Source organism: Pseudomonas sp. GYB4201 (assembly GCF_056312595.1).
This window is the reverse complement of sequence record NZ_JBWGIG010000037.1, coordinates 1-56,557: the sequence shown is the minus strand read 5'-3', so window position 1 is coordinate 56,557 and position 56,557 is coordinate 1. Positions and strand designations below refer to the sequence as shown.

Annotated in this window: 50 protein-coding genes and 1 tRNA gene (1 of these 51 cut by a window edge); 16 read left to right on the top strand and 35 right to left on the bottom strand. The window is 65.2% G+C overall.

The genetic code is table 11. From position 1 onward, the window contains the following. The 9 genes from bioB to AC0Z2B_RS26200 form a co-directional block, all read left to right on the top strand. On the top strand, positions 1–50 hold the end of the coding sequence (bioB, locus tag AC0Z2B_RS26240) for a biotin synthase BioB (RefSeq protein WP_416427218.1). 1,009 nt of this gene lie to the left of the window's left edge; 50 of the gene's 1,059 nt are visible here — the last part of the coding sequence; its start codon lies off the left edge, out of view; it ends in the stop codon at positions 48–50. 6 nt (positions 51–56) lie between these two features. Beyond that, positions 57–1,229: an 8-amino-7-oxononanoate synthase gene (gene bioF, locus AC0Z2B_RS26235; protein WP_476300576.1), complete on the top strand. Its 1,173-nt coding sequence runs from the start codon at positions 57–59 to the stop codon at positions 1,227–1,229. After that, positions 1,222–1,956 (top strand): alpha/beta fold hydrolase, encoded by a 735-nt coding sequence (locus tag AC0Z2B_RS26230; RefSeq protein ID WP_476300574.1) that lies wholly within the window; start codon positions 1,222–1,224, stop codon positions 1,954–1,956. Before bioF ends, AC0Z2B_RS26230 begins: the two co-directional genes overlap by 8 nt. Further along, positions 1,949–2,773, top strand: a complete 825-nt coding sequence (gene bioC / locus AC0Z2B_RS26225) for a malonyl-ACP O-methyltransferase BioC (protein WP_476300572.1) — start codon at positions 1,949–1,951, stop codon at positions 2,771–2,773. The genes AC0Z2B_RS26230 and bioC overlap by 8 nt, the downstream gene beginning before the upstream one ends. Before the next feature lies 1 nt (position 2,774). Beyond that, complete coding sequence (gene bioD, locus AC0Z2B_RS26220; protein WP_416427214.1) at positions 2,775–3,455, top strand: dethiobiotin synthase; 681 nt, start codon at positions 2,775–2,777, stop codon at positions 3,453–3,455. Between the two features lie 106 nt (positions 3,456–3,561). Next, a complete protein-coding gene (locus AC0Z2B_RS26215; protein ID WP_476300570.1) occupies positions 3,562–3,858 on the top strand; it encodes a pyrroloquinoline quinone biosynthesis protein PqqE in 297 nt (98 codons plus the stop codon). Between the two features lie 331 nt (positions 3,859–4,189). Further along, positions 4,190–5,995, top strand: a complete 1,806-nt coding sequence (locus AC0Z2B_RS26210) for a phenylacyl-CoA dehydrogenase (protein ID WP_416427212.1) — start codon at positions 4,190–4,192, stop codon at positions 5,993–5,995. 173 nt (positions 5,996–6,168) lie between these two features. Next, positions 6,169–7,440 (top strand): GGDEF domain-containing protein, encoded by a 1,272-nt coding sequence (locus tag AC0Z2B_RS26205; RefSeq protein WP_416427211.1) that lies wholly within the window; start codon positions 6,169–6,171, stop codon positions 7,438–7,440. 149 nt (positions 7,441–7,589) lie between these two features. Continuing rightward, positions 7,590–9,368, top strand: coding sequence for an acyl-CoA dehydrogenase C-terminal domain-containing protein (locus AC0Z2B_RS26200; RefSeq protein WP_476300567.1), 1,779 nt, complete (start codon positions 7,590–7,592; stop codon positions 9,366–9,368). 226 nt (positions 9,369–9,594) lie between these two features. On the opposite strand, the gene AC0Z2B_RS26195 is transcribed toward AC0Z2B_RS26200, so the two are convergent. Then, positions 9,595–10,488 (bottom strand): LysR family transcriptional regulator, encoded by an 894-nt coding sequence (locus AC0Z2B_RS26195; protein ID WP_416427209.1) that lies wholly within the window; start codon positions 10,486–10,488, stop codon positions 9,595–9,597. A 102-nt stretch (positions 10,489–10,590) separates the two neighbouring features. Between AC0Z2B_RS26195 and AC0Z2B_RS26190 the strand changes: the two genes are divergently transcribed. After that, positions 10,591–11,088: a hypothetical protein gene (locus AC0Z2B_RS26190; protein ID WP_476300565.1), complete on the top strand. Its 498-nt coding sequence runs from the start codon at positions 10,591–10,593 to the stop codon at positions 11,086–11,088. A gap of 114 nt (positions 11,089–11,202) precedes the next feature. Here the strand turns inward: AC0Z2B_RS26190 and AC0Z2B_RS26185 are convergent, their stop codons facing one another. Beyond that, a complete protein-coding gene (locus tag AC0Z2B_RS26185; RefSeq protein WP_476300563.1) occupies positions 11,203–11,394 on the bottom strand; it encodes a hypothetical protein in 192 nt (63 codons plus the stop codon). A gap of 140 nt (positions 11,395–11,534) precedes the next feature. Between AC0Z2B_RS26185 and AC0Z2B_RS26180 the strand changes: the two genes are divergently transcribed. Further along, positions 11,535–11,693: a YqaE/Pmp3 family membrane protein gene (locus tag AC0Z2B_RS26180; protein WP_008365129.1), complete on the top strand. Its 159-nt coding sequence runs from the start codon at positions 11,535–11,537 to the stop codon at positions 11,691–11,693. A gap of 297 nt (positions 11,694–11,990) precedes the next feature. Here the strand turns inward: AC0Z2B_RS26180 and AC0Z2B_RS26175 are convergent, their stop codons facing one another. The 27 genes from AC0Z2B_RS26175 to AC0Z2B_RS26045 all read right to left on the bottom strand — a co-directional run bounded on the left by AC0Z2B_RS26175 (position 11,991) and on the right by AC0Z2B_RS26045 (position 42,935). After that, positions 11,991–13,826 (bottom strand): S9 family peptidase, encoded by a 1,836-nt coding sequence (locus AC0Z2B_RS26175; RefSeq protein WP_476300561.1) that lies wholly within the window; start codon positions 13,824–13,826, stop codon positions 11,991–11,993. Continuing rightward, the gene (gene pqqE / locus AC0Z2B_RS26170; protein WP_416427204.1) at positions 13,792–14,952 is read right to left on the bottom strand and encodes a pyrroloquinoline quinone biosynthesis protein PqqE; all 1,161 of its coding nucleotides are present in this window, start codon (positions 14,950–14,952) and stop codon (positions 13,792–13,794) included. The genes AC0Z2B_RS26175 and pqqE overlap by 35 nt, the downstream gene beginning before the upstream one ends. Then, on the bottom strand, positions 14,924–15,199 hold the full coding sequence (pqqD, locus tag AC0Z2B_RS26165; protein ID WP_476300559.1) for a pyrroloquinoline quinone biosynthesis peptide chaperone PqqD: 276 nt from the start codon (positions 15,197–15,199) through the stop codon (positions 14,924–14,926). The genes pqqE and pqqD overlap by 29 nt, the downstream gene beginning before the upstream one ends. Next, positions 15,196–15,951, bottom strand: a complete 756-nt coding sequence (gene pqqC, locus AC0Z2B_RS26160; protein WP_476300557.1) for a pyrroloquinoline-quinone synthase PqqC — start codon at positions 15,949–15,951, stop codon at positions 15,196–15,198. The genes pqqD and pqqC overlap by 4 nt, the downstream gene beginning before the upstream one ends. Before the next feature lie 10 nt (positions 15,952–15,961). Then, positions 15,962–16,873 (bottom strand): pyrroloquinoline quinone biosynthesis protein PqqB, encoded by a 912-nt coding sequence (pqqB, locus tag AC0Z2B_RS26155; protein WP_416427201.1) that lies wholly within the window; start codon positions 16,871–16,873, stop codon positions 15,962–15,964. A gap of 84 nt (positions 16,874–16,957) precedes the next feature. Continuing rightward, positions 16,958–17,029: a pyrroloquinoline quinone precursor peptide PqqA gene (gene pqqA, locus AC0Z2B_RS26150; protein ID WP_010209364.1), complete on the bottom strand. Its 72-nt coding sequence runs from the start codon at positions 17,027–17,029 to the stop codon at positions 16,958–16,960. Between the two features lie 172 nt (positions 17,030–17,201). Continuing rightward, positions 17,202–19,655, bottom strand: a complete 2,454-nt coding sequence (gene pqqF, locus AC0Z2B_RS26145) for a pyrroloquinoline quinone biosynthesis protein PqqF (RefSeq protein ID WP_476300555.1) — start codon at positions 19,653–19,655, stop codon at positions 17,202–17,204. Positions 19,656–20,479: 824 nt separating this feature from the next. Then, on the bottom strand, positions 20,480–21,556 hold the full coding sequence (locus AC0Z2B_RS26140; RefSeq protein WP_476300553.1) for a polysaccharide biosynthesis/export family protein: 1,077 nt from the start codon (positions 21,554–21,556) through the stop codon (positions 20,480–20,482). Positions 21,557–21,608: 52 nt separating this feature from the next. Then, a complete protein-coding gene (locus AC0Z2B_RS26135; RefSeq protein ID WP_476300551.1) occupies positions 21,609–23,021 on the bottom strand; it encodes an undecaprenyl-phosphate glucose phosphotransferase in 1,413 nt (470 codons plus the stop codon). A 15-nt stretch (positions 23,022–23,036) separates the two neighbouring features. Further along, on the bottom strand, positions 23,037–24,239 hold the full coding sequence (locus AC0Z2B_RS26130; protein WP_476300549.1) for a glycosyltransferase family 4 protein: 1,203 nt from the start codon (positions 24,237–24,239) through the stop codon (positions 23,037–23,039). Between the two features lie 42 nt (positions 24,240–24,281). Next, complete coding sequence (locus AC0Z2B_RS26125) at positions 24,282–25,388, bottom strand: glycosyltransferase (protein ID WP_473004688.1); 1,107 nt, start codon at positions 25,386–25,388, stop codon at positions 24,282–24,284. 31 nt (positions 25,389–25,419) lie between these two features. Further along, positions 25,420–26,730, bottom strand: coding sequence for a glycoside hydrolase 5 family protein (locus tag AC0Z2B_RS26120; RefSeq protein ID WP_476300547.1), 1,311 nt, complete (start codon positions 26,728–26,730; stop codon positions 25,420–25,422). 6 nt (positions 26,731–26,736) lie between these two features. Beyond that, positions 26,737–28,059, bottom strand: a complete 1,323-nt coding sequence (locus AC0Z2B_RS26115) for a hypothetical protein (protein ID WP_476300545.1) — start codon at positions 28,057–28,059, stop codon at positions 26,737–26,739. After that, a complete protein-coding gene (locus AC0Z2B_RS26110; protein ID WP_416427193.1) occupies positions 28,028–29,275 on the bottom strand; it encodes a glycosyltransferase family 4 protein in 1,248 nt (415 codons plus the stop codon). Before AC0Z2B_RS26110 ends, AC0Z2B_RS26115 begins: the two co-directional genes overlap by 32 nt. Then, positions 29,272–30,273: a glycosyltransferase gene (locus AC0Z2B_RS26105; RefSeq protein WP_473004685.1), complete on the bottom strand. Its 1,002-nt coding sequence runs from the start codon at positions 30,271–30,273 to the stop codon at positions 29,272–29,274. The genes AC0Z2B_RS26110 and AC0Z2B_RS26105 overlap by 4 nt, the downstream gene beginning before the upstream one ends. Before the next feature lie 36 nt (positions 30,274–30,309). Continuing rightward, positions 30,310–30,822 carry a transcription/translation regulatory transformer protein RfaH gene (rfaH, locus tag AC0Z2B_RS26100; RefSeq protein WP_476300542.1) on the bottom strand — a complete coding sequence of 171 codons (513 nt, stop codon included), beginning with the start codon at positions 30,820–30,822 and terminating at the stop codon, positions 30,310–30,312. A gap of 70 nt (positions 30,823–30,892) precedes the next feature. Beyond that, a complete protein-coding gene (locus tag AC0Z2B_RS26095) occupies positions 30,893–33,103 on the bottom strand; it encodes a polysaccharide biosynthesis tyrosine autokinase (RefSeq protein ID WP_476300540.1) in 2,211 nt (736 codons plus the stop codon). 2 nt (positions 33,104–33,105) lie between these two features. Further along, entirely contained in the window at positions 33,106–33,552 is a 447-nt protein-coding gene (locus tag AC0Z2B_RS26090; protein ID WP_416427189.1) for a low molecular weight protein-tyrosine-phosphatase, read from the bottom strand. Positions 33,553–33,559: 7 nt separating this feature from the next. Next, on the bottom strand, positions 33,560–34,489 hold the full coding sequence (locus AC0Z2B_RS26085) for a glycosyltransferase family 2 protein (RefSeq protein WP_476300538.1): 930 nt from the start codon (positions 34,487–34,489) through the stop codon (positions 33,560–33,562). Beyond that, complete coding sequence (locus AC0Z2B_RS26080; RefSeq protein WP_476300536.1) at positions 34,486–36,003, bottom strand: oligosaccharide flippase family protein; 1,518 nt, start codon at positions 36,001–36,003, stop codon at positions 34,486–34,488. Before AC0Z2B_RS26080 ends, AC0Z2B_RS26085 begins: the two co-directional genes overlap by 4 nt. A gap of 5 nt (positions 36,004–36,008) precedes the next feature. Then, positions 36,009–37,124, bottom strand: coding sequence for a DegT/DnrJ/EryC1/StrS family aminotransferase (locus AC0Z2B_RS26075; RefSeq protein ID WP_476300534.1), 1,116 nt, complete (start codon positions 37,122–37,124; stop codon positions 36,009–36,011). Between the two features lie 48 nt (positions 37,125–37,172). Continuing rightward, the gene (locus AC0Z2B_RS26070) at positions 37,173–37,943 is read right to left on the bottom strand and encodes a hypothetical protein (RefSeq protein ID WP_476300533.1); all 771 of its coding nucleotides are present in this window, start codon (positions 37,941–37,943) and stop codon (positions 37,173–37,175) included. Positions 37,944–38,602: 659 nt separating this feature from the next. Next, on the bottom strand, positions 38,603–39,403 hold the full coding sequence (locus AC0Z2B_RS26065) for a carbon-nitrogen hydrolase family protein (protein ID WP_476300532.1): 801 nt from the start codon (positions 39,401–39,403) through the stop codon (positions 38,603–38,605). A gap of 10 nt (positions 39,404–39,413) precedes the next feature. Continuing rightward, a complete protein-coding gene (locus tag AC0Z2B_RS26060; RefSeq protein WP_476300531.1) occupies positions 39,414–41,096 on the bottom strand; it encodes a flavin monoamine oxidase family protein in 1,683 nt (560 codons plus the stop codon). Between the two features lie 143 nt (positions 41,097–41,239). Further along, entirely contained in the window at positions 41,240–41,701 is a 462-nt protein-coding gene (locus AC0Z2B_RS26055) for an Lrp/AsnC family transcriptional regulator (protein WP_416427480.1), read from the bottom strand. A 273-nt stretch (positions 41,702–41,974) separates the two neighbouring features. After that, positions 41,975–42,703: a CbtA family protein gene (locus tag AC0Z2B_RS26050; protein WP_476300529.1), complete on the bottom strand. Its 729-nt coding sequence runs from the start codon at positions 42,701–42,703 to the stop codon at positions 41,975–41,977. Positions 42,704–42,722: 19 nt separating this feature from the next. Continuing rightward, entirely contained in the window at positions 42,723–42,935 is a 213-nt protein-coding gene (locus tag AC0Z2B_RS26045) for a CbtB domain-containing protein (RefSeq protein ID WP_268147755.1), read from the bottom strand. A gap of 242 nt (positions 42,936–43,177) precedes the next feature. On the opposite strand from AC0Z2B_RS26045, the gene AC0Z2B_RS26040 reads away from it, so the two are divergent. Both AC0Z2B_RS26040 and AC0Z2B_RS26035 read left to right on the top strand, forming a co-directional pair. Then, positions 43,178–44,332, top strand: coding sequence for an acyltransferase family protein (locus AC0Z2B_RS26040; RefSeq protein WP_476300526.1), 1,155 nt, complete (start codon positions 43,178–43,180; stop codon positions 44,330–44,332). A 28-nt stretch (positions 44,333–44,360) separates the two neighbouring features. Beyond that, complete coding sequence (locus tag AC0Z2B_RS26035) at positions 44,361–45,305, top strand: NAD-dependent epimerase/dehydratase family protein (protein ID WP_476300524.1); 945 nt, start codon at positions 44,361–44,363, stop codon at positions 45,303–45,305. A gap of 54 nt (positions 45,306–45,359) precedes the next feature. Here AC0Z2B_RS26035 and AC0Z2B_RS26030 read toward each other — a convergent pair. The 5 genes from AC0Z2B_RS26030 to rpsU all read right to left on the bottom strand — a co-directional run bounded on the left by AC0Z2B_RS26030 (position 45,360) and on the right by rpsU (position 53,786). Further along, positions 45,360–45,436: transfer RNA gene (locus AC0Z2B_RS26030), tRNA-Ile, on the bottom strand. 15 nt (positions 45,437–45,451) lie between these two features. Next, on the bottom strand, positions 45,452–49,186 hold the full coding sequence (locus tag AC0Z2B_RS26025; protein WP_476300522.1) for a bifunctional diguanylate cyclase/phosphodiesterase: 3,735 nt from the start codon (positions 49,184–49,186) through the stop codon (positions 45,452–45,454). 102 nt (positions 49,187–49,288) lie between these two features. Then, complete coding sequence (rpoD, locus tag AC0Z2B_RS26020; protein ID WP_416427177.1) at positions 49,289–51,136, bottom strand: RNA polymerase sigma factor RpoD; 1,848 nt, start codon at positions 51,134–51,136, stop codon at positions 49,289–49,291. 67 nt (positions 51,137–51,203) lie between these two features. Next, the gene (gene dnaG / locus AC0Z2B_RS26015) at positions 51,204–53,186 is read right to left on the bottom strand and encodes a DNA primase (protein WP_476300520.1); all 1,983 of its coding nucleotides are present in this window, start codon (positions 53,184–53,186) and stop codon (positions 51,204–51,206) included. Between the two features lie 384 nt (positions 53,187–53,570). After that, positions 53,571–53,786 (bottom strand): 30S ribosomal protein S21, encoded by a 216-nt coding sequence (gene rpsU / locus AC0Z2B_RS26010; protein WP_002551877.1) that lies wholly within the window; start codon positions 53,784–53,786, stop codon positions 53,571–53,573. 201 nt (positions 53,787–53,987) lie between these two features. Between rpsU and tsaD the strand changes: the two genes are divergently transcribed. Beyond that, positions 53,988–55,013, top strand: coding sequence for a tRNA (adenosine(37)-N6)-threonylcarbamoyltransferase complex transferase subunit TsaD (tsaD, locus tag AC0Z2B_RS26005; RefSeq protein ID WP_416427175.1), 1,026 nt, complete (start codon positions 53,988–53,990; stop codon positions 55,011–55,013). Between the two features lie 12 nt (positions 55,014–55,025). On the opposite strand, the gene plsY is transcribed toward tsaD, so the two are convergent. Further along, a complete protein-coding gene (gene plsY / locus AC0Z2B_RS26000; RefSeq protein ID WP_476300518.1) occupies positions 55,026–55,595 on the bottom strand; it encodes a glycerol-3-phosphate 1-O-acyltransferase PlsY in 570 nt (189 codons plus the stop codon). Between the two features lie 75 nt (positions 55,596–55,670). On the opposite strand from plsY, the gene folB reads away from it, so the two are divergent. Together folB and folK are read left to right on the top strand one after the other, a co-directional pair. Continuing rightward, positions 55,671–56,024: a dihydroneopterin aldolase gene (gene folB / locus AC0Z2B_RS25995; RefSeq protein WP_416427173.1), complete on the top strand. Its 354-nt coding sequence runs from the start codon at positions 55,671–55,673 to the stop codon at positions 56,022–56,024. Next, positions 56,015–56,524: a 2-amino-4-hydroxy-6-hydroxymethyldihydropteridine diphosphokinase gene (folK, locus tag AC0Z2B_RS25990; RefSeq protein ID WP_476300516.1), complete on the top strand. Its 510-nt coding sequence runs from the start codon at positions 56,015–56,017 to the stop codon at positions 56,522–56,524. The genes folB and folK overlap by 10 nt, the downstream gene beginning before the upstream one ends. The last annotated feature ends 33 nt before the right edge of the window (positions 56,525–56,557 follow it).

The window sequence follows — 56,557 nt, the reverse complement described above, 5'->3', positions numbered from 1 at the left end:
TGGTAGAGCAGAAGAGCGGTGAGCTGTTCTACGACGCCGCGTCGGCGTAAGCGCCGGTGGCCTTCGACCTCAGCGCGCGGCTGGCCGAGCGCCGCGCCGCCGACCTGTACCGCCAGCGGCCACTGCTTGAGAGCCCCCAGGGCCCGCAAGTGGTGGTGGACGGCCAGCCGCTGCTGGCCTTCTGCAACAACGACTACCTGGGCCTGGCCAATCACCCCGAGGTGATTGCCGCCTGGCGCGCTGGCGCCGAGCGCTGGGGCGTGGGCGGCGGCGCCTCGCACCTGGTGATTGGCCACAGCGGCCCGCACCACGAACTGGAGCTGGCCCTGGCCGAACTGACCGGGCGCCCGCGGGCGCTGCTGTTCTCCACCGGCTACATGGCCAACCTGGGCGCGGTGACCGCGCTGGTGGGGCAGGGCGACACGGTGCTGCAGGACCGCCTCAACCATGCCTCGCTGCTGGACGCCGGCCTGCTCAGCGGCGCGCGCTTCAACCGTTACCTGCACAACGACCCCGCCAGCCTGGCCAACCGCCTGGAAAAAGCCACCGGCAATACCCTGGTGGTCACCGATGGCGTGTTCAGCATGGACGGCGACATCGCCGACCTGCCGGCCCTGGCCAAGGCTGCCCGGGCCAAGGGTGCCTGGCTGATGGTGGACGACGCCCACGGCTTCGGCCCGCTGGGTGCCCACGGCGCCGGTATCGTCGAGCACTTCGGCCTGGGCCTGGAGGACGTGCCCGTGCTGGTCGGCACCCTCGGCAAGGCCTTCGGCACCGCCGGCGCTTTCGTGGCCGGCAGCGATGACCTGATCGAGGCGCTGGTGCAGTTCGCCCGGCCCTACATCTACACCACCAGCCAGCCACCGGCGCTGGCCTGCGCCACGCTCAAGAGCCTGGAGCTGCTGCGCACCGAGCACTGGCGCCGCGAGCACCTGGCCAGCCTGATTCGCCAGTTCCGCCAGGGCGCCGAGCAGATCGGCCTGCAACTGATGGACAGCTTCACGCCCATCCAGCCGATCCTGATCGGCGACGCCGGCCGGGCCGTGCGCCTGTCGCAGCTGCTGCGCGAGCGCGGCATCATGGTCAGTGCCATCCGCCCCCCCACCGTGCCGGCGGGCAGCGCGCGCCTGCGCGTGACCCTGTCGGCGGCCCACAGCGAAGCCCAGGTGCAGCTATTGTTGAATGCACTGGCTGATTGTTATCCGTTGCTGGAGCTGTGCGATGCGTGATCGCCTGATTCTGTTGCCGGGCTGGGGCATGGGCCCGGCGCCCTTGCAACCGTTAGTGGCTGCGTTGCAGGGGTTGGATGAGCACTTGCACGTGCACATCGAACCTTTGCCGGAACCGGGCAGCAGTGACCTGGCGGCCTGGCTCGAGGCCCTGGATGCCAGCGTGCCGCAGGACTGCTGGCTGGGTGGCTGGTCGCTGGGGGGCATGCTCGCCGCTGAACTGGCCGCCCGCCGTGGCGACCGTTGCTGCGGCCTGGTGACCCTGGCCAGCAACCCCTGCTTCGTGGCCCGCGCCGAGTGGCCCAACGCCATGCCGGCGCAGACCTTCGACGCCTTCCTGGCCGGTTGCAGTGGCAACCCACAAAGCACCTTGAAGCGCTTCAGCCTGCTGTGCGCCCAGGGCGCGGCGGACGACCCGCGCAGCCTGTCGAAACTGCTGGCCGCTGGCGCGCCCGCGACCTTGCCCGCGCACCTGTTGCACGGCCTGGAGCTGCTGGCCCAGCTGGACATTCGCGCCGCCCTGCAAGCCTATGCCGGGCCGCAGCTGCACCTGTACGGCGGCCACGACGCGCTGGTGCCGGCCGAAGTGGCCGGCGACGTGCTGGCGCTGCTGCCGGATATTGAAGTTGGCCTCATTGAAGCGGCCAGCCACGCTTTCCCCCTGGAAGACCCCCACGAATTGGCGGCTGCCATCCAGGCCTTTCTGCACGAGTCCCCCGATGACTGATCTCTCCACGCCACCGTTGCCCGGCGCCTTGCCGGACAAGCGTCAGGTGGCGGCGTCCTTTTCCCGCGCCGCAGCCAGCTACGACAGCGTTGCCGAGCTGCAGCGCAACGTCGGCAACGCGCTGCTCGAACGGCTGCCCGAAGGCCTGCAACCGCGGCGCTGGGTGGACCTGGGCAGCGGCACCGGCTATTTCAGCCGCGCCCTGGCCGGCACCTATGCCGACGCCTATGGCGTGGCGGTGGACATTGCCGAGGGCATGCTGCAACACGCCCGCCCCTTGGGCGGTGCCCAGGCCCATGTAGTCGGCGACGCCGAGCGCCTGCCCCTGGCGAGCGCCAGCGTCGACCTGCTGTTCTCCAGCCTGGCCGTGCAGTGGTGCAGCGATTTCGCCGCCGTGCTGGGCGAAGCCCGGCGCAGCCTGCAGCCTGGCGGGGTGATGGCGTTCGCCAGCCTGTGCGTGGGCACCCTGGGCGAGCTGCGCGACAGCTGGCAGGCCGTGGACGGTATGGTCCACGTCAACCGCTTCCGCAGGTTCGAGGATTACCAGCAATTGTGCGGCGCCAGCGGCCTGCAGGTTATAAGTCTGGAACAGGTTCCCCATGTCTTGTACTACCCTGATGTGCGTGGGCTGACCCATGAGCTCAAGGCCCTGGGCGCCCACAACCTCAACCCGGGCCGCCCCGGCGGCCTTACCGGCCGTGCGCGCATGACCGGGTTGTTGCAGGCATACGAGCAATTCCGCCAGCCACAAGGCTTGCCGGCTACTTACCAGGTGGTCTACGCGGTGTTGCGCAAGCCGCTGGACGGGGGAAACTGAAATGGGCCCAGCCTACTTTATCGCCGGCACTGACACTGACGTCGGCAAGACCACCATCGCCGCCGGCCTGCTGCACGCCGCGCGGCTCAATGGCCTGAGCACCCTGGGGGCAAAGCCGGTAGCCTCGGGCTGCGACGTGACGCCCAAGGGCCTGCGCAACGCCGACGCCCTGGCGCTGATCGCCGAAAGCTCGATCCAGCTGCCCTACGAACAGGTCAACCCGATCGCCTTCGAGCCGGCCATCGCCCCGCACCTGGCTGCCCGGGAAGCCGGCGTCAGCCTGAGCGTGCAGGGCCTGCTGGAGCCCATGCGCGAGATTCTCGCCCAGCAGGCCGACTTCACCCTGATCGAGGGGGCAGGGGGTTGGCGAGTGCCGTTGTCCGGGCAGGCCAACCTGTCCGACCTGGCCATTGCCCTGAAGCTGCCGGTGATCCTGGTGGTGGGCGTGCGCCTGGGCTGCATCAACCATGCCCTGCTGACCGCCGAGGCCATCGCCCGCGACGGCTTGCAGCTGGCCGGTTGGGTGGCCAATGTCATCGATGGGCGCACCTCGCGCCTTGAGGAAAACCTCGCCACCCTGGCCGAATGCCTGCCAGCGCCGTGCCTGGGGCGGGTGCCGCGGCTGAAGATCAATTCGGCGGCCATGGTTGCCGAGCACCTGCAGCTGGACCTGCTGGATTAGGCTGTGGCTATGACAGGGCAATAGGCCATTAGGGTTTTTGACGTGAGTTTATTGGCGCCTTCTGCTTCAATGGCGCCCATATACATTTTTCTACCGGAGCCTGCCGATGCAAATCTCGGGAAGCAGCGCCTACTACGCCGGCCTGAGCACCATCCAGAATGGCCAGAACCGCGTCGACCAGGCGGCCGCGCAGATCGCCAGCAACTCGGCCGACCGCCCGTCTGTCGGCAACCAGTCCACCAACCTGCAGGCGCAGCAACTGCTGAGCGTCGACCGCAGCCAGCAAGACCTGGCCGGCAGTGCCGTGCAACTGACCCAGGGCAAGCTTGAAGTGGAAGCCGGCCTGAAGGTCGAGAAAGCCGCCAACGAAACCCTCGGCACCCTGATCGACACCTACGCCTGACCCCCTTCCCGTAGCCGCTGCCGCCAGGCTGCGCGGGCCCCGAGCCTCACTGTAGATCCCCAGTGAACTCAGGGGCCAGCGCAGCCTGCGGCAGAGGCTACGCTGTTTCTCCCTCGCTGATCCTCCATCATTCACCGCACCATTCATGGCCTGCGGCGTACCCCCCTGCGCGCGCAATTCCTGGCCACCGGGTGTAGTCTGGTCGAAGGATGCTTGACAACTTTTCGGCGTAAACGTATGTTTCAAACAACTGTTTGACAGAGAGCCATCCACCGCTGGTTGGTCTGTTGCGGTCACCACATTCCAGTTTCATCAGCAGAGGTTTATCGCTATGCCTGACTACAAGGCCCCCTTGCGTGATATTCGCTTCGTACGTGACGAACTGCTTGGCTATGAAGCGCACTATCAAAGCCTGCCGGCTTGCCAGGACGCTACCCCGGACATGGTCGACGCTATCCTTGAGGAAGGCGCCAAGTTTTGCGAGCAGGTACTGGCTCCGCTGAACCGGGTGGGTGACACCGAAGGCTGTACCTGGAGCGAGTCGGGCGTGAAGACGCCGACCGGCTTCAAGGAAGCCTACAAGCAGTTCGTCGAAGGCGGCTGGCCAAGCCTGGCCCACGACGTGGCGCACGGCGGCCAAGGCCTGCCCGAGTCCCTGGGCCTGGCGGTCAGCGAGATGGTGGGTGAGTCGAACTGGTCGTGGGGCATGTACCCAGGCCTGTCCCACGGTGCCATGAACACCATTTCCGAGCACGGCACCGCCGAGCAGCAGGACGCCTACCTGACCAAACTGGTGTCGGGCGAGTGGACCGGCACCATGTGCCTGACCGAACCGCATTGCGGCACCGACCTGGGCATGCTGCGCACCAAGGCCGAGCCACAGGCCGACGGCACCTACAAGGTCACCGGCACCAAGATCTTCATCTCGGCCGGTGAACACGACATGGCCGACAACATCGTCCACATCGTGCTGGCTCGCCTGCCCGATGCACCGGCCGGCACCAAGGGCATCTCGCTGTTCATCGTGCCCAAGTTCCTGCCCAACGCCGATGGCAGCCTGGGCGCGCGCAACGCCGTGACCTGCGGCTCCATCGAACACAAGATGGGCATCCACGGCAACGCCACCTGCGTGATGAACTTCGACGCGGCCACCGGTTTCCTGATCGGCCCGGCGAACAAAGGCCTGAACTGCATGTTCACCTTCATGAACACCGCTCGCCTGGGTACCGCGCTGCAAGGCCTGGCCCACGCCGAAGTGGCGTTCCAGGGTGGCCTGAAATATGCCCGTGACCGCCTGCAGATGCGCTCGCTCACCGGCCCGAAAGCCCCGGACAAGGCTGCCGACCCGATCATCGTGCACCCTGACGTGCGCCGCATGCTGCTGACCATGAAGGCCTTCGCCGAAGGCAACCGTGCCATGGTGTACTTCACCGCCAAGCAGGTGGACATCGTCAAATACGGCACCGACGAGGAAGAGAAGAAGAAGGCCGACGCGCTGCTGGCCTTCATGACCCCGATCGCCAAGGCGTTCATGACCGAGGTGGGCTTCGAGTCGGCCAACCACGGCGTGCAGATCTACGGTGGCCACGGCTTCATCGCCGAGTGGGGCATGGAGCAGAACGTCCGTGACAGCCGTATCTCCATGCTGTACGAGGGCACCACCGGCATCCAGGCCCTCGACCTGCTGGGCCGCAAGGTGCTGATGACCCAAGGCGAGGCGCTGAAGGGCTTCACCAAGATCGTCCACAAGTTCTGCCAGAACAACGAAGGCAACGAAGCCGTCACCGAGTTCGTCACCCCGTTGGCGCAGCTGAACAAGGAGTGGGGCGAGCTGACCATGAAGATCGGCATGGCCGCCATGAAGGACCGCGAGGAAGTGGGCGCGGCTTCGGTGGACTACCTGATGTACTCCGGTTACGCCTGCCTGGCCTACTTCTGGGCCGACATGGCGCGCCTGGCCGCCGAGAAACTGGCTGCCGGCACCACCGAGGAAGCGTTCTACACCGCCAAGCTGCAGACCGCGCGCTTCTACTTCCAGCGCATCCTGCCGCGTACCCGTACCCACGTGGCGGCGATCCTGTCGGGCGCCAACAACCTGATGGAAATGAACGAAGAGCACTTCGGCCTCAGCTACTAAGCGGCCACGCGCTTGGATGAAAACCGCTGCCTTCGGGCAGCGGTTTTTTTTTGGCGCCAATCTTCAAAATATTGTTTTGGACATTAAACAATCCGCATCACGGCCGATACAGGTGAAGGCACAATGCCACAACCTTGTCCTGGTATCGGATTTCCCTTTTGTCACGTTCACCCATGTTCCATTTCAGCCATTTCCTACCGTCGCTGCTGCTGTTGCTGGCAGGGCTCGCGGCTGCCTATGTAAGGGACCTCAACGTATTCTTCACCTCGCTGTTCAACGTGCTGCCCACCCTGGTGTTGCTGTTGGGCGGCGCGTACTGCGCGGTGTATCGCCGCCAGCGCGAGCTGTTCCTGATGGTCACGGTGTACATCGCCTACTTTTTGCTCGACACCCAGACCGACTACTACCGTGACCACGGCCGGGTGCGCGACGACGCCGCCGTGACCTTCCACCTGTGCTGCCTGCTGTTGCCGGCGCTGTTCGGCCTGTTCGGCGGCTGGCAGGAACGCACCCATCTGTTCCAGGACATGGTGGCGCGCTTCGCCGTGCTGCTGGCCGTGGGCAGCACTGCCCTGGGGCTTGAACAGAGCTTCCCGGTGCCCCTGCTCAACTGGCTGGCGGAAATTCGCTGGCCGTCGTGGCACTGGCAATGGATGAGCCTGATCCAGATGGCCTACCCGGTGTTCTTCCTGGCGGCGGTGCTGCTGCTGGTGCAGTACCTGCGCGAGCCGCGGCCGCTGCATGCGGCGCAGCTGGTGGGGCTGCTGGGGCTGTTCTGGATGTTGCCCAAGACCTTCATCCTGCCGTTCACGCTGAACATCATGTGCAGCCAGGTGATGCTGATGATTGCTTCGGCCGTGGCCCACGAGGCCTACCAGATGGCGTTCCGCGACGAGCTCACCGGCTTGCCCGGGCGGCGCGCGCTCAACGAACGCATGCAGCGCCTGGGCCGCAACTACGTGCTGGCCATGACCGACGTCGACCATTTCAAGAAATTCAACGACACCCACGGCCACGACGTCGGTGACCAGGTGCTGCGCCTGGTGGCCAGCAAGCTGTCCAAGGTGACAGGCGGCGGCCGCGCCTACCGCTACGGTGGCGAGGAATTCGCCCTGGTGTTCGCCGCCAAGACCATGGAAGAGTGCATGCCGCACCTGGAGGCCATCCGCGAGGCGATTGCCAGCTATAACATCCAGCTGCGCAACCCCGACCGCCCCCAGGACGACAAGCAGGGCCGCCAGCGCCGCCATGGCGCCGGTGCGTCCAGCGTGTCGGTGACCATCAGCATTGGCGTGGCTGAGCGGCTGATCGACCACCGTACACCGGAGGAAGTACTCAAGTCTGCCGACGAAGCGCTGTACAGCGCGAAGGGCGCGGGGCGTAACTGTGTGGTCGGCTTTGGCCAGAGCCGCCGTGGTGCGGTGCGTACCCAGGCTTCGGCTTAGGTTGTGGACGCGGCCTTTGGCCGCTGCTACGGGGGTAAAAGCCATGACCGATAGTGACTGTTTGGTCACATGACGACCCTATGTGTCGCAAAAGTTGTTGGGGTACACTGGATTTATCCACTGTCCCAGTCCCCCTTTGCGAGGTTGCCATGGCTGACTACAAAGCGCCCCTGCGCGATATGCGCTTCGTCCTCAATGAAGTTTTCGATGTGGCCAGCCTCTGGGCCCAGCTACCGGCCCTGGCGGAAGTGGTGGACGCGGACACGGTGGAAGCCATCCTCGAAGAGGCCGGCAAGGTCTCCAGCCGCAGCATCGCGCCACTGAACCGCAACAGCGACGAGCAGGGCTGCCGCTGGAAAGACACCGTGGTCAGCACCCCCGATGGCTTCCCCCAGGCTTACCAGACCTACGCCGAAGGCGGCTGGGTAGGCGTGGGCGGCGACCCGGCCTACGGCGGTATGGGCATGCCCAAGGCCGTGTCGGCCCAGGTCGAGGAGATGATCAACTCATCAAGCCTAGCCTTCGGCCTGTACCCGATGCTCACCTCCGGCGCCTGCCTGTCGCTGCACGCCCACGCCAGCGAGGAACTGAAGCAGACCTACCTGCCGAACATGTACGCCGGCACCTGGGCCGGCTCCATGTGCCTGACCGAAGCCCACGCCGGTACCGACCTGGGCATCATCCGCACCAAGGCCGAGCCCCAGGCGGACGGCAGCTACAAGGTCAGCGGCACCAAGATCTTCATTACTGGCGGCGAGCACGACCTCACCGAGAACATCATTCACCTGGTGCTGGCCAAGCTGCCGGACGCGCCGGCGGGGCCCAAGGGCATCTCGCTGTTCCTGGTGCCCAAGTTCATGGTCAACGCCGACGGCAGCCTGGGTGCGCGCAACGCCGTGAGCTGTGGCTCCATCGAGCACAAGATGGGCCTGCAGGGCTCGGCCACCTGCGTGATGAACTTCGACGAGGCGGTGGGCTATATCGTCGGCGAGCCGAACAAGGGCCTGGCGGCCATGTTCACCATGATGAACTACGAACGCCTGGGCGTGGGTATCCAGGGCCTGGCATCGGCCGAGCGTTCCTACCAGAGCGCCGTGGAATACGCCCGCGACCGCCTGCAAAGCCGTTCGCCCACCGGCCCCAAGGCCAAGGACAAGGTTGCCGACCCGATCATCGTGCACCCGGACGTGCGCCGCATGCTGCTGACCATGAAGGCCAGCAACGAGGGCGGCCGCGCCTTCTCCACCTACGTGGCCATGCAACTGGACACCGCCAAGTTCAGCGAAGACCCGGCCGTGCGCAAGCGCGCCGAGGACCTGGTGGCGCTGCTGACCCCGGTGGCCAAGGCGTTCCTTTCCGACCTGGGCCTGGAAACCACCGTGCTGGGCCAGCAGGTGTTCGGCGGCCACGGCTATATCCGCGAGTGGGGCCAGGAGCAGCTGGTGCGTGACGTGCGCATCACCCAGATCTACGAAGGCACCAACGGCATCCAGGCCCTGGACCTGGTGGGCCGCAAGGTGATCGGCAGCGGTGGTGCGTACTACCAGCTGTTCGCCGACGAGATCCGCCACTTCATCGACACCGCCGCGCCGGCCCTGGCCGAGTTCACCAAGCCGCTGGCCGCGGCCCTGGCCAACCTCGATGACCTCACCGCCTGGCTGCTGGACCGCGTCAAGAACGACCCGAACGAAATCGGCGCGGCGTCGGTGGAGTACCTGCACGTGTTCGGTTACACCGCCTACGCCTACATGTGGGCACTGATGGCCAAGGCCGCGCTGGGCAAGGAAGCGCAGGAAGACTTCTACGCCAGCAAGCTGGGCACCGCGCGCTTCTACTTCGCCCGCCTGTTGCCGCGCATCCACTCGCTGACCGCGTCGGTCAAGGGTGGCAGCGAGTCGTTGTTCCTGCTGGATGCAGAGCAGTTCTAAAAGTCCGACAGGCATGTAGGCTTTCTCCTACATGCCTTGGCGGCTTTAGGCGCTTTCGATGCCATGGATCCAGAGGGTAATCTTTGCTCATGGACGTCGCGCAGGAAGCGCCCAACAGAACACGGACACGCAAGGAACCCACCACTGGACGGCGGGCTGAAAAGGACCTCAGGGATACAGTCTGTGAAACCCCGCCCCGGCGGGGTTTTTTATTGCCTGCGGCGGGTCAGCCCAGGGCTGGCGCGATGACGTCTTCCAGCAGTTGCCGCAGCAGCGTCACCGAGGCCTGCTGGCGCTGGGCGTCGCGGTACACCAGGCCCACCTGCAACGGCACCCGCGGTTCGCTGAGGGGTTTCCACAACAGCTCCGGGTCTTCGCCGATCTGCTGGGCGCGGCCGGGCAGCACCGTGGCCAGGCGCATGTAGGGCAGGCTGTCGAGGATGCCGGCCATGTTGTTCAGTTCCGCCTGCACCTGCGCGCGCCGGCCCAGGGCGGCCAGCTGCGCCTGCCAGATCTGCCGCACCTGGAACTCCTCGCCCAGCAACAGCATGGGCAGCTCGGCGGCCTGGCGCACCGAGACCTTCTTGAACTCGCGCAACGGGTGGTCCGCCGGTATCACCAGTTGCAGCTCGTCCTCGTACAGCAGCACGCCGTGCATGCCCGGCTGGCGCGGTGGCAGGTAGCTGATGCCGATGTCCAGGGTGCCGTTGAGCAGGCGTTTCTCGATCTCCAGCCCCGACAGCTCGTAGATCTGGATCACCAAGTGTGGCTGGGCCTTGCGCACCCGTTCCAGCAACTGCGGCACCAGCGCCGGGTGCACGGTCTGCAGCACGCCGATGGCTAAGGTGCGCAGGGCCTGCCCACGAAAACCCAGCAACGCCTCGCGGGCTTTCTGCATGCCGTCGAGCAACGGCAGTGCATGGTTGTAGAGGGTGTGGGCCGCCAGGGTCGGCAGCAGGCGTTTGTTGCCACGCTCGAACAGGCTGACGTCGAGGCTGTGTTCCAGCTGGCGAATCTGCTGCGACAGGGCCGGTTGTGACAGGGACAGGCGCTCGGCGGCGCGGCCTACGTGGCCTTCTTCATAGACCGCGACGAAATAGCGCAGTTGGCGGAAATCCATAAGTTCTACTTATCGAAAAAGCTCGAAAATCGAAATGGCCGAGTGGCCGGTAAAGGCCTAGTCTACGCGCCATTGACAGGGGTTGCAGGTAGGTTGATGGCAATGGGTAGTCACAGACAACTGGGCGTTTACATAGGAAAGACCACGCAGCCGGCCGACGTGCTCAACCTGGCGCCGAGCCTCGCCCAGCTGTGCGACGCCACCGCCTGCGACCAGGCCCTGTTGCTGGGCACCGATGCCAGCGCCCGTGAAGCCGCCATGGCCCTGGCCCTCGACTGGGGCGCGCTGCGCCGCCGCGCCGGCCAGATCATCCGCGTAAGCGGCGACGCGCCGGGCGATGCGTTGGCCTTCGGCGACCTGCCGGCCCTGCACGCCGCGGTTGATTCACAGACCGTCGCCATCATGCTCCAGCCCACCACCGGCCCTGACGCCGATGCCTACCTCAAGGGCGTGGAACAGCTGTGCCGCGCGCTGGACATCCTCTTGATCATCGACGACTTGAGCGCGCCTGTTGCGCCGCCCGACGAGGTGGCCGCGCCGCCGCTGTTCCAGCGCCTGGGCCTGGCATTCGCCCGAGCGCGCAGCCACCGCCTGCACTGATTTCCCTGTACCGTCTGCGTGTTTACGCAACGCCCCGGCCTGGATTCCCCCTTGGGTCGGGGCGTTTTTTTTTGTTAACAAAAGCGAGCAAGCATGACTGTCGGCGCCTGTCCATCAGGCGATGGCGCGTTGCAGCAAACGGTAGGAGCCGACCTTGGTCGCGATGCGCCGCGTGGGCGGCACTCGATCTTCGACGAGAACCCCGATGAGCCTGCCGTGAAATCGTATGAGGGCATAAAAGCGCATGCCTTGGTTTTTCTGTTGGTCTTGAAATCGAGCGCCGCCCGCGCGGCGCATCGCGACCAAGGTCGGCTCCTACAGTCTGTTGCAACGTGCCGTAGCCTGTGAGATTGGAGCTGTGAGCCTTGTGTGCTCGACACGCCCTGTTGTAGGAACCCCACGCCCACGGTGATGTCAGTTGGTTATCAACCTCCAGGAGCCGTACCATGGACTTTATCCGCATTATCGTCGCCATCCTGCTGCCGCCGCTGGGTGTCTTCCTGCAAGTGGGTTTCGGCGGTGCCTTCTGGCTGAATATCCTGCTGACGCTGTGCGGCTACATCCCCGGGATCGTGCATGCGGTGTATATCATCGCGAAACGTTGAAATCGTTGATTTGAGAAATGCCTGACGATTTAACTCGAATCGGCTGACATTCATTTTCGATTGCCGCGATTAGGCTCCACCTCTCCGATAAGACAGAGGTGAAGCCTTTTGAGGCGGGCAAGAAGTGAAAATAGATAATGTAATCAGTCATGTCACGGAAGCCGACGGCAATGTCTTCGTCGATCTTGGGTTTCCCCATGATGAGGCGGTCCGGCTGAAGGCCCTTTCGGAAAAAGCGAGATGCTCAGCCGAATTGGCAAGCCTGTCACCCTTACGGTTGGCTGACACAACCCTGCGTTACCCCTCCATCACCCGCCGATAAAACCCCCACTCCTGCTCCAGCGCATGCGCCAGGTTCGCCGCCTTGCGGAAGCCGTGGCGTTCGTCCGGGTAGAAGTGCGCCTCGGCGGGAAGGCCGTTGTCCTGCAGGGCCTTGAGCATGTCGCGGGTCTGCTGGGGCACTACCACGGCGTCCAGCTCGCCCTGGAAGAAGATCACCGGCGCCTTGATGCTGCCGGCGTGCAGCAGCGGGGTGCGCTCGCGGTAGCGGGCGGCGTCGCGCTGCGGGTCGCCGATCAGCCAGTCCAGGTAGTCGCCCTCGAACTTGTGCGTGGCCTTGCCCAGGGCAACCGGGTCGCTGACGCCGTACAGGCTGGCACCGGCGCGGAAGACGTCGTGAAACGCCAGGGCGCACAGGGTGGTATAGCCCCCGGCGCTGCCGCCGCGGATGAACGCCTGGCGGGGGTTGATCAGGCCGCGGTCGGCCAGGTGGCCGACCACCGCGCAGGCGTCCTGCACGTCGATTTCACCCCAGCGCAGGTGCAGGGCCTGGCGGTAGGCGCGGCCGTAGCTGCTGCTGCCGCGGTAGTTGAGGTCGGCAACGGCGAAGCCGCGCTGGGTCCAGTACTGGATGCGCGGGTCGAACACCGGGAAGCAGGCCGAGGTAGGGCCGCCGTGGATGAACACCACCAGCGGCGGCTGGCTGTCGCCGTTCATGGCCGGGTAGAAGAAGCCGTGGGCCTGGCCGTCGCCACTGGTATAGCGCAGCGGTTGCGGGCGGCTGACTTGGTCGGCGGGCAGCGGTAGCACGCCGCCGGCCAGTACCCGCGCCTGACGGCTGGCGCGGTCGATGGCGATGACCGCTGGCGGGCAGGTGGCAGAAGCGGCGATGGCGTAGATGAACTGCGCGTCGATGGCCAGGCAACGGAAGCGGCTGAAGTCGCCGCTGTAGTCGTGGATCACGCCGTCGTGCTGGCAGATGCCCAGGCGGGCGAAGCCGTCCTCGAACCAGGTGGCGAGGAAACGCTCACCCGCCAGTGGCAGCCAGGTGCTGGCGCCCAACTGCCAAGGGGCGCCGGCATGGTCCGCCCGGCGGGAGGGCAGCAAGGCCCAGCCGTTTGCCGTCTCGCCCCAGGGCTGCCAGAAGCCGTCGACGTCGGACAGGCAGCACAGGCGGCCGTCGGCATCGAAGCGCGGCTGCTGCAGCGATTGTTCGTGATCGCCACCCACTTGCTCAGGCTGCCCCCAGGCGCCCGAAGGCAGCCGTCGGCAGGTCATCAGGCGGGTAATGGTCCAGGGCTGGTGGGGGCGGCTCCACTCCACCCACGCCAGGCGCTGGCCGTCGTCGCTGACGCTGGGCGTGGCGTAGAAATCAGCGCCTGCGGCCAGCACCTGGCGCGTGCCGTCGGCCAGGGCAAGGCTCACCAGGCGGTGTTCGACCTGCGCGCCGTGGTGGCTTTCCTCCACGGCGAACACCCACTCGGCGTTGGCCTGCAGGCCACCGTAGCGGCAGTCGTTGTGGCTGAGGCGGCGGGGCGCGGTGCCCGCCAGGTCCTGGAAGTAGAGCTGCTGGTCGGCTTCGTTGACGAACACCAGGCCGTCGCCGGCCAGGCAGAACGAGCCACCGCCGTATTCGTAGACACGGCTGCGCACGCTGAAGCCATCAGGGGTCAGGCAGCGCGCCTGTTCGCCCTGCCACTGCCAGACCCGGCAGGCGGCATCCTGGGGGCGGAATTCGTTCCAGAACAGCCCCGCCGGGCCGACCGCCAGTTCGGCAAAGTCGGTGCCGGCGGCAACGGCCTGGGCGGCGCTGAACAGGTCAGGCCTTGGCGATGATTCTCGAGTTTCGTTCATTACGGAAGGCCAGTTGTTCGATCGTCTGCGTGGCAGTCTCGGACTCTTCACGGGCCTTGAGGATGATCCCGTGGTCCGCCGATTTACTGCACACGGGGTCGGCATTGCTGGCATCGCCGGTCAGCATGAAAGCCTGGCAACGACAGCCACCGAAGTCCTTTTCTTTCTCGTCGCAGGAGCGGCACGGCTCCGGCATCCAATCATAACCACGGAAGCGGTTGAAGCCGAAAGACTCGTACCAGATGTGCTGCATGCTGTGCTCGCGCACATTGGGGAACTGGATCGGCATCTGCCGCGCGCCGTGGCAGGGCAGGGCGGTGCCATCCGGGGTCACGGTGAGGAAGATGCTGCCCCAGCCGTTCATGCACGCCTTGGGGCGTTCCTCGTAGTAATCCGGGGTGACGAAGATCAGCTTGCAGGGGTTGCCCTCGGCTGCCAGCTTTTCCCGGTACTCGTTGGTGATGCGCTCGGCGCGCACCAGCTGCTCCTTGGTGGGCAGCAGGCCCAGGCGGTTGAGCTCGGCCCAGCCGTAGAACTGGCAGGTGGCAAGCTCGACGAAGTCGGCTTCCAGGGCAATGCACAGCTCGATGATGCGGTCGATCTTGTCGATGTTGTGCCGGTGGGTGACGAAGTTCAGCACCATGGGGTAGCCATGGGCTTTCACCGCGCGGGCCATTTCCAGCTTCTGCTTGAACGCCTTCTTCGAGCCGGCGAGCAGGTTGTTGACCTGCTCGTCGCTGGCCTGGAAGCTGATCTGGATATGGTCCAGGCCGGCGGTCTTGAAGTCGGCGATCTTCTGTTCGGTGAGGCCGATGCCGGAGGTGATCAGGTTGGTGTAGAACCCCAGCTGCCGCGCCTCGCGGATCAGCTCGGCGAGGTCCTGGCGCACCAGCGGCTCGCCACCGGAGAAACCGATTTGTGCAGCGCCCATTTCCCGGGCTTCACGAAATACCTTGAACCATTGCTCGGTCGTCAGCTCCTTGCCCTGGGCGGCGAAGTCCAGGGGGTTGGAGCAGTACGGACACTGCAACGGGCAGCGGTAGGTCAGCTCGGCCAGCAGCCACAGGGGCAGGCCGACCGCAGGCTTGGCCGGCAGCTCAGGCAAGTTCGATCCAGTGCTCTGCACGAGCGACCTCCATGAATTGCTCGATGTCGTCACCGAGCTCAGGTACGCCGGGGAACTGCTTGTCCAGCTCGGCGATGATGGCGGCGACGTTGCGCTGGCCATCGATCAGGCCGCCGATGGCGCTGGCGCTGTCGTTGAGCTTGATCATCCCTTCAGGATAGAGCAGCACGTGGCCTTGCTGCGCCGGCTCGTACTGGAAGCGATAGCCGGGGCGCCATTTGGGTGTCAGGTTGCGATCGAAACTCATAAGGCTATCCCCTTGTGCCAGACGCGCTGGTCGGTGACGCTGTGGTAGGGCGGACGGTTCAGCTCGTAGGCCATGGTCATGGCGTCGAGCATGGTCCACAGGATGTCGAGCTTGAACTGCAGGATCTCCAGCATGCGCTGCTGGCCCTCGGCAGTGGTGTAGTGCTGCAGGGTGATGGCCAGGCCATGCTCCACGTCACGCCGGGCCTGGCCCAGGCGGGTGCGGAAGTATTCGTAGCCGGCCGGGTCGATCCACGGGTAATGCTGTGGCCAGCTGTCCAGGCGCGACTGGTGGATCTGCGGCGCGAACAGTTCGGTCAGCGAGCTGCTGGCCGCTTCCTGCCAGCTGGCGCGGCGGGCAAAGTTGACGTAGGCGTCCACGGCAAAGCGCACGCCGGGCAGCACCAGTTCCTGGGAGCGCAGCTGGTCGGGGTCCAGGCCCACCGATTGGCCCAGGCGCAGCCAGGCCTCGATGCCGCCGTCCTCGCCCGGGGCGCCGTCGTGGTCCAGCAGGCGCTGAATCCACTCGCGGCGCACCTCGCGGTCCGGGCAGTTGGCCAGGATCGCGGCATCCTTCATGGGGATGTTGACCTGGTAATAGAACCGGTTGGCCACCCAGCCCTGGATCTGCTCGCGGGTGGCGCGGCCTTCGTACATCGCCACGTGGTACGGGTGGTAGATGTGGTAGTACGCACCCTTGGCGCGCAGGGCCTGCTCGAATTCGGCCGGGGACATTGCCTTGGCGTCGGTCATGCTCACACTCCTACAGTTCGATGCTCATGCCATCGAAGGCGACTTCCACGCCGCGGCGGGTCACTTCGGCGCGCTCGGGCGAGTCTTCATCGAGGATCGGGTTGGTGTTGTTGATGTGGATCAGCACCTTGCGCGGCTTGCTCAGGCCGTCCAGCACTTCCAGCATGCCGCCGGGGCCGTTCTGGCACAGGTGGCCCATCTCGCGGCCGGTGCGGGTACCCACGCCACGGCGCTGCATCTCATCATCCTCCCACAGCGTGCCGTCCACCAGCAGGCAGTCGGCATCGGCCATGTGGCCCAGCAGGGTGTCGTCCACCTGGCCCAGGCCCGGGGCGTAGAACAGCTTGCCGCCGGTGCGCAGGTCTTCCACGCGCAGGCCCAGGTTGTCACCCGGGTGCGGATCGAAGCGGTGCGGCGAATAGGGCGGTGCAGCGCTGCGCAGCGGGAACGGGGTGAAGCGCAGGTTCGGGCAGGCGGGGATGGTGAAGCTGCCTTCCAGCTCGATGCGGTTCCACTGCAGGCCACCGTTCCAGTGGCTGAGCATGTTGAACAGCGGGAAGCCGGTGGTCAGGTCCTGGTGGACCATGTCGGTGCACCACACCTGGTGCGGGCAGCCTTCGCGCAGGCTCAGCAGGCCGGTGGTGTGGTCGATCTGGCTGTCCAGCAGGATGATGGCGTTGATGCCGGTGTCGCGCAGGGCGCGGGCCGGTTGCATGGGCGCAAAGCCCTGCAGCTGGGCGCGGATGTCTGGCGAGGCGTTGCACAGGACCCAGTGCACGCCGTCATCGGACAGGGCGATCGAGGATTGGGTACGCGCCTTGGCATTCAGGGTACCGTCGCGGTAGCCCTTGCAGTTCACGCAGTTGCAGTTCCACTGGGGGAAACCGCCACCGGCGGCAGAACCTAGAATCTGGATGTACATGGGAGGCCTGTGACGTCTGACTTCAGGATGGACAGCAAAAATAAAAACGCCCCGGCTGACCGAGGCGCTGTACTGCGATAAAAATCAACGGCTGGCGAAGTACATGGTGACTTCAAAGCCGATGCGCAGGTCGGTGAAAGCTGGTTTGGTCCACATAGGGTGACTCCTTCTGGGTGATGGATGAAAGTGGTACGGGTGCAACACATCAGAGCCATCTCCGCTGGGAGATGTTCATCTGCTTAGGCCCCTATCTTACTAAATTCCGGTGTACTGAAACGTTAAATTGCATTAACACGGCTGAGAAAGCTCATTACAGCCTGCGTAATGATCACTCCGCCACTTGCCACTGCGCGCCCACCGCCGGGCCGTTGGCCAGGCACAACCAGCCAGCTTGAGCCTCCAGCAATTGCCCGGCGGCCTGCAGCAGTGAATCGCTGCGCAGCCGGCCGAAGGCCTTGCGCAGTTGATCGATGAAATCGGACGAATGGCCGCCCAAGCGTGCTTGCCAAAGGCTTTCGGCGGCCTGGCCCAGTTCCATGTCGGCCAGGCTGGTGCGCGCGGCCAGGTCGCGGCACTGGTTGCTCAACGAGGTGCCGGACTGGCCGCGGATCAGCGCCGGCAGCGCGGCCAGGAACGTCTCGATATGCCCCAGGATCTCGGCCATCGGCGTGCTGGGCGACTGCACGCCGAACAGCAGGCCCGGGCGCCCGGCTATCTGCCGGAAGCCGCTGAACACCGCGTAGCCCAGCTGCAGTTCGACGCGCATACGCTGGTAGAACGGCGCCTGGCACAGTTGCCCAAGCATCTGCCACGCGGCCTGGTCGATGATGTCTTCGCCGGCCGCCGGGCAGAACAGCAGCAGTGCCTGCTCATTGGACTCGGTGGCCACCTGGCTCCAGGTGCGGCCGTGCAGCGGCAGCGGGGGCTGGCACAAATGGCCGTCGGCGCGGCCGGGCATGCGCAGCAACGCCACGTTGATGGCCTGGCTGACACCCATGCCCAGGCCCACGGCCAGCCCGTCCCAGCGGGCTTCGTGCCACAGGCGCTGCAGCAGCGGCGGTTGCAGTTGCTCGTCGCGGCCGCGCGAAGGCGCCTGGAAATAACCCAGGCTGTGTTCCGGCAAGCGCTTGAGCAGCTCGCGGATGGGAATCAGGGGCGCAGGCGCGCTCAACTGGCTGGCCTGGCGCCACACCTCGGGGGCCGGCTGCGTGAGGTTTTCCAGCGCCTGCTCGACCAGCGCCGGCATGGGTTCCTGCACCCCGCACAGGCGCAGCTGCCAGTCGTCGCCCAGGCTGGTGAAGGTCATCTGCACACCGGCCTGGCTGGCCTCGGCGCGCAGCTTGGCCAGGTTGTGGTCCAGCAGCCGCCAGAGGCTGGCGCGCTGGGCCGACTTGACCCGCCAGCGCAGGTACAGGCAGCCCTCGGCGCTGGCCGACTGCGGCGTGTTGACCACGTCCAGGCAGGCGGGTGGCGGCACCATCTGGTCCGGGCGGCGGCTGGGGCGCAGGAAGCGGTTGCGCTGGGGCAGGCGCCATTTGACCTCGGTATCGGTGGCCAGGCGCGCCAGCGGGCCATGCAGGATGGTGTCGCCGCGCAACTGGCCGAGCAGGGCGCGCAGGGCGTTGATGGCGGGCTGGCCGATGCCCAGGTCATGGCCCTGGCCGAAGTGCTCGCTGTCGTGGCGCGCCAGTTCCAGGGCGGTGCTCACCAGCTGCCGGCGCTGGCGCAGCAGGCGGTATTCCTCGCGCAGGCTCTGCCAGTCGTCGTGGGACTGGAAAAACTCCAGCCAGGCCAGGCATAGCTCACTGATCAACGGGCGCATGGGTTCGCCGGCGGCGGTCAGCTTGCATTCGATGTTCAGCACCGCCTGGTCCTCGAAACAGTACAGCGGCGTCAGGCTCAGGCCTTCCGCCAGGCCGCGGCGCTGCAGCTCGGCCAGCAGGCCGCCGGGTTGCTGCGACGTCAGCCAGGTGGCCAGGAAGTCGATGGCGGTAGCGCTGTCGCCCGGCACTTCATGGCAGGCGAACACCAGGTTCAGCCGGCTGGGGTCCAAGACGTCGATGGCCGTAGGCGCGGTGTCCAGCAGGGCCGGGCTGGCCTTGCGCGGGCTGAGGCTGCCGGCACGCAGCTGCGCGCCGGCCTTGTGCGCCAGTTGCCGTAGCTCGTCCAGCGGCTGCGGCCCGGCCAGGCACAGGGTCATCTGCCCGGCCTGGTAGAAGCGCTGGTAGAACGCCAGCAGGCTGTACTGGAACGCCTCGCGCGGCACCGGCAGGCTGTAGCGGTTGCCCGCGTGGAAGGCCCGCAGCGGGTGGCTGGCGGCAAGCGGCGCGGTCAGCCACTGCAGGTGACGGGCCTGGGGGTCGCGGCTCCAGGCGATGAACTCGGCATGCAGCACTTCGCGTTCGCGCAGCTGGTATTCGCGCTCCAGGCGTGGCTGGGCGAGCATTTCGCACAGGCGCTCGAGGGCGCCGGGGAAGGACTCGGTGGGCAGCTCGAAGAAGAAGTCGGTGGTGCGCTCGCGGGTGCTGGCGTTCAGTTGCCCGCCGTGGCGCTGGACGAACGGCATCAGCGCGTTGTCGTCGTGGTAGCGCGCGGTGCCCAGGAAGAACAGGTGTTCGAGGAAGTGCGCCAGGCCGGGGAAGGCCGGGTCGGTGTCATGGCTGCCGGCCGCCACGCGCAGGGCGGCGGCGCCGCGTTTCAGGCGCGGGTCGTGGCGCAGCTGCACGCGCAGGCCGTTGTCCAGCACCAGGGAGGCGAATTCAGGGGGGGCGGCATCGGGCATGACGGTTCCGTTGGCATTGCGGTATGTGGCTAATGCTAGCGGAAGTTTGCCAAGGCATATAACGCAAAAAGCCCGCCGGGTTGCCGGCGGGCTTTTGGGAATGAACTGATAACACCGCGTACTGCTTTTGATCTTGATCCCGTGCGGCCTTTGATCTTGATTGTGTGCCCCGTAAAGCGCCAGGGCCGACTGGAGGCGTTGGCCAAGCGGTCCCTGGGGTAGCCGGGGAAGACGGAACCGGAGGCGCTTCTATTCCGGGCCGTCGGCCGCTTGGGCGACGCCGGAAGGAGGGGACCCGTAGCGAAGCGTAGGGACCAAGCAGGGGCAAGCCTTTTTTGCTTACTTTTTGTGGCGTTTGACAAAAAGTGAGCCGGCGTAAGGCCGGAAAGGTGATTGTGCATCACCCTTGATATTGGATATGTGCATGGCTTTCGAATCTCGCTTCTGAGGGGCTCGGACATATCCATTTTCGCGGTGCGACCACCGACCGTTTCGGCCTTACGCCGACTCACTTTTTGGCAGTCGCCCCAAAAAGTAAGCAAAAAGGGCTTGCCCCTGCTTGGGCCCTCCGCTGCGCTACGGGTCCCCTCCTTCCGGCGCCGCTCAACGGGCAGACGGCACCCGCTATAGAAGCCTGCGGGTTACCGTCTCTTCGGCCTGCGGCCTCGGCCCTTCGGGCAGCCCGTTGATCGACGCCTCCAGTCGGCCCGGGCGCTTTACGGGGCATACAATCAAGATCAAGAGCCAGATCAACAGCAGATCAAAAGCCAGATCAACGGCAGATCTAGATCAAGGTCAGGATCAGTTGCGGGCCAGCATCTGCCTTAGTGGCTGAACGCGGCCGTCGTTCCTACGACAGTAGCCGACGGCAGCAATTGGCTGATGAAGCGGTTCCAGCGAGTAATGTTGGCCGGCCCGACGAACACCACGTCCGAAGTCCGCAGGTCGAACTGGCGCGCCAGCAGGAACGCCGTGGGCTTCTTGGCGTTGAGGTAGAACACCGTCGGCGGCTGGCCGTTGCCATCCTGGGCGCCGCGGATCACGTAGATGGCCTCGGCGTTGGCGGTTTCCTGGCTCAGGCCGCCGGCGTTGCCGATGGCTTCCATCAGGTTGAAGGTGCTGGTGCCGTAGTTCATCACCTGGGGCTTCTGCACCTCGCCCAGCACGTAGACCTTGTTGGCGTGGTCGTTGCCCAGGTGCAGCTGGTCGCCGTCCTTGAGGTAGATCTCGTTCAGGCGCGAGTCGGTGCGGTTCAGGGTGTCGATGTCCATCACGTATTCATGGCCATCACGCTTGAGGATCAGGTTGGCCAGGTTGGCGTCGCTGGTCTCGCCCCCCGCGCGGCTGATGGCGTTCACCAGGTTGAGCGGGATGTTGTTCAGCGACTGCGGCCCGGGGTTTTTCACCGCCCCGGAGATGATCACCTTCTGGCTGTCGTAGGCCTGGATGTTGACGTCCACCTGGGCGCCGGCCAGGTATTGGCCCAGGGCTTTCTGCAGGTTGGAGCGGAACTCCGGCACGGTCAGGCCGCCGGCCTTGATCGAGTTGATGTAGGGGTAGTACAGCGTGCCGTCCAGGCGCACCACGCGGGCGCTGGCCTCGACCTGGGTCTGGGTGGTGGGCGAGTTCAGCTCGGCGTGTTCCCACACGGTGATGATCAGGTTGTCACCCGGGCCGATGCGGTAGTCACCGGGCCGGTAGCTGGTGAGGGCAGCGGGTATGGGCTGCGGCTTGTAGATGGTTCGCTGCTGGCTGACGGTGGCCGAGGTAATCGGCACCACCGTCACCGGCCCGGTGTCCTGGTCTTGCGCATCATCGGGGGTCATGTGCTGGCCGGGGGCGAAAGCGCACCCCTGGACCAGCGCGGTAATGAGCAACACGCCGAGTATCGATCGCTTCATGGCAAAGTCTTCCTTGGAGAAGGCATTTTCTCCGGCATTGGTCTTATAGGAGTCAGAAAGCGTTTTTGTGCACGAAACCCTTCACCAGGGTCAGCACAATGATTTTCAGGTCCAGCCAGACGGACCAGTGTTCGATGTAATCGAGGTCGAACTCGATGCGTTTCTGCATTTTGTCCAAGGTCGTGGTCTCCCCGCGCCATCCGTTGACTTGAGCCCAGCCGGTGATGCCGGGCTTGACCTTATGCCGCAACATGTAGCCGTTGACCTGCTTGCGGTACTGCTCGTTGTGCGCCACTGCATGGGGGCGAGGGCCGACGATCGACATGTCGCCGCGCAACACATTGAAAAACTGGGGCAACTCGTCCAGCGACGTGCGCCGCAGGAAGGCCCCGAAAGGCGTTACCCGGCAATCGTTGCGGCTGGCCTGCACCACCTCGTGGCCGTTTTCCTGCACGGTCATGCTGCGGAACTTCCAGACCATGATCGGCCGCCCATCTAAACCATAGCGTGTCTGGCGGAAAAACACGGGGCCAGCGGAGGTCAATTTGATGCCCAGGGCGATCAGCAGCATTGGCAGGGCGATCATCGCCAGGATCAGGCTGCTGACGACGATGTCCTCGAAGCGCTTCACCAGCTGGCTGGAGCCGTCCATCGGCGTGTCCACCAGGCTGATGCTGGTCAGGCCGTTGATGCTTTCGCTGCGGGCATGCAGCAGGTCGAACATGAACACGTCGGGAATCAGGTAGACCGAGGCCGTGGTGTCGCTCAGGCCCTTGACCAGGGTGCACAGCGACGGCTCGCAGCTCATGGCCAGGGTGATGTAGACCTTGTCGATGCGCCCGGCGCGGGCGTCCAGCACCAGCTGGTCGAGGCCACCGAGCACGGGGATCCGGCGGTTGAGCTGGTCCAGGGCCATCTGCTGCGGCGCATCGTCGTAGAAGCCCAGCAGGCGCAGGCCCATCCAGGGCGCCGCGGCGATGGAGCAGGCCAGGCGCTCGCCCACGGTGCCGGTGCCGACGATGGCCACGCTGCGGGTGTTGAAGCCGCGACGGCGCAGGGCCTGCAGCGTGCTGCGGATCAGCAGGCGGTAGCCGCACAGGGCGAACAGTATCAGGGCGAACCAGGCGATGCGCTGGCGGTCCAGGACGATCTCGGGCCCGGTCAGCAGGTAGTCAGCCAGCATCACGCAGCAGAAGGTTAGCGCCCAGTAGTTGAAGACCCGCAGCAGCTCGCGCTTGACCCGCTCGCCGCGCCACGAGCCGTACAGTTGGTGGTACTCGCACAGCCAGTGGAAGATCATCACCGTGGCCATCAGGCGCAGCCAGGTGTCGCTGTCGTGCAGGCGGCCCTGCAGCCAGGCGAACCACAGGCTGCAGGCCGCGATCACCGCCAGGTCCAGCGCGCGATGGGCCAGCGACAAGGCCGACTGGTGGGCCTGGAGGATGCCTTTGAAGGGTGTTGCCATGACAGACCTCCCCACTCACAAGGTTTTCACGCTGGCAGCCATCACGGGTGCCAGGCTCAGGCGCGGGCCATTGGCGGCCAGGGGCAGGGCCACGGGCGGATGCTCCTGGGCCCAGCGGGTCTCGACGAACTGGCGCATTTCCCGCTCGAAGCGTTGTTCGGAGAAACGCTCGGCGTTCTCGCGGCAGGCCTGGGGGGTGATGCGGTGGGCGTTGCGCTCGAACTCGCAGACGCCCTCGATGATCGCGGCCATGGTCTGCTGGTGGTAGAACACCCCGGTAGGCTGCTCGTGATCGAGGCCGTGCACGGTTTCCAGGCTGCCGCCGCGGCCGAAGGCAATCACTGGCGTGCCGCAGGCCTGGGCTTCCACCGGGCTGATGCCGAAGTCTTCCTCGGCGGCGAAGACGAAGCCCTTGGCGTTGCGCAGGTACTCGCGCAGGGCGGCGAAGGGCTGGTAGCCCAGCAGGGTGACGTTGGACCCGCACACGGCCTGGCATTTTTCCATTTCCGGGCCGTCGCCGATCACGATCAGGTGCTTGTCGGGCATGGCACGGAAAGCCTCGACGATCATCGGCACGCGCTTGTAGGGGACCATGCGCGAGGTGGTCAGGTAGTACTCCTGCTTCACCGGTTGCAGGTCGAAGCCCTGGGTGTCCACGGGCGGGTAGATCACCGTGGAGTGGCGGCGGTAGGCCTTGTCGATGCGCCGGCCGATGAACTGCGAGTTGGCGATGAACTCGTCCACGGCAGCGGCGGTGCGTTGGTCCCACATGCGCATGTAGTGCAGGATCATGCGCGCCACCTTGCTCTTGAGGCCGTGGCTCAGGCCGGCTTCGTTCAGGTACTGGTGCTGCAGGTCCCAGGCGTAGCGGATGGGCGAGTGCACGTAGCTGATGTGCAGCTGGTCGGGGCCGGTGAGCACGCCCTTGGCCACGGCGTGGCTGCTGGAAATGATCAGGTCGTAGCCCGACAGGTCCAGTTGCTCGATGGCCAGCGGCATCAGCGGCAGGTACTGCTGGTAGCGGGTACGGGCCTTGGGCAGGTGCTGGATGAAGGTCGTCTGGGCGCGCTTGCCACCCAGGTGGGCGCGGTCCTCGTCGCTGAGGAAATCGATGACCGAGAACAGGTCGGCGTCGGGCCAGATTTTCAGCAGTGCGGCCAACACGCGCTCGGCACCTGCGTAAGTCACCAGCCAGTCATGGACGATTGCGATTTTCATGATGCCACCAATTGTTGTTATGGCAGGGCCGGGGCCCCGCGATTATTTGGGTACGCTGGCGTTCAAGGGCAGTGCGCCGCGGTGTGGGGGCGGTTCGGCGAGCAGGGTGTCGATGCGTTCGCTGACCAGCGCCGCCGAGCGCTCCCAGTCGAAACGCGACACGTTGTGCAGGCCCAGGGTGCGCAGTTGCTGGCGGATGCACTGGTTGGTCAGCACCAGGTTCATGGCCTGGCTGATGTGCTCCACGTCCAGGGGGTCGAAGTACAGCGCGCTGGACTGCAGCACTTCGGGAATCGATGCGGCGTTGGCGGCCAGCACCGGGCAGCCGCAGGCCTGGGCCTCCAGGGGCGGGATGCCGAACCCCTCGTACAGCGAGGGAAAGACGAAGGCCGCGGCGCCCTGGTACTGGGTGATCAGCTCTTCGTCGCTGAGGCGGCCAAGGAAGCGAATGCGCGGGTCGCTGTTGGCCAGGCGCTCCAGGTTGGCGTCGGCGAAGATGCCGTTGGCACCGCCGACGATGCGCAACTGCACGCGCTCGTGGCCCCGCAGTTGCAGGAAGGCCTGGATCATGCGGGTGAAGTTCTTGTGCTCGCTGGGCGATGACACGGCCAGCAGGTAGGGGCTGCGCTGCTTGCCGGCGACGCCGGGCTGGAATTCGTCGCTGACGGCGTTGGGCACCACCAGGATGCGTTCCTTGGGAAAGTCGTAGAACTCGGAGATTTCCCGCCGCGAGAAGTCGCTCACGGTGATCAGGTTTTTCAGGTGCCGCAGCAGGATCGGCGTCATCACCCGGTAGCTGGTGCGGAACGCCCAGGTGTAGCTCCTGGGGTGGCGCACATAGGTGATGTCGTGGTGCGTGGCGATCTGGTTGCGGTACATCAGCGGTGCGGTGGCGCCCAGCGACACCAGCAGCGGCGAGCCCTGGCTGCGCAGGTAGCGCGGCAGCTCCAGCTGTTCCCAGCGGTGGCCGCCATGGCGGCCAACGGTTTGCACGTTGAGGCGCCGGGCGGTGTCGTGCATCTGGATGCGGTCGGGGCAGACGAACACCACGTCCTGGCGCCGGGCCTGCAGGGCCAGGCTCACCTGTTCGGCGAAGCGCTGCACGCCGCGCAGCTCCTGGGTGAGAAAACGAGCATTGATGACAACCATCGTTCGTTCCTTCAAGGCTTGGCCTTGTCGCTCAGCGGGTGAACAGCCAACTGGCTGTGCCCAGGCTGATGATTCGGGGGAAAACGTCCAGCGTGATGACCGTGGTGCAGTGTTCTTCTTCGGCCTTGGGGCACTGCCATTGCCCCGAGGTGACCCGGCCACGCTCGGGGTGGCGGGTGTCCAGGGTCTGTACCGGGCCCTGCTGCCGGCCGTTGGCTTCGATCTTTACCTGGCGCGGCTGGCCGACGGTCCAGGCCACCAGCACCTGCTCGTCGCCCTTGGCGAAATTGAGCAGGTAGAGGTCACCGGCCTGCAGGCTCTTGAGGCTGTCGTAGCGGTACTGGGTGAGCACCGGGCTGATGGCCTTGAGCACGTTGTAGGCCGGCTTGGGCGCGAGGTTAGGGCGCAGCAGGCCGAAGTGGTGCTCGAATTCCTCCGCGTCGGTGCCGTCCTCGACCAGGTCGTACCACCACATGCCGCGGATGTTGGGCCGGGTCTTGGCCAGGAAGTAGGCGCGGGCCAGGTATTGGGCCTGGGTGTCTTCATCGATGCCGCATTTGCCGGTGTTGGTCGGCCAGCCCATCTCGGTCAGGTACAGCGGCACTGGCTTGCCGGCCAGGCGGGTCAGGCGCTGGTCCACCGCGGTCATCCACTGAATCCAGCCTTCCGGCGTCTTGCGCACGTCGCTCTCGCCGTAGCAGTGCACGTACGGGTGCAGGGACAGGCCGTCGACCCAGTCCGCGACGCCGCCCTGCACCAGCCGGTCGGCAAACCCTTCGTTGATGCCTGCAGTGGTGACGGCGCCGGCCAGCACCTTGGCCTTGGGGTCGTTCTGGCGGATCTGCCGGCTGGTCAGCTTGACCAGGGCCAGGTAGTCGTCACTCAGCCTGCGGTCGCCCGCGCCGGCCAGGTCCCACTCGTTCCACACCTCGTAGAGGTTCACCCGCCCGGCCATGGCGCGGGTGACGAAGTCCACGTAGCTGGCGAAGCCATTGCTGACCGCCGGGGTACGCGGCAGCGCGTTGTTCTCGTAGAACTGGTTGCCGTAGTCGAGGATCACCAGGTTGGCCATGCCCCGGCCAGTCCTGGCCGCGTCGTACTCGCGCCAGCTGGCGGGGAACTGCAACTGCCCCGGGGCCAGTTCCACGCGAGCCCAATACGCGTCCTCGCGCACCGAGTTGATGCCGGCTTCGCTGGCCAGCTGGAACTGGCGCGCCAGCAGCGGCGAGCCGTCCATCAAATGGGTGGTGGTACCGACGATGAACGGCTCGGCGGCTGCCACCACACCGGTGGTCATGGCGCCCTGGACGGCCAGGGCCAGATAGAGAGGCAGTCTTCGCATGATCGCTCACAGGGCTCGCATGGGCAGGGCAAGGGCTGGGGGTCGGAGTCTGGGCAGCGGGTTGGCGCGACGGGCTGCGGCAGGCATGGCCTTGCGGCGCAGGGCCACCGACACCGCGAAGCCCAGGAACAGTGCGGCGACCGAGGCTTCGGGCACGTCGGTGGTCCAGCTGACCAGGGTCAGGCAGAAGCACACGCTGACCAGCGCCCTGGACAGGCGCGTGCTCTTGTCACGCAGGCCGATCATCAGCGCGATCATCAGGCAGTACACCACCAGGCCCGCGGCACCGAAGGTGGCCCACAGGTACAGCGCGCTGTTGTCGGCCACCACCGGCGCGCTGGCGCTGTAGATGGGGAAGGCGCTTGCAGTGCTGCCGACCATGCCGAAGCCTGCGCCCAGCCAGGTCCAGCCCTGGCTCCACTGGTTGAACACCAGGTTCGGCCAGGTGTTCATCAGGCGGTCGTAGAACGACGCCAGCACGCCGCTCTGGGCCGAATCGGCGTTGGTGTCGAAAGTCATCATCAGACCCATCACCGGCAGGGCGATGCCCATGGCCACCACTATCGTGAAGATCACCCGGCAGGTCAGGCGGTGTTGCAGCAGGGGCAACATCAGCACGGTGCAGGCGTAGGCCACGGCGGTGGACTTGTTGGTGGTGAGGTAGATGGCCACCATGCAGGTCCCGAACATCAGCAGCTTGAGGATGTTGGAGCGCATGAAGGCGGTCAGGTACAGGCTGAAGACGGCGATCATCACCGACAGCACCGTGGACATGCGGGTGAAGCCGGCGATGCGGTCCACGCCGTTTTCATTCCAGCTCATGTTGGCGCTGACCTCGGTGTCGCCGATGCTGTAGCTGTAGCCCTTCCAGGGCACCGCGGTGTACTTGTCCAGGGCCAGGCCTGCCAGCGACGCCGCCAGGCACAGCAGCACCACCACCGCCAGCAGGCGCTTGCGGTGCTCCAGGTGCGTGCCGCACACCAGGGCGAACAGGAACGGGGCGTACATGTAGAAGGCGAAGCCGACGTTGTTCAGCGCCGCCCCGTGGAGCATGCCCAGCAGTGCCGCGCTGACCAACAGCAACAGGGTGATCCAGAAGCTGCGGCTGCCCTTGAACGTCAGCAGCTCCACGGCGAACAGCGCCAGGCAGGCGGCCTTGGGCAGGTACAGCAGCGCCGAGGCGCCGGCCTGGTCGAGGTAGAAGCGCAGGGCGCCGGAGAACGTCTCCACCACGATCAGGCTGATGGCCACCAGCACCACGATCAGCGACTTGCTGAGCGCGATGCGCGGTGCGCGGCTAGAGCGATTCGGAGGCAGGCTGGTTTGCATGATGGGCGCCTCGGTTCTGGTAGACCTGGAAGAACAGCTGTTGGTAACTGTCGAGCATGCGATCGATGTCCAGCAGGGGCGCCACGCTGGCCCGCGCCTGGCCGGCCAGTTGCCGGCGCAGCTCGGGCTGGCGGTACAGGCGCAGCATGGCCAGGCCCAGCGAGTCGGGCTCGTCGGGGTTGCACAGCAGGCCGTTGATGCCTTCGCGGATGATCTCCGGCAGGCCGCCGCGGTGGCTGGCGATCACCGGCACCGAGTGCGCGCAGGCTTCCACCGCGACCAGGCCGAAGGGCTCGTGCCACAGGGACGGCACCAGGGCGACGTCGATCTGCCGGTAGAAGCTCTCGGGCGACTGGTAGCCCACCAGGTGAATATTCTCGGCATCGCCGATCAGCTGGCGCAGCTCGCGCTCGTAGTCCTGTTGCCCGCGCCCGGCGATCTGCAGGGTGGCGTTGAACGGCAGGCGCTTGAACTGCTCGATCATCCAGCGCACGCCCTTGTGGTCCGACAGCGTGCCCAGGAAGCCGAAGCGCAGCGGCTCGCTGTGGGCCAGGCGGCCCTTGGGCCAGTGCGGCATGACTTCTTCCACCCGCGGGCTGGCGTTATAGATCACGTGGGACGAGGCGTTGCGGAAGAACCGCGCGTTGTGCAGGCGGTCGAGCAGGAAGTGACTTACGCCCACCACCGCGTCCACCTGCGCCGAACGTTCGGCGTGGCCCTGGCGCAAGGTCTGGCACAGGGTGCAGGGGCCGTTGCAGCATTGGCGCTTCTTGAACATCAGGCTGCCGGGGCACAGCAGGTACATGTCGTGCAGCACCTGCACGATCGGCACGTCGGCCTTGGCGATTTCATCCCACACCGCCACCGACCAGCCACCCAGGTTGTGGCACACCACCAGGTCGATGCTTTCCTGCTGCATCACCTGCCGCACATAGGCACGCATGCCCATGTTGTAGCGGTCGCGCAGGTGCCAGCCCAGGCGCGCCAGGGCATTGGGGCGCTGGTCGCTGAAGTGCCAGTAGGTGTTGAGCACGCCGGCGCGGTACACCTTCACGCCCTTGACCTGATCCTCGACCAGGCCGGCCGCGGCGCCGGTGGTCAGCACGCACACGCTCATGCCGCGCCGGTGTAACCCTTCGACCGTGCGTTGCAGCACGATTTCAGCGCCGCCGCCAATGTTTGGCGAGTACAGGCTGGAAAGGAAGAGCACGTTCATAGCGGGAACAACTTGTTGAGGCCAAGGCGGCCGGCCTCGCCATCGGCGATGGCCTGCTGCAGCAGGGCGAAGCGGGCGTGGGTGCCACGGCGCCAGGCCACCAGGTGCAGCAGGGTCATGAATACGGCGCGGTTGAGGCTGTACATCCAGCCCCAGCGGGCCCACACGAACTTGTCGAACCAGGCCTGGTTGCGGGCGGTGTAGTAGGCGCGCAGGTCGGAATCGCCGAGCAGGAACGCCTCGTAGATGTTGCCGGTGCGGGCCTTGATGTTCCACGAGTGCTCCAGGTCTTCGAGCTGGGCGTCGGTGACCAGGAAAATGTGCCCGCCGCTGGCGGTGATGCGCCGGGTGTATTCGGTGTCGTCGGCGTACAGGATCATGTCGGTGCGCGGCAGGCCGATGTTCTCGTACATGGCGCGGTGGCCCAGCAGGCCGCCATAGGTGGCGAACGGCAGCTTCACCAGGCTGTGGTGCAGGCTGTCGGCGTGGGGCTTGCCCCAGGGCAGGCGCCGCCACAGCTTGTAGGGCAGCTGGGCGATGTGGAAGCCGAAGCAGCTGGAGCGGTGCGGGAAGGCGAAGCGCCGTGGCACGCCGGCGGCGATGTCGGCCTGGTGGGTAGGGCGGAAGCCCTGCACGGCTACCTGGGCGCGGCCCAGCTTGCGCGAGCACTCGGCCAGGCGTTGATGCAGCAGTTCGATGGCGCCGGGGGTTGGCGCGTTGTCGTCGTCCATCAACCAGATGTATTCGGCGCCAGCCTGCAACGCGGCGTTGATGCCCACGGCGTAGCCGTTGGCCGAGCCGGTGTTGCTGGGCAGGTCGATGATCTGCACCTGGACGGGCCAGCGGCGCAGCAGTTGGCCCAGGTCGGCGCTGGCGGCGTTGTTGACCACGATCACCTGGGCGATCTCGGCGCAGGCCAGCGAACGTTCAATCAGCGTTGTCAGGTAGTGAAGCCGGTCCCCGTAGGTCAGGGTGACCAGGGTGGTAGTCGCAAGCATGGCGGATCCCCCTCTTGTTGTTTGGCTGGCGCAGGTTCAGCAGGCTGGCAGGGCCACGCGCGACAGGCTGCTCTTGGGCAGGCTGACGCGCTGTTCGCGTTGCAGCAGGTTGAGCAGGATCACCGCCCGTTCCTGGCCGTCGTCGCTGAGGAAAATGGCCTGGATCTCGCTGTTGCCGGTGCGCACCATCACGGCCTCGCCCTGGTTGAAGCTGGGCGCCGGTTGCGGCGCGGCCAGGCGTTGGCGGATCTGCGCGATCAGGCTGGCGGGCACCGGGCAGGGCGCGCCGCCGAAGGCCACGATGCGGCAGACGCCACGGGTGGAGCGAATCGGGTACCAGCTGTCGCCGTCTTCCAGGCGAATGAACAGGTAACCGGGGAACAGCTCTTCCTCGACGGCCTTGCGTGCCTTGCGGGCGCTGTCGGGGTTGGCCTTGAGCGGGCGAAAACACTCGAACTGCTGACGAATCAGGTGTTCTTCGGCACGACCTTCCTGGCGTGGCTTGGTCTGGATCAGGTACCAATTGGAACTGTCAGTGAAGTGGCTCATGGTGCTGTTCTCGCTTGCCCCCCGGCGGTGGCGCGGGGGGTGTCAAAGGCCTGGGGTCATGGCTGGCCGGTCACTTCTTGGAGGGGCCGTAGTTGTAGGCAGAGCAGTCGTATTCGGCCGTGGCAGCCTTGCGTTGGATGCCGTTGAAAATGGCGCCCTTGACCAGCACGCCGTTCTGCGCGAGGCGGCGCTTGGCGCTTTCCACTTCCTTGATCGAGCTTTTGCCGAAGCGCGCCACCAGCAGCGTGGTGCCCGCCTGGCGGCCCACCAGGGCGGCGTCGGTGACGGCCATGATCGGCGGGGTGTCGATGATCACCAGGTCGTACTTGGGCGACAGCTCGCGCAGCAGCTTGTGGAAGTTGTCGTGCATCAGCAGTTCGGACGGGTTGGGCGCCGCGAAGCCGCAGGAGATGAAGTGCAGGTTGTCCACCGCGGTGGCGTTGATCACCTCGCGATTGCTCAGGCGTGCGGCCAGGGCATCCGACAGGCCGTGGCGCGGTTGCAGGCCCAGCACTTTATGCAGGTAGCCCTTGCGCATGTCGGCGTCGATCAGCAGCACCTTCTTCCCGGTCTGGGCGATGATCACCGCCAGGTTGGCGCTGACGAACGACTTGCCCACCGCCGGGCTGGGGCTGGAGATCATCAGCACGTTGTTGCGCGCCTCGAGCATGGCGAAGTGCAGGCTGGTGCGCAGGCTGCGCAGCGATTCGACCGCCAGCTCGGTGGGTTCGGCGACGCTCAGCAGCTTGGCGTCGACGCCGCCGCTGCGTGGCTGGCGGCCCTTGTTCAGGCGTTCCTGCAGGCGCGACAGTGGCACCGAGGCGTACACCGGGATGCCCAGGTTCTCGATGTCGTCGGGGTTGACGATGCCGCGGTCGAAGGCCTGGCGAATGAAGATGATGGCCACGGCCACCAGCCCGCCCAGCAGCACCGAGAGCAGCACGATCAGCTTGCGCATCGGCTTCACCGGTTCTTCGACGTTGGCGTCGGCCTTGTCGATGATGCGCACGTTGCCGATGTTGCCGGCGCGGATGATGTCCTGTTCCTGGGTCTTGTTCAGCAGTTGGGTGTAGGTCTGGTTGGTGACCTGTTGCTCGCGGGTCAGGCGCAGCAGTTCCTGCTGGGTTTCAGGCAGCACGCGGACCTTGGCCTGCATGGCGGCTTTCTGTGCTTCCAGCTGGTTGATCTGGTTGGTCAGCGCCACCTGGGTGGGGTGCTGGCGGGTGTACAGGCGGTCCAGGTCAGGGCGTTTGAGCTTGAGCTCGGAAATGGTGTTGTCCACCGACACCACCTGGTTGAGCAGGGCGGTGGTTTCCTGGCTGATGTCCACCGACTTGCTGCGCATCTGGTAGTCATGCAGGGCGTCTTCGGCCTTGGTCAGTTCGCCACGCACGATGGGCAGCTGCGAGCGCAGGAACTGCAGGCGCTGTTCGGCTTCGGCCGAGGTGCGCTGCATGTTCTGTTGCAGGTACAGGCGGCTGACGTCGTTGAGCACGGTGTTCGCCTGGACCGGATCAGGGTCTTCCAGCGACAGGTAGACGATGCCCGAGTCCTTGCCGGCTTCCACCACCTTCAGCTTGTTCTGGTAGGCCAGCTGGGTCACCAGGGCGCGGTTGCGCGCCAGGTTGAACTCGGTACCCGGGCGGGCTTGCAGGGTGTCGACCTTCAGGCTGATGTCGCCGGCGCTGGCCAGCACGCCGACCTTGCCGGTGAGCAGCAGGTTGTCGTCGCTGTCGAGCACGCGGTATTGGCCGTTGTCACCGGCCACCAGGGTCATTTTCTTGCCCAGCAGGCTGTCCGGCACTTCCAGGGTGGACACGGCGATCTTCTCGCCGCCCCAGGCGAAGCTGTCCAGGCCCAGCACTGGCGCGGCCACTGGCTGTTCTGCGGTTGGCTTGAAGTGACGGGCCATGTAGCCGCCGATGCCAGGTACCCGCTTGGGCTGCTGGACGATGTCCAGGTTCAGCTCGCTGACCACCTGGCCCAGCACCGAGCGCGAACGAATCAGTTCGATCTCGGCGGTGGCCTGGGACACGGCGTTGGGCTTGGTATTGATCTCCGGGGTGGCGTCCAGGCCCACGCGCTTGGGCTCGATCTGGATCATCACGTTGGCCTGGTAGATCGGCGTGGCCAGGATGGCGAACGCCAGGCCGGCCACGGCGAAGCTGCCGACCACGGAGGCGATCAGGCGCTTGTGGTCGAACAGGGTGCGCAGGATGGTGGCCAGGTCCAGCTGAGTATCCTGGTAGTACTCCAGTGAAGAGCGGCTCATTGCAGTCATTTTTATTGGTCCTCGATACTCAGGTAGGGCATCCAGTCATCGACGCAGCGCGACAAGTGCGTGTAGGTCTGTTGAAAGGCGTTCTTGGGGCGACGGTAGGGGTCGGCGATCTGCAGGTCGTTCTGCCACTTGCCGATCAGGAACGCCTTGCCCCGTACTTCGGGGGCCAGGCGTACAACGCGGTGCAGTTGTTCGTGTTCCATCAGCAGCACCAGGTCGGCCCAGTGCAGCAGTTCGGGGGTGACCTGGCAGGCGCGGTGGTCGCCGCCCTTGATGCGGTTCTGCTTGAGCACGGCCCGGGCCTCGACGTCCATGTGCGCGCCGTTGTGGGCCTGCACGCCCGCCGAGTTCACCGCCAGGCGCCCAGCCACCCGGTGGCGCAGCAGGGCGGCGGCCATGGGGCTGCGGCAGATGTTGCCGACGCAGACAAACAGGACGTTGCTGAACATGGCCGTCTCAGCCCCGCGCCGTGGACGCGGTGAGGCGCCGGAACAGGTTGACGCTGATGTTGCGGGCCATCAGCGCCAGGGCCAGCAGCTTCTTCACCGGCGAGATGGCCGACAGCGACAGCCCGAACACCTGCACCAGGCAGTGCTCGTACAGCGGCTGGTTGCCGATGCGGAAGTAGTAGTTGGCCAGCGCGCCGTAGGTGTTGAGGGTCATCTGCAGCTTCTTCTTGTCCGAGCGCATGGAGAACACGCCACCGCTGTGCACCCGGTAGGCCGCCGGGGCGATGTCGCCCAGGTACTTGCCCTTGCCGTGGGCACCCAGCAGGCACCACCACACCAGGTCATTGAGCGGTGCGCCGCGCAGCTCGCGGGGCATGTCGTGCAGCACGTTGCGGAAGCAGGTGGTGAGGGTGGAAATGGGCCGGCCCTTCATCAGCTCCAGGCCGGTGGCGTCGCTCTGGCCCTTGCCTTGCAATTGGATGCCCTGCAGACCCTGGTCGCTGAAGGCCATGGCGTCGTGGTAGGTCAGCACGTAGTCCAGGTGGGCTTCCAGGAAGTCGACCTGCTTCTGCAGCTTGAAGGGGTCGGTCCAGTAGTCGTCGCCCTCGCAGAAGGCGATGTACTTGCCGCGCGACAGGCGGAACAGCCCGGGGCAGGGGTGGTTGCCCTGCTGGTACTGGTTCTCGCTTTGCAGCAGCGCGCGGATGATGGTCGGGTAGCGCTTGGCGTACTCGCTGACGATGGCCGCGGTGCCGTCCGTGGAGCAGTCATCGTTGATGACGATCTCGAAGGGGAAATTGGTCTGCTGGGCCAGGAAGCTGTCCAGGGTCTGGGCCACGAAACGCTCGTGGTTGTAGGTTGGGCAGACGATGCTCAGCAGCGGGTCGCGAGCAGGGCCCCAGTTTTTCATGATGTCGCTTTCGAGTCTGCTGTTCATCGTTGCGTGCTCGGTTTGTTGAAGATCAGGAACGCCCGTTGCAGCCAGGGGCGGTAGCTGCCGGCCACCAGCAGCAGGGTGACCAGCCCACACAGGGCCAGGGCGAAAAAGGTCTGCAGGCGGTTGTCACCGACCAGGGCGTTGACCAGCGGTTGGGTCAGGGCCACGCCCAGGGCGCTCATCAGGCTGATGCGCAGCACGTCCAGCAGCCACGACCGCTGGATGCCAGGGGCCAGGCGCCGGTGGATGAAGGCCGGCCACACCGCGAAGGCCACCAGGCGCAGCACGAACCAGGCGACTGCGGCGCCCAGGGCGCCCTGGTAATGCACGGCCAGCATCAGCACCGGCACGGTGACCGCCACCGACACCAGGCTGTAGCGCAGGTGCAGGTGCATGCGGCCATGGGCGTATTGCAGGTAGAACTGAAAACCGCTGAGGCAGAGGATGGCGCTGCCCAGTGCGTACCAGAACAGGATCGGCGCCACCCAGTTGGCGGCCTCGCGGTCGCCGCTCCAGGCGTAGATCAGCGCCCCGCCGTGCAGGGCCACCACCACGCCCAGGGGCACGATGAAGGTGGCGACGAAGCGGTGCGCGGCCAGGTACAGCTGCTGCATGTCGGCTTCGCGGCCCTGGGCCATCAGCGCGGTCATGCGCGGCAGCAGGGTCTGTACCAGCGGGTTGATCAGCATCAGGATGCCGGTGCTGACCAGCGCCACCAGCGAGAAGTAGCCATAGTCCTTCAGGGACAGGGCCGACGACAGCAGCACCTTGTCCAGTTGCGTCAGCAGAATCCACAACACGGCGGCGACCGACAGGCTGGCGGCGAACGGCAGCACCGGCTTGACCAGCGCCCAGTTGAAACCGCTGGCCAGCCGTGGCGGTGGCAGGCGGCGCCAGGCCTTGGCGGCGAACAGCAGCGCTTCGAACACACCCACCGCCGCCTGGAAGACGAAGAACACCACCGGGTCCTGGGACACCCAGGCCACCAGCGCCAGGCCGCCGAAGTAGCGAAGGGTGGCGACCGCGACGTTGGCACCGTTGAGCCAGGCGTGCAGTTCCAGGCCTTGCAGGCCGCTCTTGTACAGGGTGGCGTAGAGCCGGCAGGCCACTTGCGGGCCCATCAGCGCCACGCACAACGCCAGGGTGTGCGGGGCCAGGTGCTGGGCGTTCAACCATTCGCCGGCGATCCACGGGCTGGCCAGCCAGGTGCCCAGCACGCACAGCAGCGCCAGGGGCAGGAAGATCAGCTCGAAGGAGCGCAACAACCAGCCGGCCAGGTGCTGTTCACGTGCAGCGCCTTGATGGTGGGCGACCTCGCGTACCAGCGACGGCGACATGCCGGCGTCCAGCAGCGTCAGCCAGGCTTGCAGCACGGTGTAGAAACCGATCACCCCGTACACCTCGGCGCCCAGGTGGCGCAGGTAGAACGGCATGATCAGTATCCCCACCAGCAGCGCATAGGCCTGGCCCAGGTAGCTGATCGTGGTGTTGTGCACCACCGAGCGCTTGGTCATCGCCGTTATACCGCGTGGGCCAGCGACGCATCCTGCGGCTGCGCCTGGTCGCGCTGGCGCAGCAGGGTGTCGATGACCTGGTCCTGGGTGGCACGCTCCAGGCCCGGGTAGATCGGCAGGCACAGGATGCGTTGGCTAAGGCCGCGCGAGTGTGGCTGGGCGGCCTGGGGCTGCAGGTAGTCCAGGGTGTCCAGCGACGGGTAGAAGTAGCGCCGTGGGTTGATGCCCTGGGCCTGCAGCGCGTCGCGCACTGCCAGCGCCTCGGCCTGGTTCTGCAGGCCTACCGGGAAGTAGCTGTAGTTGATGTCGTTGTCGTCGTCGATGCCTTGCAGGTCGACGTGGCCGCGCAGCTTCTCCTCGTAGTAGTGGCCCATCTCGGCGCGCTGCTCGAAGATGTGCGCGATGTCGTCCAGCACGCACAGGCCCATGGCCGAGGAGAATTCGTTGAGCTTGGCGTTGGTGCCCAGGCCCTCGATGCGGTCCACGCCGGTGATGCCGAAGTTGCACAGCTTGCGGATTTCGCGGGCCAGGTCATCGTCCTGGGTGACGATGGCGCCGCCCTCGATGGTGTGGAACAGCTTGGTGGCGTGGAAGCTCAGGGTGCTGGCGTCGCCCCAGTTGAACACCGACTGCCCGGCGTGGCGCACGCCGAAGGCATGGGCGCCGTCGTACACCACCTTGAGGTTGCGGCGCTTGGCGATGGCGTCGATGCCTTCCACGTCGCAGGGGTTGCCGAACACGTGGGTGGCGACGATGGCGCTGGTGTCGGAGCCGATGCGCGACTCGATCTGCTCGGGGTCGATGTTCCAGGTGCGCGGGTCGATGTCGCCGAACACCGGGCGGATGCCTTCCCATTGCAGGGTGCTGCTGGTGGCTACGAAGCTGAACGGCGTGGTCACGGCGCTGCCGCTCAGGCCCAGGGCGCGGTAGGCCACTTGCAGGGCCAGGGTGCCGTTGTTGGTGAGGATCAGGTTGCGCACGCCCAGGAACTCTTTCAGGCGCTCTTCCAGCTCGCAGCACAGTGGGCCGTGGTTGGTCATCCAGTGCGAGGCGTAGATCAGGTCCACGTACGCCTTGAACTTGTCGATGTTGCCCAGATAGGACTTGGTCACGTTAATCATGGAATTCTCCCGGCAAGGGCCACCCAAGGTGGCAGCGTCAAGGCGTACTCAGGACAGTGGGGTATCGGTGCGCGCTACAACTTTGCGAGCGCGATGCTGGTTCAGCTTCAATATCAACCGCGTTACCAGGCTGCCGGCATGGGGGTCGCCGAAGTGGAATAACGCCGTGGCACGGCGGAACGCCGGGTCACACGGTTGGTTGGCATGCAGAGAGCGATAACCCCAAAAGAAATACACGTTGCCGGGGACAACTCTCAATGTGCTTGGTTTTAGTATTTTTCGATCAATACAAGCACTTATGAACTTTCTGCAAAGTGCATTCTGGAATAATGTTTTTTCCAGTACATTTACCAGCACCCATGAGCGCACCTTGCGCAGGTTGGGGAACAGGATCAGGTCGCCGCGCTCTTCGCCCTGGTCGGGGGTGAAGATGGGAACCAGCATGGTCACCAGGGTGGCGTCGTAGTGGAACGCGTTGGATTCCTTGCGTCCGGTGCCGCCCTGCACGCAACGCAGCACCGGGAAGATCTCGTCGCTGGCAGCCTCGCGGCCGGTGCCCTGGGCGTGCAGGCGGGCCAGCATGGCCTTGAATTCCGGGGACTTGCCCAGGGCCGCCAGGGCACTGCCGGCCAGCGCCGGGTAGCCGTGGTAGGCGAAGTACTGGTTGTTGTGGCGCGCGGCCTGCTGCTCGACGTAGGCGCGCAGTTGGTTCAAGCCGTCCTCGGTCAAGGCGCCCTCCAGGGTGGCATGCCCCTGGGTGTTCATGTCATTGACCAAGCGGGCCGAGGTGGCTTCATCGATATGGATCAGTGGCGACATGGCAACAAACTCGCTGCGGTTTTTATTAGGAAGGTCGCGAAGGCGGGACAACGACGCTTTTATTGTTTTGCAACTTTCGGTGGGCAAAGCTACCGCCCGGTCCGACACTTACGGCCCACTCGAAAAACGTTTTATTTGGACAAAGCTACCGCCCGCTCGTGAAAACAAGCTTGTTGCACAGTGCGTTGTCAAAACCCATACGGACCCGCGAAAAGGCGAGTCAAGGCAATTAAGGTTAAGTGTTGGCAGGACTACACAAAGTACTTCAGGACTGCTGCCTGGCCGTACTCTTCGGTGCGGCTCTCCCACAACTTTTTGGCGGTGGGTGAAGAGATATATCGACCGTCTTCAACAGGCTGTCAATGGCTTTTGTCAAAAAATGCGCCCGGCCGGTAAAATCGGTGGGTAGGGCTGGTTAACTTATTGATATGTATAGAGGTAGGAAAGTTGACGCTGGCGTTTTGCTGGCTTTTTCACCGATTCATGGCGCTTTGCCCTGTTTTCCCCAACTTCGGGGGGCGCCACCCGTGTATTTGCTGGGGGCGGCGTGCCATCTGGCTTGCAGGGCATTGGGGGCGGGCGCCAGCGACGGATTATTTACCGACGCCAAAAAAACGAAAGCCCTCGGAATGAGGGCTGGGCACTTGGCGGTATATTGACTACTGCGCGCTGATTGGACGGTACAACTCGGGGCGTCGATCCTGGCGATAATCATTGGCCTGGCGTGCATTTGACAATGCCTCCCTATCGAGCAGCGCATGGCTCAGCGCCGGGCCTGCGCCGGCATCGGCCAGGCGTGTGCCCTCGGGGCCAACGATGCTGCTCATGCCGCAATAGCGCAGGGAACCCTCGGCGCCACAGTAGTTGGCGTAGACCACGAAGCACTGGTTTTCGAACGCGCGGCTGCGCACTGTCACGTCGGCGATAAACTCGAATGGCAGCATATTGGCGGTGGGTACCAGTATCAATTCGGCCCCACCCAGAGCCAGTCTTCTGGCGTTCTCGGGGAATTCGATGTCGTAGCAGATCAATACGCCGACTCGCCAGCCGTCCAGGTCCACCACCGGGTAGTGGTCGCCACCGGGGCTGAACAGCGCGCGGTCGAGCTCGCCGAACAGGTGGGTCTTGCGGTAATTGAGCCGGCTGTTGCCGCGGCCGTCGAACAACTGCACGCTATTGTACAGCTGGCCATCGGCGCCACGTTCCGGGTAGCCGTAGGCGATGGCCATGCCATGGGCCTCGGCGATGCCGGCAATGACATGGGCCGACGGGCCGTTGGCGGCTTCAGCCAGGCGTTGCACGGCCGCCACGCCGATGTCGTAGCCGGTCAGGAACATCTCCGGGAATACCAGCAGCTGCACACCCAGCGCCTTGGCGGCGCGCACCTGGGCCTGCAGGCGGGCCAGGTTGTCGATCACGGCCAGCGGCTGCGGCGTGCATTGGCACAAGGCTACATGCATGGGGCGCTCCTTATTCGGCGAGGGCGATGGGGCCGATTTCATCGAACACGTCGCCCGGCCCCGGGTTATCCGCGTGGCAGTGCCCGCCGAAGTGTTTCATGATGCCCCACACCGCATTGAGCGAGGTCTGCACCGCGCCTTCCACCCACGCTGGGGTCCAGGACACGTCGTCGCCGGCGATGAAAATGCCCCGGTGCTCGTCCGCCATGTCCTGCTGCATGAAGTGCGCGTACATGCGCTGGTTATAGCGGTAGTGGCCGGGCAGTGCGCCCTTGAACGCGCCGAGGAAGTGCGGGTCGGCTTCCCAGGAGACGGTGATGGGGTCGCCGATGATATGCCCGGCGATGTCGACGTCGGGGTAGATCTTCTTCAGGGCGTCCAGCGCCAGCTTCACGCGTTTTTCCACCGGGTGCGGAAGCATCTTCAGCGCATCGCTCATCCACGAGTACGACAGGCAGATCACCCCCGGCTTGTCGTCGCCGTGGTCGAACAGATAGGTGCCGCGGGTGAGGCGGTCGGTCAGGGTCATGCTCATCAGGTCGCGGCCGGTCACCGGGTGCTTGTCCTTCCAGAACGGCCGGTCGACCATCACGAAGGTCTTCGACGCCTGCATGTAGCGGGTGCGGTCCAGGGCCATCCACATCTTCTGCGAGAACAGCGACTCCTCGCATTCGATCTGCGTGGTCAGCAGCCAGCTCTGGCAGGTGGCGAGCACTGCCGCGTAATGGCGGGTGTCACCCCAGTTGTCGGTGACGGCGAAGCGGCCGTCCGGGTCGCGGGCAATCTTCTTCACCCCCGAGCGTGGCGCGCCGTGGTGCAACGAGCTGAGGCTGGTACCGGCAGGCCAGTGCGCGCATTTTTCCGGCACATGGCGCCAGATGCCCAGGGGCACCTGCTCCACGCCACCCACCACCAGGTGCTGGTGGTCGTCGCAGTTGGTCATCACCACGCGGAAGATTTCCAGCATCGAGTTGGGGAAGTCGGAGTCCCAGCCGCCGGTGCCGAAGCCCACCTGGCCGAACACCTCGCGGTGGTGGAACGACAGCTTGGCGAACGCCTTGGAGGTGGCGACGAAATCGTAGAAGGTGCGGTCGTCCCACAGCGGAACCAGGGTGTTCCACAGGCTTTTCAGGCGCGGCACGTCGCGGTCGCGGATGGCCTGCTGGATCTCGCTGAACTGCGAGCCGGCCTCCAGGGCGTCGGCCCAGGCGTCGGCGACCTCCTGGAACAGCGCCGGCAGGTCGGCGATGCTGCGGGCGTAGTGGGTCTGGCCCTCGATGTCGATGACGGTGCTGCCGGAGGCGGCGGTCAGCGGGTTGGGGAACGGACGGGTTTCCAGCCCCAGCTTGTCCACGTAATGGTAGAACGCCGTGGAGGACACCGGGAAGCGCATGCCACCCAGCTCGGCAACGATGCCCTGGGTGCCCTCGAACGTTTGCGAGCGCAGCCGGCCGCCCATTTTCGAGGCTTCGTACAGCACCGGCTTGAGGCCCAGCTTCATCAATTCGTACGCCGCCACCAGCCCGGCGATGCCCGCACCGACAATGGCCACCTCGGCCCCGTGGTGCTCGGCGGGGATCACACCCAGGCCGGCCGGGTGCTCGATCCAGTCGTCGAAGGCGAAGGGAAAGTCCGGGCCGAAGATGGTGATCGGCTTCTTGCCGTCGGCGGGGTGGCGGGTGTGCTGAGTCATGGTCGACCTTATGGGCGGCTACTGAGCGGATCTTTCAGTATAGGAAAGGGATGCCAGCCATTTTAGGGAGCGGTCGTGTCGTAATTAAGGCGCAGAGTGTCGTCGTAATGACGTGATTCGCTGCAATATGACGAAAGCGATGATCAGACTGGTTGCCCGCGGTCGACCTTGCTGCTGAGAATGATCGACGTAGTGGTTTTTTCCACCCCGTCGACGCTGCCGATCTGATCGAGCAATTGATCCAGTTGCTCCGGCGAGTCGGTGCGCAGCCAGGCCACGTAGTCGAACTCGCCACTCACCGCGCACAGCTGTTGCACCTGGCCCATGGCGCTGAGGCGGCGCACCACCTCCTTGCCCGAGCGCGGCTGCACGGTGATGCCCACGTAGGCCTGCAGGCCGCCGTCGGCCAGGCGCTGGCCCAGGCGCACGCCGTAGCCGGTGATGACCTTGCCTTTTTCCAGGCGCGCCAGGCGCGAGGTCACCGTGGTGCGGGCGATGCCCAGCTGGCGAGCGAGCACGGCCACGCTTTCGCGGGCGTTGATCTGCAGGGCAGCGATCAGCTTGCGGTCGATTTCGTCGAGGGGGAGGGTGCGCAGGTCGGTCATGTTGTAGTGGCGGATATGCCATCCATACTGGCTTGAATGACGCCCTAATCGGCTCATTTTGTGAGCCGATTAAGTCAGCTAATCGGCTCACTGTCCAGATTGCACTCCGTAGCCGCTGCCGGCAGGCTGCGCTGGCCATGTCGTACGCTGGAGAGCTTGCGTCGAGGCTTAGGGCCGGCGCAGCCTGCGGCAGCGGCTACGGGGAGGTAGCCGGGCGAGACTGCAGGCATAAAAAAACCGCGCCGGAGCGCGGTTCTCTTCAAGCAGCGTGGATCAGGCGTGGGCAAAACGCGCCTTGGGGTGCAGCAACCGCTCCGCCACCGGCCCGAACACCAGGCCGACGGTGGTCCACAGCACCAGCTGGATGCCCAGCGACGAGGTGCGGAATTTCCACAGCACGTCGGCCGAGAAGTTCGCCGGCACTTCGTTGATGGTGGGGAACAGCGCACCGGCCACGGCCATGATCACCAGGTACAGGGCCACGCCGGCGATGGCGCCAGCCCACACGCCAGAGGCGGCGATGACCTTGCGCGCGGCGTTGACGGCGATGACCGCGGCCACCACCGACACCAGCAGCATCATGAAGAACACCTGGGTGCGCAGGCCGATGGTGTCGGGGTTGCCTACCGACGGCGGGTTGGCCGGGTATTTGATTTCCGGCACCAGGATCAGCACCACGAAGGCCGCCAGGGCCAGCAGGGCCGACAGGCCACGCGGGCCGACCTTGCCGATGCGGCCCAGGGAGTAGGCGAACACCAGGGCGAAGATGCCACCCAGGGAAACGCTGTAGGCCACCACGCCGGTCAGCAGGCCGAAGGTGCTCTGCACCTCGCGGCTGACCAGCTCGGGCTCCTCGGCGTCGCCGTGCATGTGCGCCATGCCTTCTTCGAAGGCGATGGCACGGTCAACCTGGGGTTCACCGAATATTTTTGCAAAACCGAAGGCGAGGATGCCGGCCAACAGGCCGACGAGCATGCCCCTGACGAGTAAACGACCAGTCATGTGAAACACCTCGAAGGGATCAGTGGCAGGGGAAGCCCAGCAGGTGGCGACCGTCGTGCACGAACTCGTGGACGTACATGCCCTTGAACAGCGCGGTGGCGCCTTGTTCGGCGCCAACGAAGTAGATTGCCAGCATCAGCAGCAGGCCGCCGAAAATCGCCCACGGCAGGATTTCGCCCAGGGGAATGGTCGGAATCGAGATGTCGGTTTGCGAAGTAGTGCTATAGGCCATGATTACCTCTGGGATTACGCGTCCCGGTTACGGTGGATAGGTCGAAAAAAGGTCTGGCTTACGGCAAGGTGCCGACTACAGTGGCGCGACCGCGGCGGTTTTTGACCGTCTTCTTTTTTCGAAACACATTGATACAGCTGCGTCAGTGTACCTGTTTGCCCGATGAACGTCGTGAAGATTGGCCGCGCGGGGCAGGCCTGAGCGGCTACGCTTGGCTTGCAGGTTCCACATGGGGCGCAGCCATGCAAGGCGCAAACAGGTTCCAGGCGCTGGACAGCTTTCGCGGCCTGTTCGCGCTGGCGGTGGTGACGTACCACATTGGCTTGCCGGGCAGCTTCACCGAGCTGGCGTTTTTCCGCAACGCCGACCTATTCGTGGAGTTCTTCTTCGTGCTTAGCGGCTTTGTGCTGGCCCACGCCTACGGCAGCAAGGACCGCGTGGACTCCAGCCGTTTCTTCATCACGCGCTCGTTGCGCCTGTTCCCGCTGCACTGGGTGATGCTGCTGGTGTTCATTGCGCTGGAGGTGGGCAAGGCGATTGCCTGGCGCAAGGGGCTCGCGTTCAACTCGAAGCCGTTCAGCGGCGCCACCGCGCTCTCGGAAATACTGCCCAACGCCCTGCTGGTCCAGTCGTGGACCGGCTTTACCGAAGCGCTGTCGTTCAACTATCCGGCCTGGAGCATCAGCGTCGAGTACTACATGTACATGGTGTTCCTGGCGGCGTTGTTGCTGCGTGGCAGCGCGCGGCTGTGGGGCTGGGCAGCCATCGCCGCGCTGGCCGCGCTGGCGCTGTACCTGGAACTCGGCGGGCTGACGCCAAAGGCCCTGCGTGGGCTGTTGTGTTTCTTCGGCGGGGCGTTGGCCTACATGGTTTACCGCCGGCTGAGCACCCGGATCCGCGTCGGTTTCGCCTGCTTCACCGGGCTTGAACTGCTGTCCGTGGCCTTGGTGGTGGCGTTACTCATCTCCAGCCTCGACAACAAAATGCCGCTGGCCCGCGTGCTGTTCTGCGCGGTGGTGGTTGTGTATGCGTTTGACGGTGGTGCCGTTTCCCGACTGTTGCAGGGTCGGGTCTTTCATTTGGTCGGCAAGGTTTCCTACTCCATCTACATGACCCACGCGGCAGTGTGGTTCTGCGTGGTGTCCTGCTTCATGGTGCTGCAGAAGCTCACCGGCACGCCGTTCGCACCGTCCATTGGCCCCAAGCGCTACGTGGACACCGGCAGCGTGTTGCTCAACAACCTGCTGGCAGTGGCGGTGTTGCTGATGGTGGTAGGGCTGGCCATGCTCACCTATCGCTACGTGGAGCTGAAGGGCCAGCAACTGGGCGCACGCTTGGCGCACCGCGCCCCCGAGAAGGTGGCCACCGAGGTGGGCGTGCAGGAACGTGGATCATGATTTTCAATCAACAGGTTTCAGGAGCGCCATGAACATACTCGTCACGGGGGCCACCGGCTTCCTCGGCCAGGCCGTCTGCGAGGCCTTGGCAGCGCAGCCCGACAACCAGGTGCTGGGCACCAGCCGTTCAGCGGGCACAGGGCCCGTGCCGCTGGTTGCCGTGGGCGACATCGCCGCTGCAACCGACTGGTCCGGCGCCTTGCAGGGCATCGAGGTAGTGGTGCACATCGCCGCGCGCCTCAACTTGCAGGGCGACACCAGTCCCGACCCGTTGGCCGAATACCGCCGCACCAACCTCGAAGGCACCCTGGCCCTGGCGCGCCAGGCACTGGCGGCCGGCGTGCGAAGGCTGATCTTCATCAGTTCGGTGGGGGTCAATGGCTCCTTCACCACCGGCACGCCCTTTGACGAAGCCTCGGTACCGGTGCCGGACGGCGACTACGCCATTTCCAAGTTCGAAGCCGAGGAGGGCCTGCGGGCGCTGGCGCAGGGCACGACCATGGACGTGGTCATCATCCGCCCGCCGCTGATCTATGCCGCCCACGCCCGGCGCAACTTCCCGCGGCTGTTGAAGCTGGTGGACTCCGGCCTGCCACTGCCGTTCGCAGCGGTGGACAACCGCCGCAGCATGGTGGCCCTGGAGAACCTGGTGGACTTCATCGTGCTGTGCACCCGCCACCCGGCGGCGGGCAACCAGCTGTTCCTGATCTCCGATGGCGAGGATGCCTCCACGGCGCAGATCGTCCGCTACCTGGCCGCGAGCATGGGCCGCTCACCACGGCTGGTGCCGGTGCCCGATGGGCTGATGCGGTGGGGGGCCAGGCTGGCGGGCAAGCAGAATATGTACACCACCTTGTGCGCCTCGCTGCAGGTAGATTCGGGCAAGGCGCGACGGTTGCTGGGGTGGGTGCCGCCGTTGACGCTGGAGCAAGCGCTGCACAAGACGGGTAGGGCGTATAAGCAGCTGGGCTGAAAAGCGTTGGCCTGAAACGCAAAAAGCCGCGCAGATGCGCGGCTTTTTCGTAGGTGGTGGGCCCAGCAGGACTCGAACCTGCGACCAAGGGATTATGAGTCCCCTGCTCTAACCAACTGAGCTATAGGCCCCCAGTAGGTCGCGGATTATAACGACGGTTTCGCGCCAGTGCCATCCGAAAAGTCGCAAAGACGCATACGAAGAAACCGCGCGGCGAATTCGTCGGCGTTCAGGGGCAGGCTGTAGATGAAGCCCTGGATCTGTTCGCAGCCCTCGCGGGCCAGGAATTGCTGCTGGTCGTCGTTCTCCACGCCCTCGGCGATCACGGTCAGTTGCATGCTGCGGCCCAGGGCAATGATCGCCCGCACGATGGCGGCGTCATGAGGGTCGGCGGGCAGGCCGCGGACGAAGGACTGGTCGATCTTGAGGATGTCCAGGGGCAAGCGCTTGAGGTAGCTGAGCGAGGAATAGCCGGTGCCGAAGTCATCGATGGCCAGTTGCACGCCCAGGCGCTTGAGGTCGTGCAGCACCGCCAGCGCCTCCTCGGCCTGGCTCATGATGAAGTTCTCGGTGATCTCCAGCTGCAGGCAGCCTGGGTCCAGGTGGTGCTGGCGCAGCAGCTGGTCGATGCGCTTGAGCAGGTTGGGCTGGCGCAACTGGCCGCCGGCGAGGTTGACCGACAGCGGCCCGAAGCCGTCGTACAGCTGCTGCCAGGCATGGAGTTGGCGGCAGGCCTGGTCCAGCACCCAGTCGCCGAGCTGCAGGATCATGCCGTTCTCTTCGGCCAACGGGATGAAGCGCTCGGGGGGCACGTCACCGAAGGTGGGGTGGGCCCAGCGAATCAGCGCCTCGGCGCCGACCAGGCTGTGGTCGTGCACGCTGAACTTGGGCTGGTAGGCCAGGCTCAGTTCGCCGCGCTCGATGGCCCGGCGCAGTTCATGTTCCAGCGCGACCCGCTCGCTGGCCTGGGCGGTGAGGTCGCGGGTGTAGGATTCGACGCGGTTGCGGCCCTTGGCCTTGGAGCGGTACATGGCGGCGTCGGCGTTCTTGATCAGCGTGGGCACGTCGGTGCCGTCCTGGGGGTAGAGGCTGGTGCCGATGCTGGCGCTGGTGAAGAACTCGTGCTCGCCCGCCTGGAACGGCGCGGCGAAGCAGGCCAACAGCTTGTTGGCGATGTGCTCGGCATCGGCGGCCTGCTGCAGGCCAGGCAGCAGGATGATGAACTCATCGCCGCCCAGGCGCGCCACGGTGTCGATGTCGCGCACCTGTTCCTTGAGGCGCTGGGCGATGCCTTTGAGCAGCAGGTCGCCCACCGGGTGGCCGAGGCTGTCGTTGATGTGCTTGAAACGGTCCAGGTCGAGGAACAGCACGGCGCCCTGGCCGCTGACGTCGTGCTCGCGGTTGAGCGAGGCCTGCAGGCGGCTTTCGAACAGGGTGCGGTTGGGCAGGCCGGTGAGCGGGTCGTGGTGGGCCTGGTAGTCGAGGCGGGCCTGGGCGTGCTTGAGGCTGGAGATATCGGCGAACACGGCCACGAAGTGGGTCAGCGCCGAGTCGGGGTTGCGCACGGCGCTGATGGTCAGCCAGCAGGGGTAGAGCTCGCCGTTCTTGCGCCGGTTGTGAATCTCGCCCTGCCAATGGCCCTCGGCGGTCAGGCGGTGCCACATGGCGACGTAGAAGGCGCTGTCGTGCTGGCCCGAGGCGAGCAGGGTAGGGGTGGCGCCCAGGGCTTCGCTTTCGCTGTAGCCGGTGATCTCGGTGAAGGCGCGGTTCACTGCGGTGATGCGCTGGCGGGTGTCGGTGATCAGCACGCCCTCGGCGGTGCTCTCGAACACGGTGGCGGCCAGTTGCAGCTTTTCCTGCATCAGGTGGCGGTCGGTGATGTCACGGGCAATGGTCAGCATGCACGGCTCGCCGCCGATGGGCAGCGGGCTGGTGGACACCTCGCAGAGGCGAATGGCGCCATCACTGCGGCGCATCAGGCAGCCGAAATCGCGTACGAAACCGTCGCGTTCGAGGATGTCGAGCAGGCGCTTGCGCTCGTTAAGATCGACCCACAGGCCCAGATCGAGCGTGGAGTGGTCGATGGACACATGGTTGGCGTAGCCACTGATGCGAGTGAAGCCTTCGTTCACCTCCAGCAGCACGCCGTCGCGCTGGCGGGTCAGGAGCATGCCATCGGGCGAGGCGTGGAAGGCCTTGGCGAACTTTTCCTCGCTGATCTGCAGCTGCCTCTGGGTTTCCTTCAGCTGGCTGATGTCGCGCACCACCACCACCAGCGCCGGGATGGTGTCCAACTCGAAGGGTTCGGCTGAGATCAAGCCGGTGAACATGTCGCCGTTGCTGCGCCGGAAGGGCATTTCCAGGTTGCGGATGCTGCCCGCCTGCAGCCGCTGCAGCAGGCCCGGGCCGGCGCCGTCGATGCCCCAGATGTTCAAGTCGGTGGCGGTGCGCCCCACCACGTCAGTGGCGTACAGGCCGATCTGCTCCTCGAAGGCCTTGTTCACCTCCAGCAGGCAGCCATCGCTGAGGCGCGCGATCACCAGGATGTCGGGGCACTGGCGGAACACCGAGGCGAACTTCTGCTCTGACTGGCGCAGGGCTTCCTCGGTGCGCTTCATCTCGCTGATGTCGATCATCAGGCCGCGCATCACCGGCTGGTGGCCCTGGCGGATCATGCTGACGATATCGCGCACCCACAGGTGGCGGCCGTCCGCCGTGACCACGCGGTAGTCGACCACGTGATCATGGCCGGCCTCGGTCTCGCGGGTGCAGTAGGTCTCGGCGCTTGCAGCATCGGCGGGGTGCAGGATGCTGCGCCAGAAGCCCGGTTTCAGCCAGTCCGTCAGCGGGTAGCCCAACAGCGCCTCGGCGTGGGGCGATACATAGCTGTAGGTGAAATCGCTGGTGCGCGCTTCCCAGGCAATGGCCGACAGGCTTTCCACCAGCCCGCGGTAATGATATTCGCTGGCGCGCAGCTCCTGTTCCAGGGCCACCCGCCGTGAGATCTCGGAGCTCAGGCGACGGTTGATGCGGATGACGATGGCCAGCACGGCGAGGATGGCCAACAGCGCGGGCAGGCCGTAGGTGAGGTAGTCATGCCACAGGGTGCGATGATCGATGACCTGGCCCACCCAGCGCTCCTGGATCTGGTTGAGTTGCGCCGGGGTCAGGCTGGCCAGGGCCTTGTCGAGGATGCCCACGAGGATTTTCTCGTCCGCCGGCACACCCATGGCCAACTGGTAGCGGTAGGGCGTCTCGCCGCTGACGTAGATGCCTTGCAGTTTCAGTTGCCGCAGGCTCCAGACGCTGGACGCCAGGTCGCCCACCACGGCGTCCACCTGGCCAGTGGCCAAGGCTTCGAGGGCCGAGCTGACGTTGGGCTGCGGGTCGAGGTTGAGGTCCGGGTGGTGGGTGCGCAAAAGTTCGTGGGGGGCGTAGTTCTCCACCACGGCTACCTTCAGCCCGTAGAGATCGGTCAGGTTGCGCGGTTGGGCGCCGTTCTTGCGCGCCAGGATGACGATGGGGAAATCCAGGTAGGGGCGGGTGAACGCCATGTAGGTCTGGCGGTCGGGCGTGGACATCACGCCCGGCAGCAGGTCCACCTGGCCTTTCTGCGCCAGGTGCAGCACTTCGGTCCAGCTGGTGGGTTCGATGGGGGTGAGCTTGACGTCCAGCGCCTGCTGCACCAGGTGGATGTAGTCGGCGGCCAGGCCCTGGTAAAGGCCGCTGGCGTCACGAAACTCGAACGGTGGCCACGACGCATCCACGCCCAGGCGCAACTCGGGATGGTCCTTGAGCCAGGCCCTTTCCTGATCGGTCAGGGTCAGGGCATCGGCTGTTGCTGTCCAACACAGCAGGAGCAGCAATAGCAGCACGCGCATGTGGGCCTCGTTGCACCGGGAAAGGTTCTTCGAGTGTAGACGGCATGCGCGGGGGAATAACGGCAGAATGCAAAACCCCCGGCAGGGCCGGGGGTTCTGGTGTTACTCGTCGAGGAAGGAGCGCAGGTGCTCGCTTCTCGTCGGGTGGCGCAGCTTGCGCAGCGCCTTGGCTTCGATCTGACGAATCCGCTCACGGGTTACATCGAACTGCTTGCCGACCTCTTCCAGCGTGTGGTCGGTATTCATGTCGATGCCGAAACGCATGCGCAGCACCTTGGCTTCGCGTGCGGTCAGGCCGCCGAGCACTTCGCGGGTGGCTTCCTTCAGACTTTCCACGGTCGCCACGTCGATCGGCGATTGCATGGTGGAGTCTTCGATGAAGTCGCCCAGATGCGAGTCTTCGTCGTCACCGATCGGGGTTTCCATGGAGATCGGCTCTTTGGCGATCTTCAGCACCTTGCGGATCTTGTCCTCAGGCATTTCCATGCGTTCGCCCAGCTCTTCCGGGGTCGGTTCGCGACCCATTTCCTGCAGCATCTGCCGGGAAATACGGTTGAGCTTGTTGATCGTCTCGATCATGTGCACCGGAATACGGATGGTGCGCGCCTGGTCGGCGATCGAACGGGTAATGGCCTGACGGATCCACCAGGTGGCGTACGTCGAGAACTTGTACCCGCGACGGTATTCGAACTTGTCCACCGCCTTCATCAGGCCGATGTTGCCTTCCTGGATCAGGTCGAGGAACTGCAGGCCACGGTTGGTGTACTTCTTGGCGATCGAGATCACCAGACGCAGGTTGGCCTCAACCATCTCTTTCTTCGCGCGGCGGGCCTTGGCCTCACCGATCGACATGCGACGGTTGATGTCCTTGATTTCGACGATGGTCAGACCGGTTTCGGTCTCCAGGTCGACCAGCTTCTGCTGGCAGCGCACGATGTCGGCGTTCAGGCGGCCCAGTGCTTCGGCCCACTTGGTGCTGCGCTTGGCCAGGTCACCGGCCCAGGTCATGTCGACTTCGTTGCTGGGGAACAGGCGCAGGAAGTCGGCACGCGGCATGCGGGCGTCACGGACGCACAGCTGCATGATGGCGCGTTCTTGCTGACGCAGGCGGTCCAGGGCACCACGAACGCGCTCTACCAGCACTTCGAACTGCTTTGGCACCAGCTTGATCGGCATGAACAGCTCGGACAGGGCCAGCATCTCGGCGATGCCTTGCTTGCTGTCGCGACCGTGCTTCTTCAACGCCTTCAGGGTGATGTCCAACTGCTCGGACACGGCACCGAAGCGCTGGGCGGCCACGACTGGGTCCGGACCGCTTTCGGCCTCTTCCTCGTCGTCGCTGCCTTCGCTTTCTTCGTCTTCGTCGTCAGACTCGGCCTTGGCAGGCGCCTTGGTGTCGATCGGCGGCGGGACTTCGGCTGGCGGCGCAATGCCGTCGTCCGGGTCGATGTAGCCGCTCAGAACGTCGGACAGGCGGCCACCTTCGCTGGTGACGCGATCGTATTCGCCGAGGATGTAGTCGACCGTGCCAGGGAAGTGCGCGATTGCGCCCATCACTTCACGGATACCTTCCTCGATGCGCTTGGCGATTTCGATTTCGCCTTCGCGGGTCAGAAGCTCTACCGTACCCATTTCGCGCATGTACATGCGCACCGGGTCGGTGGTGCGACCGATGTCGGTCTCCACGGCCGCCAGCGCCGCGGCAGCTTCTTCAGCTGCGGCTTCGTCGGTATCGGCTTCGGCCAACAAAAGGGCATCCGCATCCGGAGCACTCTCGAATACGTTGATCCCCATGTCGTTGATCATGCGGATGATGTCTTCCACCTGCTCCGGATCTGAAATATCCTCTGGCAGGTGGTCGTTGACCTCCGCGTAAGTCAGGTAGCCCTGCTCACGACCGCGGGTGATCAACTCTTTGATGCGAGACTGCTGTTGCGCTTTTCCGGACATAACACCCTATCCACTGAAGGTCTTGGCGGGCAAAAAACAAGCCGAGGATTATACCCGAGCTAGGACCTCACGCGCCAGTTGAGGTCGGGGTTTGTGCGTGAACATTGCGAGTTAACAGCTCGCGCAGCTGATTTTTCTCTTCTGCGCTCAATTCACTTTGACGAGCTTTCCTGAGCAGATGTTCCAGGCAGCGCTCGCGTTGGCGAGCGGACAAGCTAGTAATGGTGTCGAAAAACTGTTGTTCAAGGTTATCGGCATCAATCAGCCACTCTTTCTCGGCCAATGCGCGCAGCAGCTTGCCCTGCTCGGTGCCGTGCCAACGCGCGATCAACTGTAGAGAGCGTAGCTTAGGATTCTTTTGCAGGGCTTCGAGCAGGGCCACCAACAGCTGGGCGTAGACGTGCTCTTCGTCGGCAAAGTGGCTGGCGTTCTCCACCTTCTCGGCCAGCTGCGGGTGGTGCAGCAGGGTGCGCAGGGCGCTGAGGGTGGGCGGCTCGACCGAAGTCGGCACGCGCGGCGGCACCCGGGGCTCGAAATTGCGCCCGCCCTTGCCCTTCCAGTCCTTGTTGCCTTTCCAGTCTTTCTTGCCGCCGCCCTTGTTGGGTGTCCAGGCCTGCTGCTGTTGCGGCTGGAATTCCTGGGGCGCGTGCTGGGCGTGGAAATCGCTGTAGTCGGGGCTGTAGTCGGGCACCGAGTCGTAGTCGAAGCCCGGGTCGTAACTGGGTGGCGGTGCCTCGGCCGGGGCGCTCTGGGCCATCTGCTTGACGGCTTCGCCACTCAGGCCGGTGATTTCACCGAGGCGGTTGCGCATCAGCTGGCGCAGGTTGGCGCCGGCCACCTTGTCGATCAGCGGCGCTGCCAGGGTGACCATGTGCGCCTTGCCTTCCAGCGAGCGCGGGTCGGCTTCCTCGGTCAGCTGCTGGAAGAAATAGTCGGCCAGCGGCTGGGCGTGCTGGTTGATGCGGGCCTTGAAGGCGTCGGTGCCTTCGGCGCGCACCAGGGTGTCCGGGTCTTCGCCCTCGGGCAGGAACAGGAAGCGTGCCTTGCGGCCGTCCTGCAGGCTCGGCAGGGCGGCTTCCAGGGCGCGCCAGGCAGCGTTGCGGCCGGCCTGGTCGCCGTCGAAGCAGAACAGCACGCTGGGCACCACGCGGAACAGGCGCTTGAGGTGTTCCTCACTGGTGGCCGTGCCCAGGGTCGCCACGGCGTTGCGCAGGCCCTGCTGGGCCAGGGCGATGACGTCCATGTAGCCCTCGACCACGATGATCTCGTCGAGGTTGCGGTTGTGCTTGCGCGCCTCGTACAGGCCGTACAGCTCCTGGCCCTTGTGGAACACCGGGGTTTCCGGGGAGTTCAGGTACTTGGGCTTGTCGTCGCCCAGTACTCGGCCGCCAAAGGCGATCACCCGGCCGCGGCTGTCGCGGATGGGGAACATCACCCGGTCGCGGAAGCGGTCGTAGCGCTTGCCGGAGTCGGCGTTCTCGATCAGCAGGCCGGCGTCGATCATCACCTTCTGCTGCAGGGTGTCGCTGGCCAGGTGCTTGAACAGGTTGTCCCAGCCCGGCGGGGCGAAGCCCAGGCCGAAGTCGCGGGCGATTTCACCCGACAGCCCGCGGCCCTTGAGGTAGTCCACGGCGGCGCGCCGCGCCGGGTGGCCCTTGAGCGCCTGGCGATAGAACTCGGCGGCGGCGGTCAGCAGCGGGTACAGCGGCGAGTCGGTAGGCTGCCGGGGCTTGTGGCCGCGCCCGCCTTCTTCACGGGGCACCTCCATGCCGGCGGCCTTGGCCAGTTCCTCCACGGCCTGGGGGAAGTCCAGGTTGTCGTGGTCCATGATGAAGCCGAGGGCGTTGCCGCCGGCGCCGCAGCCGAAGCAGTAGTAGAACTGCTTGTCGGGGCTGACGGTGAAGGAGGGGGTCTTTTCCTTGTGGAACGGGCAGCAGGCAGAATAATTCTTGCCGGCCTTTTTCATCTGGATGCGCGAAGTCACCACGTCGACGATGTCGGTGCGGTTCAGAAGGTCGTCAATGAAGCCCTGGGGAATCAGCCCGGCCATGGTTCTCTCATCATCAGGCTAGGAAGCATTGCTGGAGTGTAACTGTGCGCCGGTCGTGGTGCCGGTGTCGCCTTCCTGTTTGTTTGTCGGAAACGGCGTCGCATCCGATCAGCCGGGGCTGGTGTCGAAGCGGGACGTTGAAAACAGGAAAAAGGGGGTGTGCTCGTCTGCAGCCCGTGAAGGCTCGTCAGTTCTGACGTGCACGCTGGCGATGAGGCCAGGTCTGACGTTTCAGGCAGGTTTGCTTCGGCGCACAAGGCGACCTCGGCATCCGCTCGGGCCAGGCCAGAACGGGGTGTTGCAACAACGGCTCTTGCAACAGCAACAACTGCCGGCAGCCCGGCTTTGGGCCGGGCGAGGCAGAAGCTTGCGACGCAGTCTGTATTAGTACAGACGAACGGCGCGGCGCTGTTCGCGCTGAACTTTCTTGGCGTGACGCTTAACAGCAGCAGCTGCTTTGCGCTTACGCTCGGAAGTCGGCTTCTCGTAAAATTCGCGGCTACGAACTTCAGCCAGTACACCGGCTTTTTCGCAGGAGCGCTTGAAACGACGCAGAGCTACGTCGAAGGGTTCGTTCTCTTTAACTTTGACGGCTGGCATCTAGAGCTACCTTCATTCATTACCGGGATCGACGTGCCAATGGCAAAAACATGCGCTGAAGTACGTCGGTTTTTAAGGGTTGCGGATGTTAACCCTTACCCGCCCGGAATGCAAAGCCTCTGATCGAAAACCGCTGGCCGGGGCCCTGAGTGGCGACTATCATGCGCGCCTTCGAATTCAGCCTCAACAAGGCCATGACCCATGTTAGTACTGGGATTGGAAACATCCTGCGACGAAACCGGCGTCGCCCTCTATGACAGCGAACGCGGGCTTTTGGCCGACGCGCTGTTCAGCCAGATCGACCTGCACCGTGCCTATGGCGGCGTGGTGCCCGAGCTTGCTTCCCGTGACCACGTGAAGCGCATGCTGCCCTTGATCCGCCAGGTATTGGCCGAGGCCGACTGCGTGGCCACCGAGATCGACGCCATTGCCTATACCGCCGGCCCGGGCCTGGTGGGTGCGCTGCTGGTGGGGGCGTCCTGCGCCCAGGCGCTGGCGTTCGCCTGGGGTATCCCGGCCCTTGGCGTGCACCACATGGAGGGCCATCTGCTGGCGCCCATGCTGGAGGCACAACCGCCGGAGTTCCCGTTCGTCGCTTTGTTGGTTTCCGGTGGCCACACCCAGCTGGTGCGCGTCGACGGCATTGGCCAGTACGAGCTGCTGGGCGAAACCCTGGACGATGCCGCTGGCGAAGCGTTCGACAAGACCGCGAAGATGATCGGCCTCAATTACCCGGGCGGTCCCGAGATCGCGCGCATGGCCGCCCAGGGCGTGCCCGGCCGGTTCACGTTCCCGCGGCCGATGACCGATCGCCCAGGCCTGACGTTCAGCTTCAGCGGCCTGAAAACCTCGGCCCTGAACACCTGGCAGCACTGCCAGGCAGCTGGGGACGACAGCGATCAGACCCGTAGCGACATCTCGCTGGCGTTCCAGCAGGCGGTGGTGGACACTCTGACCATCAAGTGCCGCCGTGCCCTGAAACAGACCGGCCTCAGCCGCCTGGTGATCGCCGGTGGCGTGAGTGCCAACAAGGCCCTGCGCGAGTCGCTGGACAGCATGCTGGGCGAGTTCAACGGCAAGGTGTTCTACGCGCGCCCGCAGTTCTGCACCGACAACGGCGCGATGATCGCCTACGCCGGTTGCCAGCGCCTGCAGGCCGGCCAGCACGAAAGCCTGGCCATCAGCGTGCAGGCCCGCTGGCCCATGGAGCAATTGCCGGCGCTGTAACCCTCGCCGGGCTCAGAAATGCCGTTCGCGGCCGGCCAGCAGGTCGCGCAGGTTGCCGCGGTGGCGCCACACGATCAGCAGGGTCAGCACGCTCATGGGCAGCAGCGCCTCGGGCTCCTGCCAGGCCAGCAATGGCAGGGTCAGGGGCGTGGCGATCAATGAGGCCAGCGAGCTGGTGCGGGTGAGGTAGAACGTCAGCGCCCAGGCGGCCACTGCCAGCAACGCGGCGGGCGGGTAGAGCGCCAGGATCATGCCGGCGGCAGTGGCCACGCCCTTGCCGCCCTGGAAATGGAAATACAGCGGGAACATGTGGCCGAGCACCGCACACAGGCCGATCCAGGCCTGCGCTTGCAGGTCGAGCCCGGCGAGGCGGGCCACCAGCACGGGCAGCAGGCCCTTGCACAGGTCGCCCAGCAGGGTGAGGATGGCGAGTTTCCTGCCGGCCAGGCGCAGCATGTTGGTGGCGCCGGCGTTGCCGGAGCCGCTCATGCGCGGGTCAGGGTTACCGGTCACGCGGCTAAGCACAATGGCGAAGGACAGCGAGCCGAGCAGGTAGGCGAGAATCGCCAGTAACCAAAACATGCTAACTATTCCGGGCGAGGACGCCCCTGATTCTAACGGCGCATTGCGCCCTTGTCGTGCTGCGGAGAGAAGTGCTTGGACAGAGTGTTTATCGAAGGTCTGGAAGTCGACACCGTGATCGGTGCCTATGACTGGGAGCGTGGCATCCGTCAGTGCCTGCGCCTGGACCTGAGTTTTGCCTGGGACAACCGCCCGGCCGCCGCAGGCGACGACCTGACCCTGGCGCTGGATTACGCCAGTGTCTCCACGCGGATCCAGGCCTTTGCCGAGGCCAGCCAGTTCCAGTTGGTGGAAACCTTCGCCGAACGCCTGGCGCAGGTGCTGATGAGCGAATTCAACATTCCCTGGCTGCACCTGAAACTGACCAAGCCTGGCGCCGTTGCGGCCGCCAAGGGCGTTGGCGTGGAGATCGAGCGCGGATGTCGCTGACGCGGATTTACCTGGGCCTGGGCAGCAACATCGACCGCGAGGCGCACCTGTGCGCCGGCCTCGATGCGCTGGCCGGCTTCCTCCAGGACATGCACTGCTCGGCGGTGTTCGAAAGCCAGCCGGTGGGCATCAAGAGCGGGCCGTTCTTCAACCTGGTGGTCAGCGCGCTGACCGACCTGCCGTTGATCGAGCTGGACCGCCGGCTGAAGTTCATCGAGGCCGACAACGGCCGCTATGCGCCGGAGCGCAGGGGCTTGCCGCTGGACATCGACGTGCTGCTGTACGGCGACCTGGCAGGCAATTTCGACGGCCTGGTGCTGCCCCGGGCAGAGATTCTCAAGAACGCCTTCGTGCTGTGGCCGCTGGCGTTGATTGCGCCGGATGTGCTGCACCCCGGCGTGGGCAAGCCCATGGCCCAGGTGTGGGCCGAGGCGCAGATTGACCAGGTGCTGGCACCGGCGCCGTTCGAGTGGCGCGGCCGGCAGTTGACCTGCCTCTGAATTGGCGTCGCCTGCATCGCGGCCCAGGGCGGC

Excerpts from the sequence above, each read along its gene's own strand:
- AC0Z2B_RS26180 (WP_008365129.1), top strand. The coding sequence starts at position 11,535 with ATGGACTTTATCCGCATTATCGTCGCCATCCTGCTGCCGCCGCTGGGT.
- AC0Z2B_RS26110 (WP_416427193.1), bottom strand. The coding sequence starts at position 29,275 with ATGAACGTGCTCTTCCTTTCCAGCCTGTACTCGCCAAACATTGGCGGC.
- AC0Z2B_RS26230 (WP_476300574.1), top strand. The coding sequence starts at position 1,222 with ATGCGTGATCGCCTGATTCTGTTGCCGGGCTGGGGCATGGGCCCGGCG.
- AC0Z2B_RS26070 (WP_476300533.1), bottom strand. The coding sequence starts at position 37,943 with ATGTCGCCACTGATCCATATCGATGAAGCCACCTCGGCCCGCTTGGTC.
- pqqF (WP_476300555.1), bottom strand. The coding sequence starts at position 19,655 with ATGCCCGATGCCGCCCCCCCTGAATTCGCCTCCCTGGTGCTGGACAAC.
- dnaG (WP_476300520.1), bottom strand. The coding sequence starts at position 53,186 with ATGGCCGGGCTGATTCCCCAGGGCTTCATTGACGACCTTCTGAACCGC.
- AC0Z2B_RS26055 (WP_416427480.1), bottom strand. The coding sequence starts at position 41,701 with ATGACCGACCTGCGCACCCTCCCCCTCGACGAAATCGACCGCAAGCTG.
- rfaH (WP_476300542.1), bottom strand. The coding sequence starts at position 30,822 with ATGAGCCACTTCACTGACAGTTCCAATTGGTACCTGATCCAGACCAAG.
- AC0Z2B_RS26060 (WP_476300531.1), bottom strand. The coding sequence starts at position 41,096 with ATGACTCAGCACACCCGCCACCCCGCCGACGGCAAGAAGCCGATCACC.
- rpoD (WP_416427177.1), bottom strand. The coding sequence starts at position 51,136 with ATGTCCGGAAAAGCGCAACAGCAGTCTCGCATCAAAGAGTTGATCACC.
- AC0Z2B_RS26085 (WP_476300538.1), bottom strand. The coding sequence starts at position 34,489 with ATGAACAGCAGACTCGAAAGCGACATCATGAAAAACTGGGGCCCTGCT.
- AC0Z2B_RS26105 (WP_473004685.1), bottom strand. The coding sequence starts at position 30,273 with ATGCTTGCGACTACCACCCTGGTCACCCTGACCTACGGGGACCGGCTT.
- pqqB (WP_416427201.1), bottom strand. The coding sequence starts at position 16,873 with ATGTACATCCAGATTCTAGGTTCTGCCGCCGGTGGCGGTTTCCCCCAG.
- plsY (WP_476300518.1), bottom strand. The coding sequence starts at position 55,595 with ATGTTTTGGTTACTGGCGATTCTCGCCTACCTGCTCGGCTCGCTGTCC.
- AC0Z2B_RS26205 (WP_416427211.1), top strand. The coding sequence starts at position 6,169 with ATGTTCCATTTCAGCCATTTCCTACCGTCGCTGCTGCTGTTGCTGGCA.
- tsaD (WP_416427175.1), top strand. The coding sequence starts at position 53,988 with ATGTTAGTACTGGGATTGGAAACATCCTGCGACGAAACCGGCGTCGCC.
- AC0Z2B_RS26050 (WP_476300529.1), bottom strand. The coding sequence starts at position 42,703 with ATGACTGGTCGTTTACTCGTCAGGGGCATGCTCGTCGGCCTGTTGGCC.
- folK (WP_476300516.1), top strand. The coding sequence starts at position 56,015 with ATGTCGCTGACGCGGATTTACCTGGGCCTGGGCAGCAACATCGACCGC.
- AC0Z2B_RS26130 (WP_476300549.1), bottom strand. The coding sequence starts at position 24,239 with ATGAAAATCGCAATCGTCCATGACTGGCTGGTGACTTACGCAGGTGCC.
- AC0Z2B_RS26135 (WP_476300551.1), bottom strand. The coding sequence starts at position 23,021 with ATGGCAACACCCTTCAAAGGCATCCTCCAGGCCCACCAGTCGGCCTTG.
- AC0Z2B_RS26065 (WP_476300532.1), bottom strand. The coding sequence starts at position 39,403 with ATGCATGTAGCCTTGTGCCAATGCACGCCGCAGCCGCTGGCCGTGATC.
- AC0Z2B_RS26045 (WP_268147755.1), bottom strand. The coding sequence starts at position 42,935 with ATGGCCTATAGCACTACTTCGCAAACCGACATCTCGATTCCGACCATT.
- AC0Z2B_RS26075 (WP_476300534.1), bottom strand. The coding sequence starts at position 37,124 with ATGATTAACGTGACCAAGTCCTATCTGGGCAACATCGACAAGTTCAAG.
- bioC (WP_476300572.1), top strand. The coding sequence starts at position 1,949 with ATGACTGATCTCTCCACGCCACCGTTGCCCGGCGCCTTGCCGGACAAG.
- AC0Z2B_RS26040 (WP_476300526.1), top strand. The coding sequence starts at position 43,178 with ATGCAAGGCGCAAACAGGTTCCAGGCGCTGGACAGCTTTCGCGGCCTG.
- AC0Z2B_RS26095 (WP_476300540.1), bottom strand. The coding sequence starts at position 33,103 with ATGACTGCAATGAGCCGCTCTTCACTGGAGTACTACCAGGATACTCAG.
- AC0Z2B_RS26140 (WP_476300553.1), bottom strand. The coding sequence starts at position 21,556 with ATGAAGCGATCGATACTCGGCGTGTTGCTCATTACCGCGCTGGTCCAG.
- AC0Z2B_RS26090 (WP_416427189.1), bottom strand. The coding sequence starts at position 33,552 with ATGTTCAGCAACGTCCTGTTTGTCTGCGTCGGCAACATCTGCCGCAGC.
- bioD (WP_416427214.1), top strand. The coding sequence starts at position 2,775 with ATGGGCCCAGCCTACTTTATCGCCGGCACTGACACTGACGTCGGCAAG.
- pqqC (WP_476300557.1), bottom strand. The coding sequence starts at position 15,951 with ATGACCGACGCCAAGGCAATGTCCCCGGCCGAATTCGAGCAGGCCCTG.
- AC0Z2B_RS26125 (WP_473004688.1), bottom strand. The coding sequence starts at position 25,388 with ATGGTTGTCATCAATGCTCGTTTTCTCACCCAGGAGCTGCGCGGCGTG.
- AC0Z2B_RS26115 (WP_476300545.1), bottom strand. The coding sequence starts at position 28,059 with ATGCAAACCAGCCTGCCTCCGAATCGCTCTAGCCGCGCACCGCGCATC.
- AC0Z2B_RS26200 (WP_476300567.1), top strand. The coding sequence starts at position 7,590 with ATGGCTGACTACAAAGCGCCCCTGCGCGATATGCGCTTCGTCCTCAAT.
- AC0Z2B_RS26210 (WP_416427212.1), top strand. The coding sequence starts at position 4,190 with ATGCCTGACTACAAGGCCCCCTTGCGTGATATTCGCTTCGTACGTGAC.
- AC0Z2B_RS26035 (WP_476300524.1), top strand. The coding sequence starts at position 44,361 with ATGAACATACTCGTCACGGGGGCCACCGGCTTCCTCGGCCAGGCCGTC.
- AC0Z2B_RS26080 (WP_476300536.1), bottom strand. The coding sequence starts at position 36,003 with ATGACCAAGCGCTCGGTGGTGCACAACACCACGATCAGCTACCTGGGC.
- AC0Z2B_RS26215 (WP_476300570.1), top strand. The coding sequence starts at position 3,562 with ATGCAAATCTCGGGAAGCAGCGCCTACTACGCCGGCCTGAGCACCATC.
- AC0Z2B_RS26025 (WP_476300522.1), bottom strand. The coding sequence starts at position 49,186 with ATGCGCGTGCTGCTATTGCTGCTCCTGCTGTGTTGGACAGCAACAGCC.
- pqqD (WP_476300559.1), bottom strand. The coding sequence starts at position 15,199 with ATGAGTTTCGATCGCAACCTGACACCCAAATGGCGCCCCGGCTATCGC.
- AC0Z2B_RS26190 (WP_476300565.1), top strand. The coding sequence starts at position 10,591 with ATGGGTAGTCACAGACAACTGGGCGTTTACATAGGAAAGACCACGCAG.
- rpsU (WP_002551877.1), bottom strand. The coding sequence starts at position 53,786 with ATGCCAGCCGTCAAAGTTAAAGAGAACGAACCCTTCGACGTAGCTCTG.
- AC0Z2B_RS26175 (WP_476300561.1), bottom strand. The coding sequence starts at position 13,826 with ATGAACGAAACTCGAGAATCATCGCCAAGGCCTGACCTGTTCAGCGCC.
- AC0Z2B_RS26120 (WP_476300547.1), bottom strand. The coding sequence starts at position 26,730 with ATGCGAAGACTGCCTCTCTATCTGGCCCTGGCCGTCCAGGGCGCCATG.
- AC0Z2B_RS26195 (WP_416427209.1), bottom strand. The coding sequence starts at position 10,488 with ATGGATTTCCGCCAACTGCGCTATTTCGTCGCGGTCTATGAAGAAGGC.